Source organism: Caulobacter sp. GW456-12-1-14-TSB4 (assembly GCF_059424195.1).
The window spans coordinates 91,319-145,881 of record NZ_JBWKZF010000004.1 but is presented as its reverse complement, the minus strand read 5'-3'; the positions used below and the strand labels follow the sequence as shown (position 1 = coordinate 145,881).

The 54,563-nt window shown below is 66.8% G+C and carries 60 protein-coding genes and 1 pseudogene (1 of these 61 cut by a window edge); 40 read left to right on the top strand and 21 right to left on the bottom strand.

Annotation, left to right across the window (positions count from 1 at the left end):
- The 3 genes from AC07YH_RS05385 to AC07YH_RS05375 all read left to right on the top strand — a co-directional run.
- Positions 1–419, top strand: partial view of a GatB/YqeY domain-containing protein gene (locus tag AC07YH_RS05385; protein WP_494745981.1) — the 3' portion only. It extends 55 nt beyond the left edge of the window; only the last 419 of its 474 coding nucleotides appear in the window; its start codon lies off the left edge, out of view; it ends in the stop codon at positions 417–419.
- Positions 420–765: 346 nt separating this feature from the next.
- Positions 766–1,530, top strand: coding sequence for a histidine phosphatase family protein (locus tag AC07YH_RS05380; protein WP_494745980.1), 765 nt, complete (start codon positions 766–768; stop codon positions 1,528–1,530).
- Positions 1,527–2,372, top strand: coding sequence for an NAD(P)H-hydrate dehydratase (locus AC07YH_RS05375; protein ID WP_494745979.1), 846 nt, complete (start codon positions 1,527–1,529; stop codon positions 2,370–2,372). The genes AC07YH_RS05380 and AC07YH_RS05375 overlap by 4 nt, the downstream gene beginning before the upstream one ends.
- Here the strand turns inward: AC07YH_RS05375 and AC07YH_RS05370 are convergent.
- The 6 genes from AC07YH_RS05370 to AC07YH_RS05345 all read right to left on the bottom strand — a co-directional run bounded on the left by AC07YH_RS05370 (position 2,369) and on the right by AC07YH_RS05345 (position 8,906).
- Positions 2,369–4,444: a glycoside hydrolase family 65 protein gene (locus AC07YH_RS05370; RefSeq protein WP_494745978.1), complete on the bottom strand. Its 2,076-nt coding sequence runs from the start codon at positions 4,442–4,444 to the stop codon at positions 2,369–2,371. The genes AC07YH_RS05375 and AC07YH_RS05370 overlap by 4 nt on opposite strands.
- Before the next feature lie 7 nt (positions 4,445–4,451).
- Positions 4,452–5,738 carry an NRAMP family divalent metal transporter gene (locus tag AC07YH_RS05365; protein ID WP_494745977.1) on the bottom strand — a complete coding sequence of 429 codons (1,287 nt, stop codon included), beginning with the start codon at positions 5,736–5,738 and terminating at the stop codon, positions 4,452–4,454.
- 201 nt (positions 5,739–5,939) lie between these two features.
- Positions 5,940–6,122: a hypothetical protein gene (locus AC07YH_RS05360; RefSeq protein WP_494745976.1), complete on the bottom strand. Its 183-nt coding sequence runs from the start codon at positions 6,120–6,122 to the stop codon at positions 5,940–5,942.
- A 186-nt stretch (positions 6,123–6,308) separates the two neighbouring features.
- Positions 6,309–7,100, bottom strand: coding sequence for an SDR family NAD(P)-dependent oxidoreductase (locus AC07YH_RS05355; protein WP_494745975.1), 792 nt, complete (start codon positions 7,098–7,100; stop codon positions 6,309–6,311).
- Positions 7,100–8,290, bottom strand: a complete 1,191-nt coding sequence (locus tag AC07YH_RS05350; protein WP_494745974.1) for a zinc-dependent alcohol dehydrogenase — start codon at positions 8,288–8,290, stop codon at positions 7,100–7,102. Before AC07YH_RS05350 ends, AC07YH_RS05355 begins: the two co-directional genes overlap by 1 nt.
- A 28-nt stretch (positions 8,291–8,318) precedes the next feature.
- Positions 8,319–8,906 carry an SRPBCC family protein gene (locus tag AC07YH_RS05345; RefSeq protein ID WP_494745973.1) on the bottom strand — a complete coding sequence of 196 codons (588 nt, stop codon included), beginning with the start codon at positions 8,904–8,906 and terminating at the stop codon, positions 8,319–8,321.
- Positions 8,907–9,210: 304 nt separating this feature from the next.
- On the opposite strand from AC07YH_RS05345, the gene AC07YH_RS05340 reads away from it, so the two are divergent.
- Genes AC07YH_RS05340 through AC07YH_RS05315 form a run of 6 tightly spaced genes read left to right on the top strand, consistent with a single transcriptional unit; the run spans position 9,211 to position 15,083 of the window.
- Entirely contained in the window at positions 9,211–10,143 is a 933-nt protein-coding gene (locus tag AC07YH_RS05340) for an iron-containing redox enzyme family protein (protein WP_494745972.1), read from the top strand.
- A gap of 5 nt (positions 10,144–10,148) precedes the next feature.
- Positions 10,149–10,385 (top strand): DUF2188 domain-containing protein, encoded by a 237-nt coding sequence (locus AC07YH_RS05335; RefSeq protein ID WP_494745971.1) that lies wholly within the window; start codon positions 10,149–10,151, stop codon positions 10,383–10,385.
- Positions 10,382–10,648, top strand: a complete 267-nt coding sequence (locus AC07YH_RS05330) for a hypothetical protein (RefSeq protein ID WP_494745970.1) — start codon at positions 10,382–10,384, stop codon at positions 10,646–10,648. Before AC07YH_RS05335 ends, AC07YH_RS05330 begins: the two co-directional genes overlap by 4 nt.
- 1 nt (position 10,649) lies before the next feature.
- Entirely contained in the window at positions 10,650–13,385 is a 2,736-nt protein-coding gene (cphA, locus tag AC07YH_RS05325; protein WP_494745969.1) for a cyanophycin synthetase, read from the top strand.
- The gene (locus AC07YH_RS05320) at positions 13,378–14,268 is read left to right on the top strand and encodes an isoaspartyl peptidase/L-asparaginase family protein (protein ID WP_494745968.1); all 891 of its coding nucleotides are present in this window, start codon (positions 13,378–13,380) and stop codon (positions 14,266–14,268) included. The genes cphA and AC07YH_RS05320 overlap by 8 nt, the downstream gene beginning before the upstream one ends.
- Positions 14,265–15,083: a cyanophycinase gene (locus AC07YH_RS05315; protein WP_494745967.1), complete on the top strand. Its 819-nt coding sequence runs from the start codon at positions 14,265–14,267 to the stop codon at positions 15,081–15,083. Before AC07YH_RS05320 ends, AC07YH_RS05315 begins: the two co-directional genes overlap by 4 nt.
- Here the strand turns inward: AC07YH_RS05315 and AC07YH_RS05310 are convergent.
- Positions 15,080–16,048, bottom strand: coding sequence for a methyltransferase (locus AC07YH_RS05310; protein WP_494745966.1), 969 nt, complete (start codon positions 16,046–16,048; stop codon positions 15,080–15,082). The two genes, AC07YH_RS05315 and AC07YH_RS05310, sit on opposite strands and share 4 nt — an antisense overlap.
- Before the next feature lie 140 nt (positions 16,049–16,188).
- Positions 16,189–16,884 (bottom strand): Crp/Fnr family transcriptional regulator, encoded by a 696-nt coding sequence (locus AC07YH_RS05305; RefSeq protein ID WP_494745965.1) that lies wholly within the window; start codon positions 16,882–16,884, stop codon positions 16,189–16,191.
- Between the two features lie 164 nt (positions 16,885–17,048).
- Here AC07YH_RS05305 and AC07YH_RS05300 point away from each other — a divergent pair, with 164 nt between their 5' ends.
- Entirely contained in the window at positions 17,049–17,249 is a 201-nt protein-coding gene (locus tag AC07YH_RS05300) for a hypothetical protein (RefSeq protein ID WP_494745964.1), read from the top strand.
- On the top strand, positions 17,204–17,998 hold the full coding sequence (locus AC07YH_RS05295) for a Crp/Fnr family transcriptional regulator (RefSeq protein ID WP_494745963.1): 795 nt from the start codon (positions 17,204–17,206) through the stop codon (positions 17,996–17,998). The genes AC07YH_RS05300 and AC07YH_RS05295 overlap by 46 nt, the downstream gene beginning before the upstream one ends.
- Positions 17,999–18,102: 104 nt before the next feature.
- Here the strand turns inward: AC07YH_RS05295 and AC07YH_RS05290 are convergent, their stop codons facing one another.
- Positions 18,103–18,819 carry a Crp/Fnr family transcriptional regulator gene (locus tag AC07YH_RS05290; protein ID WP_494745962.1) on the bottom strand — a complete coding sequence of 239 codons (717 nt, stop codon included), beginning with the start codon at positions 18,817–18,819 and terminating at the stop codon, positions 18,103–18,105.
- 56 nt (positions 18,820–18,875) lie between these two features.
- On the opposite strand from AC07YH_RS05290, the gene AC07YH_RS05285 reads away from it, so the two are divergent.
- The 3 genes from AC07YH_RS05285 to AC07YH_RS05275 are packed head-to-tail and all read left to right on the top strand — an operon-like array spanning position 18,876 to position 20,287.
- A complete protein-coding gene (locus tag AC07YH_RS05285; protein ID WP_494745961.1) occupies positions 18,876–19,139 on the top strand; it encodes a DUF6894 family protein in 264 nt (87 codons plus the stop codon).
- Between the two features lie 21 nt (positions 19,140–19,160).
- Positions 19,161–19,304, top strand: a complete 144-nt coding sequence (locus AC07YH_RS05280; protein WP_494745960.1) for a hypothetical protein — start codon at positions 19,161–19,163, stop codon at positions 19,302–19,304.
- Complete coding sequence (locus AC07YH_RS05275) at positions 19,304–20,287, top strand: ATP-dependent DNA ligase (protein ID WP_494745959.1); 984 nt, start codon at positions 19,304–19,306, stop codon at positions 20,285–20,287. The genes AC07YH_RS05280 and AC07YH_RS05275 overlap by 1 nt, the downstream gene beginning before the upstream one ends.
- 10 nt (positions 20,288–20,297) lie before the next feature.
- Here AC07YH_RS05275 and AC07YH_RS05270 read toward each other — a convergent pair whose 3' ends face one another.
- The gene (locus AC07YH_RS05270) at positions 20,298–20,720 is read right to left on the bottom strand and encodes a hypothetical protein (protein WP_494745958.1); all 423 of its coding nucleotides are present in this window, start codon (positions 20,718–20,720) and stop codon (positions 20,298–20,300) included.
- Positions 20,721–20,878: 158 nt separating this feature from the next.
- Here AC07YH_RS05270 and AC07YH_RS05265 point away from each other — a divergent pair, with 158 nt between their 5' ends.
- From AC07YH_RS05265 to AC07YH_RS05225, 9 genes are all read left to right on the top strand, one after another.
- Complete coding sequence (locus tag AC07YH_RS05265; RefSeq protein ID WP_494745957.1) at positions 20,879–21,121, top strand: hypothetical protein; 243 nt, start codon at positions 20,879–20,881, stop codon at positions 21,119–21,121.
- Positions 21,118–21,714, top strand: a complete 597-nt coding sequence (locus AC07YH_RS05260) for a peptidase S14 (RefSeq protein WP_494745956.1) — start codon at positions 21,118–21,120, stop codon at positions 21,712–21,714. The genes AC07YH_RS05265 and AC07YH_RS05260 overlap by 4 nt, the downstream gene beginning before the upstream one ends.
- A gap of 99 nt (positions 21,715–21,813) precedes the next feature.
- Positions 21,814–22,089: a DksA/TraR family C4-type zinc finger protein gene (locus AC07YH_RS05255; protein ID WP_494745955.1), complete on the top strand. Its 276-nt coding sequence runs from the start codon at positions 21,814–21,816 to the stop codon at positions 22,087–22,089.
- A 249-nt stretch (positions 22,090–22,338) separates the two neighbouring features.
- Positions 22,339–22,683: a hypothetical protein gene (locus AC07YH_RS05250; RefSeq protein ID WP_494745954.1), complete on the top strand. Its 345-nt coding sequence runs from the start codon at positions 22,339–22,341 to the stop codon at positions 22,681–22,683.
- Between the two features lie 41 nt (positions 22,684–22,724).
- Complete coding sequence (locus tag AC07YH_RS05245) at positions 22,725–23,099, top strand: hypothetical protein (protein WP_494745953.1); 375 nt, start codon at positions 22,725–22,727, stop codon at positions 23,097–23,099.
- A 229-nt stretch (positions 23,100–23,328) separates the two neighbouring features.
- The gene (locus AC07YH_RS05240; protein WP_494745952.1) at positions 23,329–24,129 is read left to right on the top strand and encodes an ImuA family protein; all 801 of its coding nucleotides are present in this window, start codon (positions 23,329–23,331) and stop codon (positions 24,127–24,129) included.
- Positions 24,026–25,579, top strand: a complete 1,554-nt coding sequence (locus tag AC07YH_RS05235; protein WP_494745951.1) for a DUF6504 family protein — start codon at positions 24,026–24,028, stop codon at positions 25,577–25,579. The genes AC07YH_RS05240 and AC07YH_RS05235 overlap by 104 nt, the downstream gene beginning before the upstream one ends.
- Positions 25,576–28,740 carry an error-prone DNA polymerase gene (locus tag AC07YH_RS05230; RefSeq protein ID WP_494745950.1) on the top strand — a complete coding sequence of 1,055 codons (3,165 nt, stop codon included), beginning with the start codon at positions 25,576–25,578 and terminating at the stop codon, positions 28,738–28,740. The genes AC07YH_RS05235 and AC07YH_RS05230 overlap by 4 nt, the downstream gene beginning before the upstream one ends.
- Positions 28,741–28,749: 9 nt before the next feature.
- Positions 28,750–29,085 carry a hypothetical protein gene (locus AC07YH_RS05225; RefSeq protein ID WP_494745949.1) on the top strand — a complete coding sequence of 112 codons (336 nt, stop codon included), beginning with the start codon at positions 28,750–28,752 and terminating at the stop codon, positions 29,083–29,085.
- Here the strand turns inward: AC07YH_RS05225 and AC07YH_RS05220 are convergent.
- The 3 genes from AC07YH_RS05220 to AC07YH_RS05210 all read right to left on the bottom strand — a co-directional run bounded on the left by AC07YH_RS05220 (position 29,082) and on the right by AC07YH_RS05210 (position 30,121).
- Positions 29,082–29,363 (bottom strand): hypothetical protein, encoded by a 282-nt coding sequence (locus AC07YH_RS05220; RefSeq protein ID WP_494745948.1) that lies wholly within the window; start codon positions 29,361–29,363, stop codon positions 29,082–29,084. The two genes, AC07YH_RS05225 and AC07YH_RS05220, sit on opposite strands and share 4 nt — an antisense overlap.
- Positions 29,364–29,445: 82 nt before the next feature.
- On the bottom strand, positions 29,446–29,838 hold the full coding sequence (locus AC07YH_RS05215) for a hypothetical protein (protein ID WP_494745947.1): 393 nt from the start codon (positions 29,836–29,838) through the stop codon (positions 29,446–29,448).
- 103 nt (positions 29,839–29,941) lie between these two features.
- The gene (locus tag AC07YH_RS05210; protein WP_494745946.1) at positions 29,942–30,121 is read right to left on the bottom strand and encodes a hypothetical protein; all 180 of its coding nucleotides are present in this window, start codon (positions 30,119–30,121) and stop codon (positions 29,942–29,944) included.
- Positions 30,122–30,233: 112 nt separating this feature from the next.
- On the opposite strand from AC07YH_RS05210, the gene AC07YH_RS05205 reads away from it, so the two are divergent.
- The 4 genes from AC07YH_RS05205 to AC07YH_RS05190 are packed head-to-tail and all read left to right on the top strand — an operon-like array spanning position 30,234 to position 31,837.
- Complete coding sequence (locus AC07YH_RS05205) at positions 30,234–30,554, top strand: DUF3606 domain-containing protein (RefSeq protein ID WP_494745945.1); 321 nt, start codon at positions 30,234–30,236, stop codon at positions 30,552–30,554.
- 6 nt (positions 30,555–30,560) lie between these two features.
- Positions 30,561–31,334: an exodeoxyribonuclease III gene (locus AC07YH_RS05200; RefSeq protein ID WP_494745944.1), complete on the top strand. Its 774-nt coding sequence runs from the start codon at positions 30,561–30,563 to the stop codon at positions 31,332–31,334.
- Positions 31,331–31,666 (top strand): hypothetical protein, encoded by a 336-nt coding sequence (locus AC07YH_RS05195; protein WP_494745943.1) that lies wholly within the window; start codon positions 31,331–31,333, stop codon positions 31,664–31,666. Before AC07YH_RS05200 ends, AC07YH_RS05195 begins: the two co-directional genes overlap by 4 nt.
- Before the next feature lie 45 nt (positions 31,667–31,711).
- A complete protein-coding gene (locus tag AC07YH_RS05190; RefSeq protein WP_494745942.1) occupies positions 31,712–31,837 on the top strand; it encodes a hypothetical protein in 126 nt (41 codons plus the stop codon).
- Here the strand turns inward: AC07YH_RS05190 and AC07YH_RS05185 are convergent.
- Positions 31,834–32,088, bottom strand: coding sequence for an antirestriction protein ArdA (locus AC07YH_RS05185; RefSeq protein ID WP_494745941.1), 255 nt, complete (start codon positions 32,086–32,088; stop codon positions 31,834–31,836). The genes AC07YH_RS05190 and AC07YH_RS05185 overlap by 4 nt on opposite strands.
- 58 nt (positions 32,089–32,146) lie before the next feature.
- A pseudogene (locus tag AC07YH_RS05180) lies at positions 32,147–32,365 on the bottom strand (antirestriction protein ArdA); the annotation flags it as partial.
- 361 nt (positions 32,366–32,726) lie between these two features.
- On the opposite strand from AC07YH_RS05180, the gene AC07YH_RS05175 reads away from it, so the two are divergent.
- Both AC07YH_RS05175 and AC07YH_RS05170 read left to right on the top strand, forming a co-directional pair.
- Complete coding sequence (locus tag AC07YH_RS05175; protein WP_494745940.1) at positions 32,727–33,569, top strand: diacylglycerol/lipid kinase family protein; 843 nt, start codon at positions 32,727–32,729, stop codon at positions 33,567–33,569.
- A gap of 94 nt (positions 33,570–33,663) precedes the next feature.
- Complete coding sequence (locus AC07YH_RS05170) at positions 33,664–34,749, top strand: sensor histidine kinase (protein ID WP_494745939.1); 1,086 nt, start codon at positions 33,664–33,666, stop codon at positions 34,747–34,749.
- 23 nt (positions 34,750–34,772) lie between these two features.
- Here AC07YH_RS05170 and AC07YH_RS05165 read toward each other — a convergent pair whose 3' ends face one another.
- On the bottom strand, positions 34,773–35,390 hold the full coding sequence (locus AC07YH_RS05165) for a response regulator (RefSeq protein WP_494745938.1): 618 nt from the start codon (positions 35,388–35,390) through the stop codon (positions 34,773–34,775).
- Between the two features lie 351 nt (positions 35,391–35,741).
- Complete coding sequence (locus AC07YH_RS05160; RefSeq protein WP_494745937.1) at positions 35,742–35,978, bottom strand: hypothetical protein; 237 nt, start codon at positions 35,976–35,978, stop codon at positions 35,742–35,744.
- 413 nt (positions 35,979–36,391) lie between these two features.
- On the opposite strand from AC07YH_RS05160, the gene AC07YH_RS05155 reads away from it, so the two are divergent.
- A complete protein-coding gene (locus AC07YH_RS05155) occupies positions 36,392–38,368 on the top strand; it encodes a response regulator (RefSeq protein ID WP_494745936.1) in 1,977 nt (658 codons plus the stop codon).
- A gap of 130 nt (positions 38,369–38,498) precedes the next feature.
- Here the strand turns inward: AC07YH_RS05155 and AC07YH_RS05150 are convergent, their stop codons facing one another.
- Positions 38,499–40,175 (bottom strand): ATP-binding protein, encoded by a 1,677-nt coding sequence (locus tag AC07YH_RS05150; RefSeq protein ID WP_494745935.1) that lies wholly within the window; start codon positions 40,173–40,175, stop codon positions 38,499–38,501.
- Positions 40,176–40,696: 521 nt separating this feature from the next.
- On the opposite strand from AC07YH_RS05150, the gene AC07YH_RS05145 reads away from it, so the two are divergent.
- The 4 genes from AC07YH_RS05145 (at position 40,697) to AC07YH_RS05130 (ending at position 43,527) form a co-directional block, all read left to right on the top strand.
- Positions 40,697–41,248 (top strand): type 1 glutamine amidotransferase domain-containing protein, encoded by a 552-nt coding sequence (locus tag AC07YH_RS05145; RefSeq protein ID WP_494745934.1) that lies wholly within the window; start codon positions 40,697–40,699, stop codon positions 41,246–41,248.
- Positions 41,249–42,056: 808 nt separating this feature from the next.
- Entirely contained in the window at positions 42,057–42,353 is a 297-nt protein-coding gene (locus AC07YH_RS05140) for an autorepressor SdpR family transcription factor (RefSeq protein ID WP_494745933.1), read from the top strand.
- Positions 42,350–42,748 carry an ammonium transporter gene (locus tag AC07YH_RS05135; protein WP_494745932.1) on the top strand — a complete coding sequence of 133 codons (399 nt, stop codon included), beginning with the start codon at positions 42,350–42,352 and terminating at the stop codon, positions 42,746–42,748. The genes AC07YH_RS05140 and AC07YH_RS05135 overlap by 4 nt, the downstream gene beginning before the upstream one ends.
- Before the next feature lie 113 nt (positions 42,749–42,861).
- Positions 42,862–43,527: a hypothetical protein gene (locus tag AC07YH_RS05130; RefSeq protein ID WP_494745931.1), complete on the top strand. Its 666-nt coding sequence runs from the start codon at positions 42,862–42,864 to the stop codon at positions 43,525–43,527.
- Positions 43,528–43,905: 378 nt separating this feature from the next.
- Here AC07YH_RS05130 and AC07YH_RS05125 read toward each other — a convergent pair whose 3' ends face one another.
- Positions 43,906–44,121 (bottom strand): hypothetical protein, encoded by a 216-nt coding sequence (locus AC07YH_RS05125; protein WP_494745930.1) that lies wholly within the window; start codon positions 44,119–44,121, stop codon positions 43,906–43,908.
- A 210-nt stretch (positions 44,122–44,331) separates the two neighbouring features.
- Here AC07YH_RS05125 and AC07YH_RS05120 point away from each other — a divergent pair, with 210 nt between their 5' ends.
- The 6 genes from AC07YH_RS05120 (at position 44,332) to ku (ending at position 51,308) form a co-directional block, all read left to right on the top strand.
- Entirely contained in the window at positions 44,332–46,644 is a 2,313-nt protein-coding gene (locus tag AC07YH_RS05120) for a PAS domain-containing protein (protein WP_494745929.1), read from the top strand.
- A 164-nt stretch (positions 46,645–46,808) separates the two neighbouring features.
- On the top strand, positions 46,809–47,348 hold the full coding sequence (locus tag AC07YH_RS05115) for a hemerythrin domain-containing protein (protein ID WP_494745928.1): 540 nt from the start codon (positions 46,809–46,811) through the stop codon (positions 47,346–47,348).
- A 54-nt stretch (positions 47,349–47,402) separates the two neighbouring features.
- On the top strand, positions 47,403–49,535 hold the full coding sequence (locus tag AC07YH_RS05110) for a catalase (RefSeq protein WP_494745927.1): 2,133 nt from the start codon (positions 47,403–47,405) through the stop codon (positions 49,533–49,535).
- Between the two features lie 275 nt (positions 49,536–49,810).
- A complete protein-coding gene (locus AC07YH_RS05105; RefSeq protein WP_494745926.1) occupies positions 49,811–50,047 on the top strand; it encodes a hypothetical protein in 237 nt (78 codons plus the stop codon).
- Between the two features lie 76 nt (positions 50,048–50,123).
- The gene (locus AC07YH_RS05100; protein ID WP_494745925.1) at positions 50,124–50,369 is read left to right on the top strand and encodes a DUF5961 family protein; all 246 of its coding nucleotides are present in this window, start codon (positions 50,124–50,126) and stop codon (positions 50,367–50,369) included.
- Positions 50,370–50,432: 63 nt separating this feature from the next.
- Positions 50,433–51,308, top strand: a complete 876-nt coding sequence (ku, locus tag AC07YH_RS05095; protein WP_494745924.1) for a non-homologous end joining protein Ku — start codon at positions 50,433–50,435, stop codon at positions 51,306–51,308.
- On the opposite strand, the gene AC07YH_RS05090 is transcribed toward ku, so the two are convergent.
- Together AC07YH_RS05090 and ligD are read right to left on the bottom strand one after the other, a co-directional pair.
- The gene (locus AC07YH_RS05090; protein WP_494745923.1) at positions 51,305–51,850 is read right to left on the bottom strand and encodes a hypothetical protein; all 546 of its coding nucleotides are present in this window, start codon (positions 51,848–51,850) and stop codon (positions 51,305–51,307) included. The genes ku and AC07YH_RS05090 overlap by 4 nt on opposite strands.
- 4 nt (positions 51,851–51,854) lie before the next feature.
- Entirely contained in the window at positions 51,855–54,488 is a 2,634-nt protein-coding gene (ligD, locus tag AC07YH_RS05085; RefSeq protein ID WP_494745922.1) for a DNA ligase D, read from the bottom strand.
- Positions 54,489–54,563: the final 75 nt, after the last annotated feature.

Sequence of the window (54,563 nt, the reverse complement as noted above, 5' to 3'; positions counted from 1 at the left end):
ATCGCCTGAAGGCCGACGTGCTGACCACCTTGATCGGCGAAGCCACGCAGATCACGACCGAGGAATTCAAGCGCGGCGTGACGGAAGTCACCGACGAAAAGGTTGTCGCGACCGTCGCCAAGTTCTTGAAGAACACGAAGCTGACGCTGGAAAACCTCGCGACCGAACGCGCGCGCCTGATCGAAGCCGGCGCCGACGCGTCGAAGGTGGACGAGCGGACCAAGGCGGCCGAAACCGAACTGGCGATCCTGTCCTCGTATGGCCCCAAGCAGATGACGGAGTCGGAACTGCGCGAGGCCATAGACGACTTCCGGGCCAAAAATCCCGACGCCAACGTCGGGATGATCATGGCCCACCTGAAGACCAGCTTCAGCGGTCGGTATGACGGCAAGACGGCCAGCGCGCTGGCCAAGGGTTAGACGGAAGGCGACTCCGCCATCCAACGCTTTGAAGTGGGCGTGAATTTACTCCCACTCGATTATAAACAAAGTAAATATCTATCTGAATTTTAAAGGCTTTTTCCCAATACAGAAACAGTTGCCGTCGCCCAATACGTCAAAATCGTTAAGTACATCTAAGTATATGAATTTTCTGCGCTTTCAAAATGACTCACAAAAGCGTGATTAGTCTGAATTTCGGCGTCCCGATTGCGAACGCGCCGCAATGAATGTTTCAGAACGGTGAGAAGCTAGCAAGTGCTCAGCCGGTGACGTTGGAGCATTCTCGCGACGAGAACCAACCCCGGACATCGCGAGTTCTTCCAAGATGGAACAGCGCTGGCCCACCCGGTTATGGATCGTAAGGCACGGTCAGAGCGCGGGTAACGTCGCGAGGGACGCGGCGGACGCGGCTGGTCTCGCCCGTATCGACATCGCCGATCGCGACATGGACGTCCCCTTGAGCGACTTGGGGCATCAGCAGGCGCAGGCTCTTGGGCGCTGGTTCGCCAAACTGCCCGAAGACCAGCGCCCCTGCACGGTCATGTCGTCTCCCTATCGGCGCGCGGTCGAAACCAGCCAGTCGGTTCGGGAAGCCGGCGGCCTCGTCAAACCGGATCGCAAGTTCTGTGTGGACGAGCGCCTTCGAGAGAAGGAATTCGGTGTTCTGGATCGCCTGACCAGGCATGGGATCGAGCAGCAGTTTCCCGACCAAGCAGAATTTCGACGCCTGCTGGGAAAGTTCTACCACCGCCCGCCTGGCGGCGAGAGCTGGTGCGACGTCATTCTACGCCTGCGCAGCCTGCTCGACACCTTGAGCCTTCACCACGGCGGCGACCGCGTCCTGATCGTCGCCCATCAGGTGGTGGTGCTTTGTATGCGCTACCTTCTCGAAGGCTTGAGCGAGGAGCAGATCCTCGCGATTGATCGCCAAGCCGACATCGCCAACTGCGGCGTCACCGAATATCGGTTCGATCAGCAAAGCGGCCCCAGCGGCGAGCTGGTCCTTCATCGCTATAATTTTACGGCGCCGCTCGAAGAGCAGGCAGCGCCCGTCACCGCCGCGCCCGACGCCAACGTGGCTGCCCGATGAGCGAAGTCGCCGCGCTCGACGCTGCTTGGATGCGCATGCATCCGCTTCCCGAGCCGGGGGATGGGGGCAAGCACGGGCGTGGCCAGGTTCTGGTCGTGGGCGGCGAGGCGGAGTTAGCCGGCGCGGCGATGCTCGCCGGCGTCGCAGCTCTACGGGCGGGAGCCGGCAAACTACAGGTGGCGGTCGCGCCGGCCGCCGTGCCTGTCCTCAGTGTCGCGTTACCCGAAGCGCGTATCCTGGCGCTCCCGCCAGATCCGGTGGGGGCAGTCGCCGACCTCGTCACCGACCACGCGTCGCGCTGCGATGCTTTGCTGATCGGCCCGGGCATGTTGGATGACAAGGGCGGACGCGCGGCGGCGCTCCTCGCGCTGGATAGTCGGCGGCCGATCGTCATCGACGCCGGCGCCCTGCTGGCCGTTCCGAACGCCCGGCCCCAGCCGGGCTTGGTGCTCACGCCCAATGCCGGAGAGATGGCTCGACTGCTGCAAGTGGAAAAGAGCCAAATCGACGCCGATCCACTGAGCGAAGGGCGACAGGCCGCGCGTCTTCACGACGCCGTCGTTGTCATGAAGGGCATGGTGACCTTCGTGATCGATCCCGATGGTCGCGCCGCGCGCTATGCCGGCGGCGGTCCGGGGCTGGGCGTGTCGGGATCGGGCGATGTGTTGGGCGGATTGATCACCGGCCTGCTGGCGCGCGGCGCTTCACCGTTCGAGGCCGCATCGTGGGGCGTCTTCCTGCACGGCGAGGCTGGCTCGCGACTGGCCGCCAAGATCGGCAAGCTCGGCTATCTAGCCCGTGAGATCGCCGACGAAGCGCCGTCAATCCTGGCGAGCTTCTAACCCTCCAAGGGCGTTAGCCGTGCAAGCTCCCCGTGGCGCGCCACGAGGCTCACGGGCTTACCGTGAACGAAGAGGCGCTCGACCTCGATCGCCGTCCAGCCGTGCGGCAATACGACATCAGCGCGCGCCCAGGTTTCAGGTGGTCCCTCGGCGGGCTCCAGCCTCGGGAAACCCAGCAAAAGACTGGTGAGAAACCCGCCCATATTGGCGAAGAACGGTCCCGCGCGGGGCTGCTCGGGGAAACGATCTGGCCGATACTCCATGATCTGCGAGAAACGGCCCGTCTCAAACTTGGCATAGCCTTCTTCGAGCATTTGCAGCGAGAGCGCTCTGTGCCCGGTCCGCGCCGCCCAAGCGCCGTAGAGCGCCGATAGCATCGGGCTTCCCAGATAAGCGTCGGCCTGGTCGAGGTAGAACGCCAAGGTGGCTTGTTCGTCCTCTGCTGAGAGCGGAAACCCGAATGGCCAGATCCCCATCAGCGGGTCAGGTGTCGCGCCCTTCTCCTCGGTCCTGCGATAGCCATCGTGCGACACCACGACCCCGTCACGCATTGGGATCGCCATGGAGTCGGCAATCGCCCGCCATTCAGGGTTCACCGAGCGCCCCAGGCGCTCACCACAGCGGATAGCGTCTTGCAGCACCACGACCGCCGCCATGTTGGTGAAGGCGGCGTTGTCGACGAGCGTCTTTCGCTCGGCAATCCCCATCGAGGCGCGGATTTCATAACCATTGGCGGCCCGATGCGTACGCGAGACGATCCAGTCGGCGACGCCCGACAATACCGGCCAAGCCTTAAGCCGGCGAAATTCGCCCAGGCTGGTGATGTCGGCATAGAGTGCAAAGGCGCGCGCGACATCCAGCGAGCCGTGGTCTTCGTGCCAGGCGGCCGTTCCCGGAAGAGGCGCGACCTCCTCGCCGCAAGACGGTGAGCTCTCCCACGGAAACTGCACGCCCCGCCGCCCCATGAGCTTGGCGTTGGCGCGGGCGCCATCCAGGCTCCGGAAGCGGTAGTCGAGCAGACTATCGGCCGCCCAAGGCTGGACGAGTGTCAAGACTGGGACCGCGAAGGCCTCTATGTCCCACATCACGTGGCCATAGTAATAGTGGTAGTCGTGCCAGGTCGCGAGACCGAAGATCGAGGTCGAAGCGCACGACGACGGATGCACGGAACTGTTGAGGTAGAAGAACGCGGCGTCCGCAAGCGCCTGCCATCGCTCCTCGGCTCCGATCAGCCGAATACGGCCTCTCCAGAGCTCGTCCCACACCGCGCGGTTTTCGTCACGAAGCGCTTCGAAACCGTCGAACTTGGCTTTGGCGACAAGGCGCGCGGCCTGCTCGTCGGGGCGCGTATGCATGGCGCTGGGGACCAGGCTGGTGACCTGGCGAAGCGTGTAACGCGTGCCGGCTCGAGCCCTGAAGGCATAGAGGCTGCTCAAGCCTCCGGCGTCTAGGGCGGGTCGCCTGGGTTCAGCCGTTTCGGCCTCGCCACCGTTCATCTGCGTGATGTAGGCCAGGCCCAGACGACCAATGCCGCCGGCCGACTCCCAAAGAAGGCTTCCGTCGCAGTGCGCTGCGTCCTCGCCTGGAGTCTGGCGCAGGAACCGCAGCGCCCGCCCCAGCACCCCAACCGTCGAGACGCCAGCGCGCAGTTGCAGCTCGCAAGCGCCGTCGACCTCCACGGTAACGTCCTGGCAGACGAGCGTCGGGTCTTCGCGACTGGCGAAGGTCACCACCGAACACGCCAGACCCCGGCCTCCCGCCGTGAAGGCGAACCGACTCGTCAATTCCCCCGTGGCGAAGTCGTAGGACTGTTCGAGGTCAGTGACTTGGTGAGCCATATCCGAGAGCCACACACCCTCGATCGCGATATCCCCCGCCAGGGGATAGGGCGCGGGCGCGGCCGCTTCGATCCGGCGCTCCGGATCCTCGCCCGCGTAACCGCTCACCAGCGCCATGCCGGCGCGCAGCGCCTGAGGGCGCACGCGGAGGCCAACAACGCCATTGCTCACATAGGCGGGTAAAGCGTTATCGCTGTCTCCTAAGACAGGCGAAGGGCTGATGGGCTTGGACATGCAGCGCTCAACCAATCGCCATCGCCGCGAACATGGCCACGGTAGCCGCCGCCATCACTGCCGTCGCCAGCCAGCCAAAGCTCTTCAATGCGGGTCCAGCGATGAACCGGCCCATTTGGTCTCGTCGCGAGACGACGACCATCATGACGATCATCATCGGGACAGCGATCACCCCATTGACGACCGCGCTCCAGAATAGGGCCTTCATCGGATCGATGTTCAAGGCGTCGATGCCAACGCCAAGCAACGTCGCCGCGCCGATGACGCAATAGAAGCCCACCGCTTCCCACGGCTTGTTGTCGAGGCCACAGGTCCAGCCGCGGGTCTCGCCCACCGCATAGGCCGCCGAGCCCGCCAGCACCGGGACCGACAACAGGCCGGTGCCTATGATGCCCAGGCTAAACAGCAGGAACGCGAACTTGCCGGCCGCCGGCTCCAGCGCCTTGGCCGCGTCCGCCGCGGTAGCGATCTGGGTCTTTCCCGCCGCGTGCAAGGTCGCGGCGGTGGCGATCATGATCGCCAAGGCGATTATATTGGAGACCGCCATGCCGAAGAAAGTGTCCAGCCGGATGCGCCCCATTTCACGCTTGGCCTGCTCGGGAGCCTCTTTCAACGGCTTGGCCGCAGCATCGTGATCGACGTCTTCGACTTCTTGAGCCGTCTGCCAGAAAAACAGGTACGGGCTGATCGTCGTGCCGAAGAGCGCCACGATGGTCGTGATCGCCTCCTTGGATTTCAGCATCGCCAGGTCGGGCATGAAGAGGCCGCGGCCGACCTGCGCCCAGTCCAACCGCACCACCAGAACCACCGCCACGTAAGCGAACAGGACCAGCGTAAGCCACTTCAGGATTTTGACGTACTTCTTGTAGGGAATGAACATCTGCAGCAGCAGCGAGGCGACCGCGAAGGCGATGGTAAAGAGGTGAGCGCCCCCGCCCGCCAGGAGCTGACCGGCCGCGCCCATCGCCGCCAGATCCGCACCGATGTTGATGGTGTTGGCGACGAATAGCAGGGCCACCAGCCCAGTGACCGCCGCCCGCGGGATCACCGCGCCCATATTGTGCGCGAGGCCTTTGCCGGTGACCCGGCCGATCTGACCGCTTACCAGCTGGATCGCCGTCATCAGCGGGTAAGTTAGCAGGAGAGTCCACAGCAGGCCGAACCCGAACCTCGCGCCGGTCTGGGAGTATGTGGCGATGCCGGAGGGATCATCGTCGGCCGCGCCGGTGACAAGGCCCGGCCCTAGCTGCTCGAAAAGAGCGATCGAGCGAATGCGACGACGAAGGCCGCTCACGCTAGGCCCGTTGAGGTCGATGTGCCGGCCACGAGGTCACCCGATAGAAAGCTGATCACCAAGAAAGCGTCGCCGCTGGGAACGTTCCTCTCGCATCAAATGGTGGCGGCTAACGCCTGCGACGCACGTCAGGGCAATGTCGTTAGCGCCAAGCTTGCGACCCGCACCAAATGTCTGACGGAAGGGCCATGCCCGCCGCGCTCAGGACCTTGAGCGCTTGAAGGTATCGCCGACCTCTGCAGCGTCGGGGCCGTCGGGGCCGGCCGAGCGCTGCTCGGCCTTGCCCGTTTTCACCACGTCCTTCTCGCTCACTAGGCCCGGCCGTTCGCCGAGCGGCTCGGCCGCATTGGCTTTGCGGCCATCGGTGTTGGCATTCTGCGTCATCTATTTCGTCCTTTGTCCTTGGGCTCGGCGTCGAGCGCCTCGATTTTTATCAGTCCGCGCCGTTGCCCGGGTCGTCAGCCGTCGGGTCATGGGTCGCATCCGTCTTCTTGTTGGGATCGAGCGCTGGCGGGGGCGGAGCCTCAAGGCCAGCGTCTCGCTCCGCGGGCGCCTCATTGGGTTCTGGCGTCATGACTTTCCACTTCCAGGTTCGGCCATCTTGCGATGCTGCTCTGCCAGGACGCTCTGGGGTGTCACCGCCGCCATCGCCGCCTGCAGCTTGTTCTTGAAGCCGGCGACGACATCGCCCTCGCCCTTCTGCATGGCGCGATATCCGGTCAGGGCCACGTCGGCGGGATTGGCCTTCTTGGGATCGGCGCCGACCTTCGTGTCCAGCATGTCGGCGCGCTCGAAGAACTCGGTGTCGGTAGGCCCGGGCATCAGGCAACTGACCGTGACGCTTGTGTCCTTGAGTTCATTGCGCAGGGCCCAGGCAAAGCTGTCCAGGAAGGCCTTCGTGCCGTTGTAGACGGCCTGGAATGAGCCTGGCATCAAGCCGGCGATCGAACCGGTGATGAGGATCTTGCCGTGGTCGCGCTCGCGCATGGGCCTGGCGATCTTCTGGATCAGATAAACTGTCCCGGTAATGTTGGTGTCGATGACGAACCGGGCCTCGGTCCAGTCTTGATCGAGGAAACCATGACCTAGGCCGCGGCCGGCATTGGCCATCAGCGCATCGACCTGCCGGTCGGCGATCACGGCCAACAGCGCGTCGACCCCTTCGGTGGTCGACAGATCCACCTGCAGGGCTTCCACCTTGCCGCCGAGGGTTTCGAGTCCGGTTTGCGCCTCGACGATATCGGGCGCATCGGCGGCGATCACCAGATCGTAACCGTCCTGTGCGGCCAGGCGGGCGAGCTCGTAACCGATACCGGACGAGGCGCCGGTGACAACGGCCAAGGGGCGAATGTCGTCGATCATCACGCGGCTTCCTTCTGCCAGTCAGGCTTGAGCACGACCTTGGTGACCTCGTTCTGGTTCTCCTTGAACATCTTGTACCCGTCGGGGGCGCGCTCTAGCGGCAGGCGGTGGCTGATCAGGAAGGTGGTGTCGATGACGCCCTCGCCGATCAGGTCCAGCAGCGGGCGCAGATATTTATGGACGTGGGTCTGGCCGGTGCGGATCTGCAGGCCCTTCTCCATCAGGGCGCCGATCGGGATCTTGTCGCCCATGCCGCCATAGACGCCGGGGATCGAGACCCGGCCGCCAGTGCGGCAGGCCATCAGGACTTCGCGCAGCACGTGGGCGCGGTCGGTGCCCAGGCGGGTGGCGACCTTCACGGCGTCGACGACGTTGTCGATCGAGAAGCCGTGGCTTTCCATGCCAACCGCGTCGATGCAGGCGTCGGGACCGATGCCGCCGGTCATCGACATCAGCGCCTCGCGGACCTTGACGTCGTGGTAGTTGATCACCTGCGCGCCCAGCGACTTGGCCAGCTCCAGGCGGTGCGGGTGGTGGTCGATGGCGATCACCTTGTGTGCGCCCTGGATCAGGGCGCTCTGGATCGAAAACAGCCCGACCGGGCCGCAACCCCAGACCGCGACAGTGTCGCCCGGCTCGATCTGGCAGTTCTCCGCCGCCATCCAGCCGGTGGGCAGAATGTCGGACAGGAACAGCACCTGGTCGTCGTCCAGCCCGTCCGGAATGACGATCGGCCCGACGTCGCTGTAGGGCACGCGGACATATTCGGCTTGGCCGCCGGCATAGCCGCCGGTCATGTGCGAATAGCCAAACAGCCCCGTCATCGGCGTCCCGTAGGCGATCTCGCCAAGGTCCTGGGTCTCGGCCGGATTGGAATTCTCGCAGCCCGAGAACTGCTGCTTTTCGCAATGGAAGCACTTGCCGCAGGCGATCACGAACGGCACGACGACCCTTTGGCCCTTTTGCAGGGTCGAGCCGGGTCCGGTCTCGACGACCTCGCCCATGAACTCGTGACCGAGAATGTCGCCCTTTTCCATCGAGGGAATGAAGCTGTCGTAGAGGTGCAGGTCCGAGCCGCAGATGGCGGTCGAGGTGATCTTGATGATCGCGTCGCGGGGATTGACGATCTTGGGGTCGGGCACGGTGTCCATGCGAACGTCGTGTTTGCCGTGCCAGGTCAGAGCGCGCATCGGCGTCTCCATGAAAAGAGGTTGGAGGTCAGCCTTGCGGCGCGGCGTCTTGGGTCTTGGCCGTGGAGATCTCGCCGGTCTCCATCAGCTGCTTGAAACGGCGCAGTTCGCGGCGCGCCTGTATCTTCGGCTCCTTTTGGAAGAGCTTGGCGATCAGTTTTCCGAGGTCTCCGCCCGGCGGCTCGTAGACGATCGTGGCGGTGACTTCCGTCCCTCGCCCTGGCGGGGCGTCCTTGAACTCGACGCGGCCGGCGTTCTTGATGTCGGCGCCCTCGGCGGACTCCCAGGCCAGCAGTTCGTTCTCGACCTCTTCGGTGAGAACGCTGTCCCATTCGACCGTCTTGCCGGCCGGGGCCTTGACCACCCAGTGCGAACGACGCCCGTCGCCAGGGGTGACGCTCTCAACGTTCTCCATGAAGAGCGCCAGGTTCCGGAAGTCGCGCCAGAAGGCGTAGAGCTCCGCACGCGGACGATTGATGGTGACGGTGCGGCCCACAAGCGCGGCTTCATGCCATCCGCGCTCCTCGGCGACCTCGTGGGCGATGTCGCGTTGATGGACCGCGGCGGTCAACGGCGCGTCGCTGTCCAGCGCGCGGGCGATGGTTTCTTCCGACATCTTCGGTCTCCCGGGGTTTGGCCGATCAACCGCCTCGCTCGAAGTCTTGTTCCAAAGGCCAAGGTTGAAGGCGCGACCGCCTATCAAATGAAAGCGCCAAGCGACCGGGAAATTCGCTAAGCTCCGAATTTGCTGGCTTTTCGCGACGCCGCGCTACGCCGACAGCCCGACATTGGAACGGGGGTCGAGCGCCTCCGTTTGAGCTGCTCGCCGCCTGAAGTGCGGCCCACACGATCAGGGAGGAAACGACGATGTGCGATCCGCGCTCGCGCCGAGCCTCCGTTCAGCTGTCGGAGTAGCAATCATGTTTGGTGGCGACCGCCTCTCGCGCCTTGGCGCTTTTTCCCCGCAATTCCCCGACGCCGACACCTTGCACAAGGGGTTGGCCCACTGGAATCACCGCCGTCTATCGCCCGAAGCGCCGACCGAGACGTGGCGCGACGACATCGACGAAGAGCGACGTATGAAGCGCCTGGAGGGCGAATACGTCGAAGCCTTCCGCGCGCATATCCAAGATCTGGTCGCCGACGTGCCGACGGACGCCGAGGCCTTCGTCGCTTGGTTCGAAGCGTTGAAGGATCACGGCCCCGGCCAATGGGATCCGCTGTTCGACTGGCTGGAAGCCTCGGCGTCATTCGAAGACCTCAAGTGGTTCCTGACCCAAGAGGCGGCCGGCGAGGCTGGGTTCGACGACCTGGTCGCCCTGACCCAGGTCAAGATTCCCGACCGCGCCAAGCTTGAGCTGGCCCGCAACTATTGGGACGAGATGGGTCGGGGCAATGCACGGGGCATGCACGGCCCGATGCTGGAGCGAACGACCGCCACCCTGGGCATCGCCCCGACCATCGACACCACCCTGTGGCAGTCGCTGTGCCTGGCCAACACCATGACCGCCTTCGCTACGACGCGGCGCTACACCTGGCACTCGATCGGCGCGTTAGGCGTGGTCGAGCTGACCGCCCCTACCCGCGTGGCCTGCGTCGACGCCGGGCTCAAGCGCGTGGGGGTCTCTCCCGAAGCGCGCAAATACTTCGCCCTCCACGCCCACCTGGATGTCGAGCACTCCAAGGCCTGGAATGCCGAAGCGCTTGTTCCGCTGGTTTCGGAAGATCCGAGCCGGGCGCGCTTCATCGCCGAGGGCGCGCTGATGCGCCTGGTCTGCGGCGAGCAGTGCTTCGACACCTATCGCGCGCACCTGTGGGCCCACACCCACCCGCTCGTCTACGCCGCGGAGTAAGCGCTATGGCCAGCGTGTTCGATGTCTCGCCCTATGATGGCGGCTGGTGCGTGAAGATCGCCGACACTGGCGAGGTTCTCTTCTTCGATGCGCGCCGCCGCGCGATCGCCCAAGCCCGGCGGCTGGCCCAGTCGTGGCCGCAAGCGGTGGAGGTCAAGGTTCACGGCCGCTGCAGCCCTGAGCACGAAGCCTGGACGCCAGCTCCGCTCGACTTTGCCTATCCTCTCGGAGCGCCGGTATGACAGTTGCGCTCAAGCGCGTGGCCTCGGCGCGCCTTTTCGCAAGCACCGCGCCAGAGGCCGCGCAGGCGATGATCCGGTTCTTGATCGCGCCGACCGACGCTGGCGCATGGCTCTGGCGGACATTCGACAAGGATGGCGGCGCGCGCAGTCAAGGCCTGGCGGCATCGCGCAAGCAGGCCGCGGCCTTCGTCATCCGCGACATCGTTCAGGCATGCGAACCGGTGGCGTCCTCCGTTCCCGAGCTTTCCGCGAAAGCCGCCTGACATGCGGGTTCTCGAAACCGCCACCTATCGCGGACCTCACCTCTACGCCAGCCGGCCGATGGTGCGCATCCAGCTTGACCTAGGGGCGCTGGAGGCTTGGCCCACCAACCGGCTCGCGGGATTTACCGACCATCTCTTGGCGGCGCTGCCCGGACTTGAGGCGCATGGCTGCTCCTACAAGGCCCATGGCGGTCTGGTGCTGCGGATGCGTGAAGGCACATGGCTTGGCCATGTGATCGAGCACGTGGCGCTGGAGCTGCAGAAGATGGCAGGGGTCGAGGTCGGGCGCGGTAAGACCCGTTCGGTCAAGGCCCGTCCCGGCGTCTACAACATTCTCTATGTCTATGAGGGCGAGGGTCTGGGTCGTGCGGCGGGACGAGCTGCGATCGAACTGGTTCACAGTCTGCTGCCGCGCGACCTTCAGGGCGTCGAAGGCCTCGATCGCATCGCCCCGCCCGCCGGCGACCTGACCCCGCCGTTCTTTGACCTGCGCCACACACTCGACCATCTGCGCGCCATCGCCCGGCGTGAGATGCTCGGCCCGACCACGCGTTCCTTGGTCGTCGCGGCGCGCCGCCGCGGCATCCCGGTCCAGCGGCTCGACGAGCAGAGCCTGATCCAGCTGGGCTGGGGCGCGCGGCGCAAGCTGATCCGCGCCAGCATCACCGGCCAGACCAGCCATATCGCGGTGATGACGGCTGGCGACAAGGCCCTGACCAAGACCCTGCTTGCGGCCGCCGGCCTTCCTGCGCCGCGCGGCGGCGTCGTGCGCACGCTCGACGAGGCGCTTGCCCAGGCCAAACGGATCAAGGGGCCCGTGGTCCTTAAACCTCTGGACGGCAATCACGGTCGAGGCGTCAGCCTGGGCCTGGAAACGCCCGATCAGGTGCGATGGGGCTACGAGCAGGCGATCAAGCACGGCCGCCGCGTTATCGTCGAAGAACAGTATGTCGGCCGCGACTACCGCATCCTGGTCATCGGTGGCCAGGTCACGGCCGTGGCCGAACGGGTCCCGGCACAGGTCATCGGCGATGGGGCCAGCACCGTGGCCCAATTGATCGAAGCCGTGAACCAGGACCCGCGACGCGGGGCCGGCCACGAGCAGGTGATGACCCGCATCGTCGTCGATGACCAGGTCCGCGAGATGTTGTCGCGGGTCGACCTTTCCTTGGACGCCGTGCCTGCGTCCGGCGCCGTGGTCGTCCTGCGCGCGACCGCCAACCTCTCGACCGGCGGCACGGCGATCGACCGCACCGACGTCATCCACCCTGACAATGCCGCCATCGCCCGCCGCGCCGCCTTGACGGTCGGGCTGGACGTGGCCGGCATCGATTTTATGGCTCCCGACATCACGCGGTCTGTTCGCGAGACCGGCGGCGGCATCGTCGAGATCAACGCCGCGCCCGGCTTTCGCATGCACCTGGAGCCTTCCGAAGGCGAGCCACGCGACGTGGCCAAGGCCGTGGTCGAAAACCTTTTCCCGCCCGGGGCGCGCAGCCGTGTCCCAATCTGTGCGGTGACCGGCACCAACGGCAAGTCGACCGTCGTGCGGATGGTCGCCCGCATCGCCCGTGAGATGGGCAAGACCGTGGGCCTGACCAACACCACCGGCGTCTATGTCAACGACGAGAAGATCCTGGACGCCGACGCCAGCGGCCCCAAGAGCGCGCGCATGGTGCTGCGCGATCCGACCGTCGAGGTCGCGGTCCTCGAAACCGCACGCGGCGGCATGCTCCGGGAAGGCCTGGCCTTCGACCGCTGCGATGTCGGGATCGTGCTCAATGTCTCGGCCGACCATCTCGGCCTCAAGGGCGTAGACACCTTGGAAGACTTGGCGGCGGTCAAGTCGATCGTTTCAGAGTCCGTCTCCCGGCGGGGCGTCAGCGTCCTGAACGCCGACGATCCGCTCACGCTTCGGATGGCGCGACACGCGGGCGGGCGCATCGGCTACTTCACCTTGAAGGGCGGCCTGGAGATGAGCCCGTTCCTTCAAAAGCATGTCGCCGAAGGCGGCCTCTTGGCGGCGTTGGAGCCCTCGGTTCGGGGCGGTGAGCTGGTGCTGCACGACAAGGGGCAGCGTTGGTCGCTGATGCACGCCGATGCGCTGCCCGCCAGCCTCAATGGGATGGCGCGGTTCAACATCGCCAACGCCCTGGCCGCGATCCTGGCTGGACACGGCCTGGGGGCGACACCGCCGACCATGGCCCGCGCGCTTGGCGCCTTCACCTCGTCGCACGCCGAGAACCCGGGGCGGTTCAATATCCACGACGCCCATGGTTTCAGGGTCATCGTCGACTATGCCCACAATCCCGGCGCCATGCGCGCCATGGGAGACCTCGTCGCCCAGCTGCGGCCCCAGGTCGGCCGCGTCATCGGCGTCGTCAGCATCCCTGGCGATCGGCGTGACGAAGACATCTTGGAAATGGGCGCCATCGCCGCCGAGATGTTCGACGACTTGATCTTCCGCGAGCTTCCCGACGGACGTGGCCGGCCCGCAGGTTCGGTCGTCTCGCTGCTCACCGACGGCGCCTTGCGGGCTAGTTTTCCCGATGAGCGTATCCATCGCATTCTCAGCGAAACGCGGTCGGTCGATGCGGCCTTGCGCATGGCCCGCCCCGGCGACCTGGTGCTGGTTTTCCCGACGGCGGTCGATGCGGTCTGGAAGCAGGTGACCGCCTTCCAGCCGACAAGCGCGCCAGCGTCGCTGGCGGGCGAACCGGAGGTCGCCCTTGCCTGAGGCCCGCGTGCGTGACGGCCATTGGGCGATCATCGTGCATGGCGGAGCCAAGGACATTCCGCCTGGCCTGGAGCAAGCCCACCGCGACGGCTGCCTGCTGGCGCTCGCGGCCGGCCAAGCGATCCTGGAGGCCGGCGGCAGCGCTCTCGACGCCGTCGAGGCGGCGGTCCGCGCCCTGGAGGACGACCCGACCTTCAACGCAGGCTATGGCGCTGTGCTCAACGCCAAGGGCGATGTCGAGCTCGACGCGGCGATCATGGATGGCGCGACCCTGAACGTTGGTGGCGTGGCGGCGGTCAGAACCCTGCGCCACCCCATTTCGGTGGCGGCCTCCATGCTGGCGGAGAAACCCGTGCTGCTGGTTGGCGACGGGGCCGAGGCCTTTGCCCGCGACCACAACGGCGAAGTCTGCGACCCCGAGGACCTTGTGGTCGAACGCTCCGGCGACCCCGGCTGCGATACGGTCGGCTGCGTGGCGCTGGATCGCCTGGGCAACCTGGCCGCCGGAACCTCGACGGGCGGCCTGACCGGCTGCCATCCAGGACGGGTCGGCGACAGCCCCCTGCCCGGCTGCGGCCTCTACGCCGACAACGCCGTTGGTGGGGTGTCGCTGTCGGGCGAAGGCGAGAGCCTGATCCGCACCACCCTGGCCGCCCATCTCATCAGCAGTCTCGAGGCCCTCCCCCCGGGGCCGGCCATCGCCGCGGCCCTGGACCGCCTGGCGCGCGTGGGCGGCGAGGCCGGACTGATCGTCATCGACGCCGACGGACGCATCGACTGGGGGCACAACAGCGCCCAGTTCGCCGTCGCCCACGCCAGCGCGCAACACCCCGCTCAGGCCTTCGTCAATCGGGCGCAGGACGTCCAGAAAGACCATGCATGACCACCGCTTCGACCGCTGACGGCCCGCTAATCATCATCGGAGGGCACGAGGACAAGGAGGGCGAGAAGGTTATCCTCAAGGCCGTCGCCGAGCGCCTGAAGGGCGGCCGCCTCGTGCTGGCCACCATCGCCTCGCACGCCCCCGAGGGCTACTTCGAGACCTACCAGAAGGCCTTTGCAGCGCTCGGCGTCACCGATCTCGTCGAGCTCTATATCGAAGACCGCGCCGAGACCCACCAGGCCGACAAGCTGGCGCTGCTGGACAATGCCGCCGGCGTGTTTTTCTCCGGCGGCGACCAACTGCGGATCAGCAGCCAGATCGGCGATACCCCGATCGAGGCGCGAATCCGCGAGATCTGGCGCTCTGGCGGTGTTTTGGCCGGCACGTCGGCCGGCGCCTCGGTGATGAGCGACACCATGATGGTGCGCGGCGCCAGTTCCGAGACCCATCGCATCGGCGACCTACAGATGGCGCCGGGCCTTGGCCTGGTGCGCGACACCATTATTGACCAGCACTTCGCCGAACGCGGCCGCATCGGCCGCTTGCTGGGCGCTGTAGCGCAAAGCCCGCGTGTGCTGGGCGTTGGCATTGACGAGGATACCGCCATCGTCCTGGAGGGCGACGACTTCAAGGTGATCGGCAGCGGCGCGGTCTATGTCGTCGACGCCGAGGGCGTCAGCGCCTCCAATATCGCCGAGGCTCGCGCCGAACGGGCGCTTTCGATCTTCGACGTGCGTCTGCATGTGCTGGCCAGCGGCGATGGTCTCAACCTGACGACGCGCCGGCCGCACGGCCAGCCGCAAGCCTTGGACTAGGGGCGCGCGATCACCGCCCCGACCGCGGCGATACGCTCGACGTCGGCGTAAGCGTCGCGACGCAATTCCCCGGCGAAGATGTCCGGGTCCAGCTCCTCGTAGGTCAACCGGCAAGGCGCGCCGGCGACCATGTCTTCCAGGGCCGCGCGCAGGGCGTCGATGCCGCCGTCGAGGATCGCGCTGCCGGTGTAGAGCACCAGCCGGCCGCCCGGCGCCAGGCGGTCGAGCGCCTGGCCAGCCCAGTCGAGCGCCAAGCGCGCGCCGTGCATGTCGCCACCGTCCTTGTAAGCGCGCCCGGAAACCCCCGCGACATAGGGAGGATTGGCGACGATGAGATCGTAAGGACCGTCCAAAGCGGCCATGCCATCGCTGATGAGGGTTCGCGCTGGCACGCCGTTATAGGCGGCGTTCACCGCCGCCAGCGCCAGCGCCGCGCCATTGACGTCGCCCAGCTCGACCCGGGCGGCCCGGTGGAGGCGGCCGGCGACCAGGCCGCCGACACCCGCGCCGCAGCCGATTTCGGCGAGGGCCCCGACCTGGCGACCGGCGGTGGCTTGCGCGATGAAGCGCGCGAAGCGGTAGGAGTCCGGGCCCAGGAACACCGCGTCGCTGGCCGTGGCCGGAAAGGCCGAATGCAGCAACAGCATCCCCGCCAGCCGCGATACGCGCAGGACGCTGCGGCAAACCTCCCCGTCCTCAACCAAAATGCCAGCGTCCTTGGCCAAGGCCAGGATGGCTGGGTCAAGATCGGCGCTGGCCACGGCCTGGCTCCATCCGAAGACCGCCCGCAGCGGCGCGGCCCGCGAAAGACGCCGTTCGGCGCCGCGGCGGCTCACCGATGGGGTCGGGGTGACGAAATCATAGCCCACCGCATCCAGCGCCGCTAAGAGCGCCAGCAGCGCATCGGGCTTCAGCGCGTCTCCGCGGCCCGCGGGGTCTTGGCCAGCGCGCGCCGGCGGCGCCAAAGGCGAGTTATGATCATTCCACACGTGCGGCCCCGCTGTCGCATCACGCGCCGGATCGGAAGCTCCGTCGTTGCGATGATGGCCTGCGCAACGCGGCGCCGATCACCGTCGTTCCGCCATGATCATTTGACCGCCCAGCTTCAGACCGGGTCGCTCTGCAGGCGCAGGTAGCCGGGATCGAATTGGCCAAGCTGCGCCAAGGCTGTCCAGTCGTTGATCATCACTTGCCCGCTCTTCCACTCGACCACCCCTTGCCGGCGCAGCTCCATCAACACGCGGTTCACATGCACTTGGGTCAGGCCCAGAACATCGCCAAGATCGACCTGGGTCATGGGCAGGGCGAATTTGAAGTCGCTGGCCAGGCGGGCGGCCTCCAGGCGGACATAGAGCTCGCACATCAAGTGCGCCAAACGGCTGGCGGCGTTCTGCTGGCCCATGGTCACCAGCCACTGGCGATGGATGGCGCCGTCGACCACGGTCTCCAGCCACAGGAGCCGGGTCAGGTGGGGATGCTGTTCGGTGAGGCGACGAAGGTCGTCATGGGCGGCTGGCGCGATGACACAGTCCGACAAGGCCAGGACCCCGTGGTCCATCTGGCGCATCAGCAGGCTGTGCAGGTCGACAAAATCGCCAGCGACATTGATTTCGGTCAATTGTCGCCCCCCGCTCGGGGTCACGCTGAAACGAGCGCAAAAGCCGCTGACCAGGAAGGTGCTGAAGTGGGGCCGATCGCCCGGCTCGATCAGCGGCCTTCTGGCGGCGACCGCGCGCGTGGGTCCCAGCAGGCGTGTCAGGGCCTCGCGCTCGACCGGCGAGATCGCGTCCCGGCGGTTCATCTTCTCAATCAGTGGCGCGATCGCGGCGGATAAGGACATTGCATGCGAGGCCAGAGGCCCTCCCCAAGGAAGCCAGCGGCCCATCAAAAGATAAGAGCCGATAACCTAGATTAACGCGCGTCTCGATCGATCCGCCTAGATTCTCCGCTCACCCGGAGGTTCTCTTGCTCGCCCCACTCATCTTCGTCGGCGTGGCTAACGATCTTAGAACGACCTTCGTCGACTTCGACATCGACGCCATGGATCCCTCGCAGCACGCGCGCAGCTTGCTCGCCGAGCATCGCAGCTGCGAGCGCATCGAGATTTGGCGCGAGGAAAGTTGCATCGCCGTCGTCTCGCGAATGGGTTCGGACCAAGCGTCTTGAACCGTCTTTTGATTGCGAGCCTCGACCGCTTCGGTCCGCTTGGCGAAGGCCTTCGCGAGCGGCTGGCCGCGTGCGTCCTCAAGACCGAGACGTTCGAGGCCGGCGAGGTCATCGCCCCGGCCGGCGGTCGCGCCCAGTTACGCCTCCTGGCGCGGGGTCTGGCGGTCAAGCAGACGGTTCTCGCCGAAGGGACGCGCCAGATCTTCAGCGTCGCCACGCCCGGCGACCTGATCGATCTTGCCGGCCTTTTTGTTGGCGCCGATCATGAGATCAGGGCGCTGGCGCCCTGCGAGGTGCGCCGCCTCGGCGCCCGCGAGCTTCAGGCCCTGCTGCACGACCAGGCCGGACTGCTGGCCGCGCTCTTAAGGGCGGTGCTGACGGAGGCGCGCACGCAACGAAACTGGATGGTCAGCCTGGGCCGGCGGTCCGCCGCAGCGCGCACGGCCAACTTCTTCTGCGAGATCTATTGGCGTCAGAAGACCCTGGCCCTCGCCAAGGATGGGCGCTGCGCCCTGCCCGCCTTGCAGATCGACATCGCTGACGCGCTGGGTCTATCGGTTGTGCATATCCACCGCGTGCTCCGCGGCTTGCGTGACGATGGCCTGGCGGTGGTCAAGAACGGCGTCCTGCAGATCCTTGATTGGGATCGGCTGGCCGCGCTTGGGGAGTTCGACCCCGAGGCCTTCCGGCCCCAGACCGACCTTGATCGCGGCGCCGCGCGACCAACTCCGCCCGCGCCCGAGCTTTAAGCCGTGGCCAGCCGATCAATTGATACCCCCATTGGGGCATTTGGAACGCTCGGGGGCGCGGGGGTTTGCGTCTAGGCGGCCCCTCCCGGCGAGGCCTTCGATGGTCAGACCGCTTCGCGATAGGGGCGAAGGTAGGTCGGGTCAAATTGGCCAGCCGCCATCAGCCGCGCCCGATCGAGGATCCGGATATGACGCCCCTGCCACTCCACCACCCCGGTCGCGCGCAGGGCCTTGATCGTTCGGCTCAGGTGGACGGCGGTCATTCCCAGGACCTCGCTAAGCTGGACTTGGGTCAGCGGCAGCTCGAAGGCATCCTCGACCGCCAAGCCGACCAGCTCGAGGCGGGCGGTCATCTCACACAGGAACCGCGCCAGACGTCCATCGGCGTCCTGGCCCCGGCCAAGCAGCCACTCGCGGTGGACAGCCCCCTCCAACGCCGTTTCCAGCCACAACAGGCGCGTCAGATGGGGATGGTCCTGGGTGATGCGCAAAAGCTTATCGTGGGGCGCGGCGGCCGTGACGCAGGCCGTCAGCGCCACCACCCCGTAATCGAGTTGCGGGATCAGCAGACCAAAGAGGTCGATGAAGTCGCCGGCGACATGGACCGACAGGAAAACCCGACGGCCATCGCGCAAGATTCCATAGCGCCCGCAAAAGCCGGAAAGCAGCAGGGTGGCGTGATCGGGTCGCCCCCCGGGCCTGATAAGATCCACGCCCGCGCGGTGGCGGCGCTCAGGCTCCAGCACGCTGGCGAGCAGGTCGCGCTCTGTGGTGGTAAGTTCGTCTCGAAGGTTAAGCTTGGCGATCAACCGATCCACCATCTACGCCTCCATCGTCCATCAGCTCCTGTTCATCCCGACGCGCCTAGCGTGTGGCCATGAGCACCTTTCACTTCGAAATCGACAGTGACGGCGCGACGACCACCGAAATCGTCGAGGCAGCGGACCAAAACGCCGCAATTCGCCAGGCGTTGCTGTTGATTTCCGAAATCCTGCGTGACCACGGCCTGTCCAGCCAGGAGGCCATTACCGTTGGCCTCCTGGTGCGCGACGCCGACGGCCAAGTGGTGTGGAGCGGCGGCGCGACCGGCGGCCAGACGGGTTCGGGCGTGGAACAGGCCATCGGCGTCCGCGCTCCCTAGAGAGCAAAGAAAGGCGCCGCCATGACCCGCACCGAGCAAACCCCCGCCCCGCCGCCCAAGTCCACGCCCAAATCGCCCGAGCCGCCCGGCGACATCCCCGCGTCGCCGACCGACGGGCGCCTGGGCCCGGCCGGGGATCCGGCCGAAGGCAAGCGCGAGGCCTGATGGCCAAGGTCGCCCTCGTCGAGGCCCAGGCCATGGAAGCGCGTTCGGCGCCGGTCCTGCCTTCGGAGCCGGGATGGTGGTATGAGCCCAAGTGGGACGGCTTTCGCTGCCTGGCCTTTCGCCAGGGCGGCGCGGTGATCCTGCAGGCCAAGTCAGGAAAGCCCTTGACCCGCTACTTTCCCGAGGTGGTCGAGCGGCTGCTGGCGCTGCCCCAGGAAAGCTTCGCGGTCGATGGCGAGCTGCTGATCCTGGTCGATGGGACGTTCTCGTTCGAGGCCTTGCAGCTGCGGCTTCACCCGGCCCAAAGCCGCATCCAGCGCCTGGCCAAGGAGACGCCCGCCGTCCTGGCGCTTTTCGACATGCTTCAGGCGCCAGACGGCGCGGACCTGCGCGAGCGGCCCCTGAGCACGCGTCACGCAGCCCTGGCCGCGTTCCTGGACGGCCTCGATGATCGCGCCCTGACCCTCACCCCAGGAACGTCTAGGGTCACCCTGGCCCAGACCTGGTTGGACGAGGGCAAGCTCGAAGGTGTCGTCGCCAAGCGTCTGGACGGTCCCTACGCGCAGGGCGAGCGCGCGATGGTCAAGGTCAAGCGCGAGCGGACGGCCGACTGCGTGGTCGGCGGCTTTCGCTATGGCAAGGACAGTGACGTGGTCGCCTCCCTGCTGCTTGGCCTCTATGACGAGGACGGCCGCCTCGATCACGTCGGCTTCACCTCAGGCTTGGCCGCTGTCGATCGGCGCGACCTGACCAAGCGGCTGGAGGCGCTGGCCGGCGGTCCTGGGTTCACCGGCGACGCGCCTGGCGGCCCCAGCCGCTGGTCGGACGAACGCTCCAGCCAATGGACGCCGCTCAAGCCCAAGATCGTGGTCGAGGTGTCCTTCGACCACGTCTCGGCCGGCCGTTTTCGCCACGGCACGCGGCTGATCCGGTTTCGGCCCGACAAGGCGCCGGCGCAATGCCGCAAGGAGCAGATCGCTTAAGCGGTGATCGTTACGCCTGGGGCGCGGCGCGCAGCCACACCTCGACCTTATGGGCCGCGCCAGGTCCGTGCTCGTTGAGCGCGATGGCCGCGCGCCAGGCCGACACCTGCGGATGGCGGCTGAAGAACGACAGGTCGTGGGCGGCGTGGACCTCGAAGGTCGCGTCGGCCGGCCGGTCGGGGATCTGGTCTTGACCGGGCGCTTTCGCCGTCTCGGTCGCCGCGCCGGGCTTGAGCCAGACGAGGACCTCCCAATCGTCGACGTCAGCCTGGCCGGTCTTCATCTCCACCTTGTAGGTTTGAACGTCGGGATGCTGATCCCAGAAGGCCTCGTCATGCGGCTTGGCGCGGACGAGAAGGTCGGCGCCTTCGGGGGCGGCGGGCGCGGAGATCGGCGCGGCCTGGGCGGGATCGGACGATGGGGTCTCGAACATCTAAGCCTCCTTTAAGGGCGCGCCGAGCCGGCGCGCGCGTCGTGGGCTTAACGCGCGAGCCGCATCGAAGGCGCTCGAACCGATGCCGAACGGCGGCCTGGAACCGCCAGGCGCCGTAACCCGTTGCAGCTCGCCCAATCTGCTTGGAGCGCCTGGCCGTGTTCACCTATCTCGTCTTTCCCAGCGCCGACGGATGGCGCGTTGAGCTGCAGGACGCGGCCGAGATCGCCGCCTTGCCGACCTTCGCCGCGGCCGAACGCAGGGCCCGCTGGCTGGCCGCCCGCGCCAGCGTCAAGGACCATGACAGCCAGATCCTGCTGCTCGACGCCAGCGGCGCCGTGGTCGGGCGCTGGCAGGCCGAACGCTACACACCCGCCTTTTGCCTGGAGCTTGCCGCATGAGCGATGGAAATTTCGCCGCCATGGCCGACGACGGCCTCACCTTGCCGCCAGCCGCGTTCGCCGGACCGCGCATCCTGCTGGCCGGCCCCGTCGACTACGCCATGTACCAGGCGTTTCGCCAGCAACTGGCCGGCGCCGACCACGAGCTGGTCATCGTCGAGCTTTCGACCCTGGGCGGCGATCCGGAGGTCGCGCGGATGATGGGTGAGGACGTACGCTTCCATAGCGAGATTTCGCCCGACCGCCGCTTCGTGTTCCTGGGTAAGGCGGCGATCTATTCGGCCGGGGCCACCTTCATGAGCTTCTTCGCGCCGGCCAACCGCTACCTGACGCGGGGCACGCGCCTGATGATCCATGAGCGCAAGCTCAACAAAACCCTGGAGCTCAACGGCCCGCTGACCTCCTGCGTGGCGTCGGTCAAGGCGGTCCTGCATGAGATCGAGCACTCGATCGCCATCCAGAACGAGGGCTTCGCCAACCTGATCGCCGGCTCCTCGGTCGACATGGCCACCGTGCTCGAACGCGCCCCGTCCAACTGGTACATCGAAGCCGAGGAAGCCCGGGCTCTGGGCCTGATCCGAGCCGTGATCTGATCACCGATCCCGCGACAATTCGCCTCCGACGCCAACGACGGTCGCGGCTGGCGACATGGGTGAGGGTTTCCCATCTAACAGGCTGACAAACCACGGGAGTTGACGACAGACATGGCCGGCGGCTGGACCCATGACGGCGGTGTGCTCGACCAGATCGAAGACACGGTCATCGACGGCGTGCTGCATGCGCGCGCGCGTCTGCCCAGCGGCGAAGGCGCGCTGACCTGCGACGAATGCGGCGAGGATATTCCGCTGGCCCGGCGCAAGGCCCTGCCCGGCGCGCGCACCTGCGTGACGTGCCAGTCGGGCCGCGACAAGCGCCTGGTCATCGGGGGCATCAACCGGCGCGGCAGCAAGGACAGCCAGCTGCGCTGACAAAGATCATCGGTTCGGCGATCGGCGCGCCTTCACGGCCGCGCCATCACGCGCGATGCCGAGGCGGTCGATGTCTGGCTGCGCGCGCCGTGGAAGGAGGCTATCGCCCTGTAGCGACCCTTGCCGGCCGAGGACCTGCGGGTGATCGACCCGCCGCCCAAGCGCGAGGCCGTGGCGGCCTGAAGAGATTTTGATCCCGAGCCAGGCGGGGCGCGGCGGTCGGCGACGTCATCGGTTGAGGAGGTCGCCATGCTCGAGCAGGATTTTCGCATGTGCGCGCGCACGATCGGCGTCGAGCAGCGCTTGGCCGCCTTGATCCTCGATTGCGAAAAGGCCATGGCCGACTATCCCGAGGGCGGCGATCGCCGCTGGTACTGGCGGCTGGAGGACCAGCACCGCCGGCTGCTATCGCCTGACTTGCGGATGATCGTGGCGGTGACCACGCGCCTGGTCGAGGAGACGCCGGCCTTGGCGCCGCCGGTCGCCGCCGCGCTGCGGGTCCTGCTCGCCAAGCGCCCAGACCTGGCGCCGTTCCACACGCGGCTGGTGGCGATGAGCCGTCTAGGCGCTTCCCCGCGCGCCCTGGCGAGCTAGGCTCGCCGGCCACCCTTGCGCGGTTAGCGCGTTGAGTCGGGATGAGGCTGGCGCTTTCCGATCCCGAGGCTCCGATCGACTACTGGCGCGCCGTCGCGCGGCGCGGCGTCATGGCCGTGGGCTTTTCGGTGTGGCGGTTCGCCGGCGAGACCTGGCTGGGCGCTCGGATGCTGGCGCCCCAGACGGGGCTGGTGCGGCGCGCGGCCTATGCCGCGATCGAGATCGACAAGGCCATCGCCCTGGAGACCGGTCCCGACGAGGGTGTCCGCCAGGCATTGGCCCACGCCCTGGAAGCGGGCCCCGCGCCAGTCCAGCAGGCCGCCTACCAAGCGCTCTTGGTCGAGCGGCTCTGGCGGGCCATCGCGGCTTGCCCGGCCCAACGCCTTGCCGCCCTGGCCGCGCCGCACGAGGACTAACCGCCCTGGGCCCAAGATATGGGCGAACGGTGGGCATCGACACGCCTGACGCGAAGCTTGCGGCAAGGCTTACGTCAGCTTCGGTCGCCGCTGAAAAATTGTGATTCCCGCCAAGGCCTTGCGCTGCCTGGATTCCACGACAAGCGCGCGCCTGCGCCGCACCGGGCGCCGATTGACTCCATGGTCAAGCCGAGAACAAAGCTAGAACAACTTCGTTTTACCTCCGGACATGACCCTGACACCCGCCCCCGCCCCATCGTCGGCTCCAAGCCCGGTCACGCTCGCCGCCCTGCGTCGCCAGGTCCGCGCCGTCGAGGCGCAGGATCGTGCGACCCATGCGGTGCTGCCGTTCGGCGTCGCGCCGCTCGACGCGCGGCTGCCGGGCGGCGGATTGGCGCTGGGGGCCCTTCACGAAGTGGCCGGCGGCGCCGACGAGGCCCTGCACGGCGCGGCGGCGGCGCGGTTCGCGGCCGGCATCCTGGCAAGGGCCCAGGGCGAGGTCCTGTGGTGCCGGCGCCAGGCCGATCTCTTCGCCCCGTCTCTGGCTCAGGTCGGCCTGCCGCCCGAACGGGTGATCTTCGCCGACGCGGGCGACGAGGCCGGCGTGCTGGCGGCCATGGAGGAAGGCTTGCGCTGGCCGGGCCTGGCCGGCGTCGTCGGTGAGGTCGGCAAGCTCTCGATGACCGCTTCCCGGCGCCTCCAGCTGGCGGCCGAGAAAAGCGGGCAACTGGCCATCGCGGTGCGACGATGGCGGCGCGTGGCCGACGCGGCCGATCTTGGCCAGCCGACGGCCGCCCAGACCCGCTGGCGGGTCTCGCCCCTGCCCTCCTCTCCGCTGCCTGTGCCCGGCGTGGGCCGTCCCCGCTGGTTTCTCGAACTTCTCCGCTGCCGCGCCGGCGACGCCTTCGACATCGAGCTAGAAGCCTGTGACGCAAAGGGTCATCTCCGTCTTCCTGCCCCGCTGGCCCACCGACCGGCTGGCGCGCGCGCACGGTCAGGCGATTACAGCCAAGGCCGCGCCGTCGCTTGAGACGGCGTCCGAAGCGCCGATCGTGATGGTCGGGCGGATCGGCCGCCGCCGGGCCATCGCGCACATGAACCTGGCGGCGGCCAAGACCGGCCTGCGCATCGGCCAGGCGATCGCCCACGCCACCGCGCTAGTTCCTGGCCTGGTGTTGCACGACCTGGACGCCGAGGCCGACCTGGCGGCCCTGCAGCGCCTGGCGCTCTGGGCCCAGCGGCTCTATTCGCCCAGCGTCGCGGCCGATCCGCCCGACGGGCTGGTCATCGACGCCACCGGCTGCGCTCACCTGTTCGGCGGCGAGGAGAAAATGCTGATCGACATCCGCGATCGGCTCACCAAGGCGGGCCTATCGGCCAAGGTGGCGATCGCCGACAGTTGGGGCGGCGCCCACGCCCTGGCCCGCTACAGCCTGCGCCCAGTCTTCGTCGTGCCGCCAGGCGCGCTTGGCCGCGAGCTTCATCCCCTGCCGGTCGCGGCCCTGCGCCTGCCCGCCGCGCTCGTCCAGGCCTTGGCCAAGCCGGGCTTGGACACCATCGGCGAACTGGACGCCACGCCCAAGGGGCCCCTAGCCCATCGCTTTGGCCTCGAGCCCATCCGGCGCCTCGACCAGGCTCTGGGCCGTGAGCGCGAGCCGATCGAGCCGGTGTTCGCGCGCGAGACCCTGCGCGCGGCCAAGATCTTCGCCGAGCCGATTGGGGCGCCCGAGACCCTGGCGCGCTATCTGGGCGAGCTGACCGTCGAACTGTGCGCCGCGCTCGAAGGCGCCAGCCTGGGGGCCAGGGCGCTCGACGCCTTCTTCTTTCGGGTCGACAACCGCATCGAGACCGCGCGCCTTGGCCTGTCGGCCCCTTCGCGCGATGCGCCGCGGCTGGCCAAGCTCTTGTGCGAGAAACTCGAGAAGATCGATCCGGGCTTTGGGATCGACAGGATGGTGCTGGCCGCGCCGGGGGCCGAAACCTTGGCCTACAAGCAAGGCGACGCGCTTGCCGGCCGCCGCGCCGGCGCGGATCTGTCGGGCCTGATCGACACGCTCGCCCTAAGACTGGGGGCGCAGAGCGTTTACCGGCTAGCCAGCGCCGACAGCGACATCCCCGAGCGCAGCGTGCGCAAGGCGTCGGCGCTGGAACGGCCAGTCGGCTTTTCCTGGCCCGTCGACTGGCCGCGCCCCACCCGCTTCTTCCCGCGTCCCGAGCCGATCGAGACCGTGGCGCTGCTGCCCGACCAGCCGCCGGCCTCTTTCACCTGGCGCGGGGTGCGCCGGCGCGTGCGCTGCGCCGACGGTCCTGAGCGGGTGTTTGGCGAATGGTGGAAGGCCGACGCCGAGCTGGCGCGTTCGCGCGACTACTTCCAGGTCGAGGACGAAGGCGGCGAGCGCTATTGGATCTTCCGGGACGGCGATGGCGAGGATCCGACCAGCGGCAGCCAGCGCTGGTTCATGGCCGGGGTTTTTGGATGAACAACCTCGCCCAAGCCTTTGAAGACCTTGGCGACTATGTCGAGCTGCATTGCGCCTCCCACTTTTCGCTGCTGCGCGGCGCCTCCTCGCCAGCCGAGCTCTTCGACGAGGCCGCGCGCCTGGGCTATCGGGCTTTGGCGCTGTGCGATCGCAACAGCCTGGCGGGGATGGTCCAAGCCCATGTCGCGGCGAAAGCCGTAGGCCTTCGCCTGATCGTCGGCTGCGAACTGGTGCTGCGCGATGGCATGACCGTGCTGGTCTATCCCACCGACCGGGCCGCCTATGGCCGGCTTTGCCGTCTTCTGTCCCTGGGCAAGGCCCGGGCCGGCAAGGGCGCTTGCGACATCGATCACGCCGACCTGGCCGCCCATGCCCAGGGGCTGATCGCCATCCTCGTCCCCGATCTGGCCGACGATCTTTGCGCCCGCCAACTGGCGCGGCTGTCGGCGATCTTCGGCGCCGACGCCCATGTCGCCCTGACCTTGCGCCGTCGCCCGGGCGAGGCCCTGCGGCTCTACGACCTGGAGCAGCTGGCGCGGGCAGCCGGGGTGACGCCGGTGGCGACCAATCGCGTGCTCTTCCACCACAAGGACCGGCGGATGCTGCAGGACGTTGTCACCTGCATCCGCGAACATACGACCATCGACGACGTCGGCTTTCGGCGCGACCGCCATGCGGGCCGGGAACTGCGGGCGCCGGGCGAGATGGTGCGGCGCTTTTCGCGCCATCCCGCCGCCCTCGACGCTTCGCTGATCATCGCCCGGCGTTGCGGATTTTCGCTCGACGAGCTGAGCTATCAATATCCGCGCGAGGTCGCCGCCGAGGGAGAGAGCGCGCAACAAACCCTCGAGCGCCTGACCTGGGCGGGGGCCGACCAGCGCTTTCCCGAAGGGGTGACGCCGCAGGTGCGGCGGATCCTCGACCATGAGCTGCGCCTGATCGGCAGCCTCGGCTACGCGCCCTACTTCCTGACCGTCAATTCGATCGTCGCCTATGCCCGCAGCCAGGACATCCTGTGCCAGGGGCGCGGGTCGGCCGCCAATTCGGCGGTCTGCTACGTGCTGGGGATCACCTCGATCGACCCTGAGCGAAACGACCTGCTATTCGAGCGCTTCGTCAGCGCCGAGCGTGACGAGCCGCCCGACATCGACGTCGACTTCGAGCACGGCCGGCGCGAGGCGGTGATGCAATGGGTGTTCGAGACCTATGGCCGTCACCGCAGCGCCATCGTCGCGGTCGTGCATCGCTTCCGGCCGCGCGGCGCGGTGCGCGACGTCGGCAAGGTGCTGGGCCTGCCCGAGGACATGACCAAGGGTCTGTCGAGCCAGATCTGGAGTTTCAGCCGCGAGGACATCGAGGAAAAGCACGCGCGCGACATGGGCCTGGATCTGTCGGACCGACGCCTGCGCCTGACGCTGGAGCTGGCCCAGCAGCTGCTCAACACGCCGCGCCAGTTTTCCCAGCATCCCGGCGGCTTTGTCCTGACCCACGACCGGCTCGACGAGCTCGTGCCGATCGAGCCGGCGCGGATGAAGGACCGGCAGATCATCGAATGGGACAAGGACGACATCGACGCGCTGAAGTTCATGAAGGTCGACTGCCTGGCGCTGGGCATGCTGACCTGCCTCAAGCGCGGCCTGAATTTGTTAAAGGATCACAAGGGCGTCGCGCTGGATCTTGCGACCATCCCGCCAGAGGACCCGCGCACCTATGCGATGGTCCGCCGGGCCGACACTCTGGGAGTCTTCCAGATCGAGAGCCGCGCGCAGATGGCCATGCTGCCGCGCCTGAAACCGCGGTCGTTCTACGACCTGGTCATCGAGGTGGCGATCGTGCGGCCAGGTCCGATCCAGGGCGACATGGTCCACCCCTATCTGCGGCGGCGCGAGGGCAAGGAAGCGGTGACCTATCCCAAGGCCGAGCTGGAGGCGGTTCTGGGCAAGACCCTTGGGGTGCCGCTGTTCCAGGAACAGGCCATGCGGGTGGCCATCGAATGCGCCGGGTTCACGCCCGGCGAGGCCGACCAGCTGCGCCGGGCCATGGCCACCTTCAAGTTCACTGGCGGGGTAAGCCACTTCAAAGACAAGCTGGTGGGCGGCATGGTCGCGCGCGGCTATCCGGAGGACTTCGCCCAAGCCACCTTCAGCCAGCTGGAGGGCTTTGGCTCCTACGGTTTCCCGGAAAGCCACGCGGCCAGCTTCGCGCTGCTGGCCTATGCCTCGTCCTGGCTCAAATGCCATCATCCGGAGGTATTTTGCGCCGCCCTCCTCAACAGCCAGCCGATGGGCTTCTACCAGCCGGCCCAGATCGTGCGCGACGCCATCGAGCACGGGGTGGCGGTGCGGCCCATCTGCGTCAACGCCTCGCGCTGGGACTGCACCCTGGAGGAAAAGCCGGACGGGTCGCTGGCCGTGCGCCTGGGATTGCGCATGGTCGGCAAGCTGGCGCAGGACGAGGCCGCCCGGCTGGTGCTGGCGCGCGGCGATGGGCCTTACGCCTCGATCGCCGACCTTTGGCGGCGCGCCCATATCGGGACCGGCGCCTTGACCCGCCTGGCCGAAGCCGACGCGTTCGGGCCAGCCCTGGGCCTGGCGCGCCGCGAGGCCGGCTGGGCCATCAAGGGCCTGCGCGATGTCGCGCTGCCGCTCTTCGATCAGCCCGACGCCTGCGAACTCAACGAGCCTGATCCTGGACTCAAAGCCATGACAGAGGGTCGCGAGATCATCGAAGACTACAGCCACGTGGGCCTCTCACTACGCCGCCATCCCCTGGCCCTGCTGCGCCAGGACCTGCAAGGCTTGGGGCGCGTCTCCTGTCAGGTCGCCGCCGGCGCGAAAGACGGCCGCCGGATCAGGACCGCGGGGTTGGTGCTGGTGCGCCAGATGCCCGGCACGGCCAAGGGGGTGATGTTCATGACCATCGAGGACGAGACGGCGGTGTCCAACCTGGTGATCTGGAAGACCCTCTACGAGGCTCAGCGCCGCATCGCTCTGGGCGCGCACCTGATCGGCGTGGACGGCCGTATCCAGCGCGAGGGCGACGTCGTCCACCTGGTCGCTCACAAGCTCCATGATCTCACGCCGCTGATGGCGACCTTGCAGGATCGCGGGGCCGACGCCGGCGACCTCGCCTGGGCTCGCCGCAGCCGCAACTTCTGCTAGGCTAGGATCATGATCCCGACCGTGACCCTGAGCTATATTCTCAACGGCGCCGCGCCGGTGGCCGAGCCCGATCCGGAGGCTTGGCGGGCCTGGATGCGGGCCGCCCAGCAGGATGGCCGGCGCATCGTGGCCAAGACGCAGATCAATCCACGGATCGAGGTCTCGACGGTGTTTACGGGCATGGACCGCGGACCGGCCGGATCGCCAGGCTTCGACCAGCCCGTCCTTTTCGAAACCGCCACCTTCGAGGACGGCGAGATCGTCGACACGCGCGACTACGTCACCTGGAACGAAGCCCTGGCCGGTCATGCCGAACGCGTCGCCGCGCTCGGCGGCGCGACCTAGGTCCGCGACGGGGCCTTTTCGGCGGCAAAGGCCGAAGCTTGCCGCGGCGCGACGCGGACGTCGGATGACGACGCCGTCGGCACGGGCTCGGTGTGGACCACCTTGCCGATCTGGTCGGTGTCGCTTTCCATATGGCTGTCGCTGGCGGGGATCGGACCGGGCGCGGCGGGCGCGGGCGTCGCGCTCGCCGGATAGTCCGGGACCGGGACGCGCGGCTGGGTGACATTGTGGACGCCGCCCAGGCCGTCGGCGGTTTGCGGATCCTTACCGGTGGTCATGGTCTGTCTCCAAGGGGTTGTGGAGACCAAACGCCGGCCCAGCCACGTTCGTTCGCGGCCTCGATCCAGGTAAGCCGTTCGTTCAGCCCTGGACGGGCGGTTCGAGCTCCAGCGAGACCAGAAAGGCGGCGACCAGCGGGCCGGCCAGGGCCTTGAACCTGGCCGCGAGGGTCTTGGGGATGCGCACCGTAAGGCCAGCCGGGCTCTTGGCCACCGCCCCGCCCGTCATGCCGACGATCAGGTCGAGTTGGGCGCGCGCAGCGCGCGCATCGCCGGTCCCCAGCGCCGCGACACGCGCGCCTGGCGGAATGGCGAAGCGATAGACGATCACCGCACGCGTGGCCTGGGCATAGGCCAGCAGCCGCTCGCGCCGCTGGGCGACGTCGTCGAAGGCGATGATCTCGGCGTTCAGCGCCAGATCCTCCTGGCCTTGGAAAAGGTCGAGGTCTGCGGGGGCGCCATGGGGTTTGGGCATGACCTTGATATGGGAACGCTCTGGCCGCCCCGCCAGGCGCGCCCGTTCGCCACGGCGCCCAAGGTCGCGTCGCTGTGGCCAAGCCTGGGCTATGAGGCGCTGGTCAGGTCTGGCGGTCGCCCTTGTCGCCCTGGCCCCGCCCCGCGTCGTGGCGGGCGTGTTGGCGCTGATCGGCGGCGAGCGACTTGCCGACGTCGGCGGCCTCGTTGAAGCGCCCCGCCTCGTCGCGGCGCACATAGCGCTTGTCGCCGGGGGTGGGCTCGATGAGTTCACGTTTGGACATGGCGTTAAGTCTCCTGGCTGCAAAGCGAATCCGCGACTCAGCCAAACCGTTCCCGACGTCTTGATTGGGAACGACCCAGCGAAACGACGGTTTTGCTGGCCGGAGGATTCCCATGCCACTCACGCCTTTCGACGAACCGGGCCAGGTCGATCCAGTGGACGGCGAGGTGACCCTGCGCGGACCTGGACCGACGGGCGTGGCCATGACCCCGCAGGCGGCGCGCGAAACCGCCGCGCGTCTTGCCGCCGCCGCCACGCGGGCCGAGCAAGGCCACGTCGAGTTGATCGATCTTGACGATGCGCAATGCCTGGCGCGCTGGGCCCAGCGCCTGGCGGTGGATGTCGAGATCGTGCGCGCCACGGTCATCGCCGTGGGCCCCGACAGCGAGGCGGTGGCCCAGCGCCTGGCCGCGCCGTCCGACGACACCGACTAGGCCGCCTTGCGCATCGCCACCTTCAACATCAACAACATCGTCTCGCGTCTGCCGGTCCTGACGGCGTGGCTCGAGGCCGAGGCGCCGGACGTCGTCTGCCTGCAGGAGCTGAAGGCCGACCAGGGCGCGTTTCCGCAAGCCCCCCTGGCGGCGCTGGGCTACGAGGCCGTCTGGCGCGGCCAGCGGACCTGGAACGGCGTGGCCATCCTGGCGCACGGCATGACCCCGGTGGTCACCCGCACCGCCCTGCCCGGCGATCCGGACAGGACCCAGGCGCGCTACATCGAGGCGGCGGTGAACGGCGTGCTGATCGGCTGCCTCTACCTGCCCAACGGCAATCCCGTCCCCGGTCCCAAGTTCGATTACAAGCTGGCTTGGTTCGAGCGCTTCGCGGCCCATGCCCAGAGCCTGCTGACGGCGGGCGTTCCGGTCGTGCTGGCCGGGGACTACAATGTCGTGCCGACGGAAGCCGATCTCTATCCGAACCACTCCTATGGCGGTAACGCGTTGCTGCGCCCCGAGAGCCGTGCGGCCTTCGCGCGCCTGCTGGACCAGGGCTGGACCGACGCCTTGCGCGCGGTTCATCCCGAGGAGCCGCTGTGGACCTTCTGGTCGTATCTTCGCCAGCGTTGGCCGCGCGACAAGGGCCTGCGCATCGACCACCTCCTGCTGTCGCCGGCGCTGGCGGGTCAGCTCGTCGACGCCGGGGTCGACCGCTGGGTGCGCGGTCTGGACGGGGCCAGCGACCACGCCCCAGCCTGGATCGTGCTCGACCGATGAAGCCGTCCGCGCCGATCACTCCCGATGGTCGTTATCTGGTGGTGCGCGGCCGCCTCTGGCGGCGCAGCGATCCGGCGCTCGCGCCCGCGCGCCGCCAAGCCCTGATCGATGACCTGATGGACGCCCGCCGCGCCGTCCGCGCCGCCTTGGCCAGCGGCGACGCCAAGGCCCAGGCCGACGCGCGCGCCCAGGTTCAGGCAGCCAAGGTCGGCTTGGGCGAGCGCGGCCCGGTGTGGTGGGACGATGGCGCGCCCGACCTCAATCGCCACATGGCCGCAAACACCGCCTATGCGGACTGGTTCGCCGGCCTCCCCGCGCCGGGCGAGACCTGAGCGCCTGCGCTAGCGCTTGGGCGGGCCCTGCTCTAGATTGGCCCCATGCCCCCGCGCCTTCGCCCGACCGCTCGCCTCCTCACCCCCGCCGGCTGGGCGGGGCTCGCCGCCGCCGCTCTGCTGGCCGGCGCGGCCGCCTTCGCCCTGGTAGCGGTCCTGCCGCGCGCCTAGACGCTCCAGAAGACGTGAACCTGGTCGGGACCCGTCTCGACGGTGAAGACCTCGCCATTCAACCTCGCGTCGCGGGCCATAGCCTCGTAATCGATATAAAGGCGTAGGGGCTCGGGGATTTCGACCGTTTCCTCGGTCAGGTCCTGGATGCTGTCGGCGAGGCTGGCGAAACAGCCGCGATACTGCTCGTCGAGCGCGCGCGTCGCCGCCGCGACATCCCCCGCCGAAAACCGCCAGCACCAAGGCCCCAAGCCGTCCCCGCGCCCGCAGGAAGCTGGCCAAGGCCACGACGCGATCGATGCTGGCGTACTCGGCGATGTCCAGCCCGCCAAAACCCTCATGGTCATGAATGGCGTGCTCCTCGGCCCCCGCCACCGGCGAGGCCGCCAGCATCGCGGCGATCTCGTCCCAAACCGGTCCGGCCTCGTCCCCGACGCGGATCCAGCGTCCGTGCAGCTGGCCGCCATTATAGGCGGCCAGACACGCGACATAGATCCTAGGGTCCAGGTCATCTGCTGCGCTTCCCATCGCTTTCTTCCTTCAAGCCAGGGTTCGAGCCCTCGAACCCTTGCCCGTCGGCGAGACCGGGTGTGCAAACGGAGGGGCGTCTTCGCGGGGACCCGGCTGCAGGGGCTTTCGCCTGGCGATGGCTTGCCTGTTCGAAAATGCCCCGAAGCTGGGCGGAAGACGATCCGGAGTGCGCCGAGGGCGGAGCCCTAAGCCCCGCGCCCTTCAGGGCGCGACAAGAAGAAGCCCGTACGGCAAACCCGCCACAGATCCTTTTCGTCCCGCGCGCGTTGACGTGACGCGCCAACAAGCTTGGCTTTTCTAGGGGGCAGGATTTCCAATGTCAGAGGCTCATGCGGCCCTCGCCGGCCGGGTCGTGGCCGTGTTCAACACCGCCAGCGGCAGCTGCGATGCGACATCGGAAAGCCAGGCGCGGCGGATCTTCACTGAAGCCGGACTGGACGCGGTGGAGATCCACGTCGTCTCGCCCTCGGACATCGCCCAGACGCTCGAAGTAGCGGTCGCTGACGCTGACGTACTGGTCGTCCTGGGCGGCGATGGCACCATCGGCAGCGCCGCGACCCTCTGTGGCCATGATGGCCCCTATCTGATCCCGCTGCCGGGCGGCACGATGAACATGTTGCCCAAGGCGCTCTACGGCGCCGGCGACTGGCAGGCCGCCTTGACCGCGACGCTCGCCGCGCCCGAGATCAGAAGGGTCAGCGGCGGCGAAGCCAATGGCCAACGGTTCTACTGCGCGGCGATCTTTGGCGCGCCGTCGTTGTGGGCCGATGCGCGCGAAGCCGTCCGCGAGGGCGACCTTGTGGAAGCGGCCAAGCGCGCGGTGACGGCGACCCGCCGCAGCCTGTCCGATGCGATCGACTACGAATTTGGCGACCAAAAGGGATCGGCCGACGCCGTAGCGGTGATCTGCCCGCTGATATCCCAGGTCATGGACGGTGAAGAGGCCGCCCTTGAGGCCGTGGCGGTCGATCCCGGCACGGCGGCGGGGCTGTTTGGCCTGGCCTTTCACGCCGCCTTCGACGGATGGCGCAATGACCCTTCGGTCACGCGCGCCAAGGTCAGATGCGTCGATGTGCTGGCCCACGGTGAAATCCCCGCCATTCTCGACGGCGAGAAGGTCGAGATCGAACGCCACGCGAAAGTGACTTTTCTCCCGATGGCGTTCCGCGCCCTCGTCCCGGCCGCGGATGGCGACGCCTAGGTCTGGAACTTTTCCAACCCCGCTCGGCTATGTCATGACCGCCGCGCGCGCTGCCCGATGCGGTCATCGCCAGACCAGAAGATGAGCTTTGCAGTTGAAAGACCCTGATGCGATCGTCGGCGCTGTGCGTATCGAACCCGAACCGCTGCGCGCGCCCTGGCTGGACGACGCCTCCGGGACCGCCGAGGCGCTCAGTCAAAGCCGCGCGCAGCTGCAGGTTCTGACCGACGCCATGCCGCAGATGGTGTGGTCGACACGGCCCGACGGCTTCCACGACTACTACAATGCGCGCTGGTACGAATTCACCGGCGTGCCCAAAGGCAGCACCGACGGCGAAGGCTGGAACGGGATGTTCCATCCGCAGGACCAAGACCGGGCTTGGGCGCGGTGGCAGCGCAGCCTGGAGACGGGCGAGCCCTACGAGATCGAGTACCGGCTGCGTCACAGGTCCGGCGACTATCGTTGGACGCTGGGCCGCGCCCTGCCGGTGTTCAATGACGAGGGGGAAATCGCCCGCTGGATCGGGACCTGCACCGATATCCACGACGCCAAGATGGCCGCAGAGCAGAACGAGCTGCTCAGCCGGGAGCTTAGCCACCGCATCAAGAACATTTTCGCCGTGGTGTCAGGCCTGATCGGCCTGTCCAGCCGGCACGATCCGTCGGTGCGTGTGTTCGCCAAGGGTCTGCAGGAACGGATCGCCGCGCTGGGGCGCGCCCACGAGTTTGCTCGGCCCCATAGCGAGGCTTCAAGGCCCGCCCTGGGCGGCTCGACGCTGAAGGGTTTGCTGATCGAGATTTTCAAGCCCTACCCGGCCTTCGACGAGGGGCGGATCGTTCTCGACGGCGACGATGTCCCGGTCGACGATCGCGGGGCCACGCCGATCGCCCTCGTGTTCCATGAACTGGCGACCAACGCGGCCAAATACGGCGCCCTGGCGACAGCGGAAGGCCAGGTGCATGTCGCGATCGCCCTGACGGACGCCAAGGTCGGCGTCACCTGGTGCGAGACGGGAGGCCCCGCCATCGACGGCGAGCCCGAGCGTCAAGGCTTTGGCACGCGCCTTGCCGAGATGAGCGTGGCCCAGCAGCTGGGCGGGGTGATGCGCCGCGACTGGAAACCCAGCGGCCTTTGTGTCGAAATCGAAGTTTCCATTAACCGGCTCAGCCGCGATCTCTAAAGGCGCTTGCGCCGTCTCTAACGTTAGGCCTCGCCCTGCATCAGCATCAAGCCGCTCGGCGGCAAGGGCAGCGGCGCGCCGCTCTTGGCATGCAGCGCGTAGGCGACGGCGGCAGCAACCACATCCTCCTGGCACGGCTTGTTGAGCACGCCGATAACGCCGGACGGTCTGGCATCCAGGGCCATGCGTGGGTTGGCGGTTACGAAGAGGATGGCGACGCCGTGATCCTGCGCGAGACGCTCGGCGATCAACGGCCCGGTCTGGCCATCGCGCAGGTGAATATCGACAAGGGCCAGATCGGGCTTGCTCGCCGCGAGCGCCAGAGCCGTTTCAAGATCAGGCGCAATACCGGCGCAGCTGTAGCCAAGCTCTTCGAGCGAAGCTTCGAGGTCCATCGCGACCAGATACTCGTCTTCAACAATCAGGATTTTTGCCCGCGACATGATTGGAATACGGACCGCCGGATGAAACGTTCCCGTGCTGCTGCTCAACGCGTCGGTCATGTCGTGAAGGCGGCATAGCCACTCGGTCGCACCTTCCTGGCGGCGCGACGGGTCCTTGCTTGGAGTCGCTACGGGGTTTCTGTGCCGATCCGCTATTTGATTTGCACAGAAGCCGTCGAGCGCACCGTCCATCAGCATCTGGACGATCAGATCCCTGTGGTCGGCTGACGACCACCCCGACATCGCGCGAGCGCTCATCGAAATACAGAAGGAGGAGCTGGAGCACCTTCAATCTGCTAGGGCGAGCGCGCCCGAGCATCGCCTAATCTCAATGCGGATTCTGGACCAACTGATCGCGGCGGCGACAGAAGCGCTGATCTGGCTTTCGACCTACGGGGCGTCCGCGCGGGTCGCCCGGCGGCTCAGGGCGTAGCTCTTACATCCGCTCAGGGGCGGGATTGGAAATGGCGTCCGCGCCTGAAACTTGACGTTTGGCGCCAAGCCGGAAAGCGGACGGGACGGATGTCCGTGCAGGGTGGTTAGCGGACCTTATATTTCTGTGGCGCGTGAGATGAGTTCGAGGTCGGCCTCGGGCGTTTCGTAGTGGACAAGACCCCACTTGGAGAACTGGATCAACACGCCCCGGCCCAGGTAGCCCCACTGCTCGTTCGAGTAGGCCTCGGTATAGACACCGTCGTCCATAGAGCAGACGACAACGCCATTTCGGTCTTCGCCAAGACCGACAACGTCGCCAACTTTGACCGGTGTTCCGTTCGTGTAGTTCACGCTGCTCTCCTGAGGCGACACCGGTATGCTCGTCGATCGGAGTTGAGAGTCGGCTAAGGGTCGGGAGCGGGCATTTGATCGGTTGCAGACCTAACACATCGACTGCAGTGTCCGCCGATACCAACGAACAGTCACGGACTCGCTCCACCGGCAAGTCAGGATGTAAGCGACAGGTGGCTAGGGTGCCCCGCTCGCTACGCCGCCGCCACGTCAACCTGTAGCGGCGCGCAAGACCTTATCGACGAGATTTGGGTCTGGAGTCGAAAACACTGTCGCATTGGCTTTCAGCGATCGAACTCATTCCGAGCCGCAAACGCCCGCCACCGCTTGAACTCGCTCGGAACGCGCGATCTTCTTTGCTCAGAACCAACAGGCGAGCGCCGTGTTGAGTAGACGGTGCTTGGAGAGTTTGCGTGAACGAGAGGATCAGTTGCACTGACGAGGCCGAGCGACTGCTTGCGCTGCGCCGACTCGCTATTCTCGACACCCCCCGTGATCCGCGGTTTGATCGGATCGCGCAGCTGGCCAAGGCCGCGTGCAACACGCAGATGGCCGTCGTCTCGCTGGTCGACGAGCATCGACAGTGGTTCAAGGCCGCCGAAGGCCTGACCGATAGCGAAACGCCGCGCGAGGACGCATTCTGCGCCCATGCGCTGGGATCGCTGGCGACGCTCTGGGTCGAAGACGCCCGTCTGGATCCGCGTTTCGCCGACAACCGTCTGGTCGCGGGCGAGCCGTTCATCCGCTTCTACGCGGGCGCGCCCATAAGGCTCAGCTCCGGCTACATCGTCGGCACCGTCTGCGTGATCGATCCTGAGCCTCGCCCCTACGACGCCAAGATCGATCAGATCCTCACCGCGCTCGCGAGCCTTGCCGCAGACGAAATGGAGGCCCATGCCTCACGCGCCACGATCGACACCTTCGTGGTTAACGCGCCGATCTCGCTGCTGATGACCGATCTGGATCTGCGCATCCTCCGCGTCAGCCAGACCTGGAGCGGGCTTTATGGCAGGTCTGCCGAAGCGGTGGTCGGCGCCACGCTCGACGAGGTCTTTCCAGGCCTGGCTCAGGGCTGGGCCTCAGTCTTCGCCCGGGTTTTGGCCGGTGCGAGCGAACGCGGCGTCAGCCGGTCGGACTTGACCTCGCTCGGCGCTAACCGCTGGTTCAAGTGGTCGGCCGCGCCGTGGCGCGACGCTGTCGGTCGGATCGCGGGCCTGCTGATCGCCTCGCAAGACGTCACCGAGCTAGAACACGCGCGGGAGAACGCCGAGCGGGCCAGCCAGGCCAAGTCGGACTTCCTGGCCAATATGAGCCATGAGATCCGCACGCCGATGAATGGCGTTCTTGGCGTGGTGAGCGCCCTGGCGCGCACGCCGCTGTCGCCCAATCAGTCCGCGATGGTCTCGCTGATCGAGCGCAGCGGCAAAGCGCTCAACACCTTGCTGTCCGATGTGCTGGATGTCTCGCGCATGGAAGCCGGCCAGCTTAACCTTACGCCCGAACCGTTCGACCTGGCTTTGCTGATCAGTGACCTGGCCGACCTCTTCGCGCCCTCGGCGGCCGAGAAGTCGCTCAGCCTGGTCATGAGGCCGCCGCCGGGGCCGACCTGGGTGCTTGGCGACAGCGTTCGCTTGCGTCAGGTGCTCTCCAATCTGGTGGCCAACGGCTTGAAGTTCACCGATCAGGGCGGCGTCGAGGTCCAGACGGCTGGCCCGGACGAGAGCGGACGCTGGCGGTTCACCGTGCGCGATACAGGGGTTGGCTTTGCGCCCGACGAGGCAGAGTTGCTGTTTGATCGTTTCCACCAGGCGGACGCAAGCGCGACACGTCGGTTTGGCGGGGCTGGACTAGGACTGTCGATCTCACGTGCTCTGGCCCGGATGATGGGCGGAGAGCTGAGCGCGGTCGGTGGGCGGGGAACCGGCGCGAGCTTTTTCCTCGACGTGATCCTGCCGCCGACGCCGGCGCCGACCCAAGCGCCGCTTGCAACCCCTGACTTGCCGCCGTCGGTTCGCATCCTCCTGGCGGAAGACAACCCGGTCAACCAGCAGGTCGTTCGCCTGATCCTGGATCAGATCGGCGCCAACCTGACCGTGGTTGATGATGGACGGCAGGCGCTGGAGGCGTTCCGGGCCGAGACGTTCGACCTCGTGCTCATGGATATGCAGATGCCCGTGATGGACGGCCTTACCGCCGTCCGCGCGATCCGCGCGTTCGAGCGGGAAAGCGGCCGAGAGCGCACGGCCATCAAGATGCTCTCGGCCAATGCGCTGGACGACCACCGTCACGCCGCGCTCGCGGCGGGCGCCGACGACCATGTCGCCAAGCCAATCACCGCCGAATCTCTGATCCGCGCCGTGTTCGCTACCTTCGAGGACCAAGATCCTTGAGCGTTGGTCAGGGCGAGCGCTAGCCCTCCAGGCTCGCTTTCCCTCCCAATGTCTATGTCGCTCGTCTGTTAGCGGTGTCTGGGAAGCGCGGCACGTGAGCTCAATTGGCGCGCAGTTCGCGCTCGGAACCTTAGGCGTCCTCGTGAGGCGTCAGGGCGAGACGTCGACCCTCATCTGCCTGTTGGTTCTCCAGGACGCTTGCCATCGCGGTCAGAAGCTCGGCGACCTTCAGAGGCTTTGCGACGACAGCGTCCATCCCCGCCGCCATGTATTCATCGGTTTGATGGCGAAGCGCATTCGCCGTCAAGGCCACAATCGGCGAACGGCGCCCCAGGGCCGCTTCGCACGACCGGATTTCCCGTGTCGCGCCGACCCCGTCCAGGACTGGCATCTGGATATCCATCAGGATCAGATCCCACGACTCTTGGCGCCAAGCCGTGACCGCCTCACGACCATCGCTGACGATCTGCACCGAGGCGCCCAACTGTTCGAGAAGCGTCTTGATGACGAGCTGGTTGGTGGGATTGTCCTCGGCCACGAGCACCTTGAGGCCGCAAGTGTCGCCGGCGTCGCACAAGGAGGCGGCCCCTTCGTCTGGCGCCGTGACGCTGAGCGGTTCCAGCGGCAAGGTGACGACAAATTGCGCGCCCTTGCCGGGCGTGCTGGAGGCACAAACATCGCCGCCCATAAGCCGACAGAGATCGCGGGCGATCGATAGGCCAAGACCCGAGCCTCCGTGCCGACGTGTGGTCGAGGGGTCAGCCTGGGTAAACCGGTCAAACAGGCCGCCAAGCTGCTGGGGCTCAATCCCGATGCCGGTGTCGGTGACGCTGATGGTTAGGTCGGCCCCCGCCGCGTCGATGACGACCTCGATCCGGCCTGACGCTGTGAATTTCACCGCGTTTGACAGGAGGTTATTTAGCACCTGTCGCACGCGCAGCGGATCTCCGCGCCAGCAGCCCATGGCGGCAGGGCGCGTCTCGACGCGGAGGGCCAATCCCTTATCGCGCGCAAGGGGGCCGAAGATCTCCTCCAGGTCCGTCGCCATCCGCGCGAAATCGACCGCGCCGTCTTCGAGCTCCAAAAGCTCGGCCTCGATCTTGGAGATGTCGAGAACGTCGTTGAGCAGCGTGGCCAAGACCTCTCCAGACCGACGCAGCAGATCGAGCCGTTGGGCCTGTTGCGGCGATAACGGGTCGCGGCTCATCACCTGCGCCATGCCCAGGACGCCGTTGAGCGGCGTGCGGATTTCATGGCTCATCGTGGCGAGGAAGGTCGACTTGGCCTCGCTGGCGCGTTCAGCGCGGTTCAAGGCCGCCGCGACCGCGATGGCGGCATCCTCGCGTCGTCGCACGGCCCGCAAGACGTGCAGGAGGTAGAGCATCGCGCCCAGATCAAGGAACAGCATCTCGACGCGATTGGCGCTGGGCTCCAAGACAATAGTCGCGATCGGCAATGCGGCCAGAACGATCACGTAAGGGGCTGCGCCGCACCAGAGCAGCTTACCGGAGGTGTCGGGCTGAGTGCCTACATTGAGCAGTCCGCCCATCACCACGACGAGCGCGATTAAACGCCCCTCGTCGCCGGCGAAAAACCATAGGAAGGGGCCAATGGCCGCGAAAACGAGACTATTGACGGCGGTCAGCGCAAGATAACGCGCTTCCCAGGACGGGGTCGGCGAGTGGGCCGGATCTTCGACAGCCGCGCGTCCGGACCAGACATTGACCGTCTGGGCGACGAAGGTGGTGACCAGCCAAAGCGCCGGCCATAGCGGCTTTGCCGCATAGGCGGCCGCGAGGGCGATCAAGACTGCAAAGCCAAGCCTCAACCCAAGCTCGCGTTTCCGCGTTATCGCCGCGTTGTGATAACTTCGCCGAGCCATGGTCATTGCGCGATGGTAGGGGCGCGGCGCTGAAAAGAACGTTGCAATCGCTAATAAGCGCTCTGGTGTGGCGATCGGCCGCTCCCCCCTGCTCCTTCCACCTTCCGGCTTCGGAGAGGTTATGCTGCCGATCATGATCAAGGTCGCGACAGGCTAACCACCCGCCGCAACTTGATGACGTCCGCTCAAATGAGCGTCCGGTCATAGGATCCAGGCTGCCATCGTCGCCAGCTCGCCAGCGGATGTGTGCCGTTTGAACATCGCGAGCGGCGTTGCCCGGTGACCAAACGCAGCCAGCGCTGCCGTCGGGTGAGAGTCGGTATCGACGGCGGGTGAGAGGCTCAGCGCGCTTGGGTAAGCCCTTGAGTGGCCGGGCGCCGTCAGTGAACCGGAACCGGCGCGTGTCGGGCCCGGTTTCTTGTCTCCCGTTCCCAGGAGACTTCATCATGCCTGATCAAACCCTCTCCGGCCGCAAGATCGCCGTGCTCGCCACCGACGGCTTCGAGCAGTCGGAGTTAGAAAAACCCGTCGAGGCCCTCAAGACCGCCGGCGCCACCGTCGAAGTGGTCTCGCCCAAAGCCGGACAGATCCAAGGCTGGGAGCACCAAGACAAGGGCCAAACCGTTCCGGTCGACCGCGAATTGTCAGCGGCTAACGCGCAGGACTATGACGGTCTCGTCTTGCCGGGCGGCGTGATCAACCCCGACGCCCTGCGGCTGGAGCCGCAAGCCATCGAGTTCATCAGGCACTTCGTGGTGGCGAAAAAGCCGATCGCGGCGATCTGCCATGGGCCGTGGACGCTGATCAACGCCGGCGGCGTCGAGGGCAAGCAGATGACCTCCTGGCCATCGCTGGAAACTGACCTCAAAAACGCGGGCGCCCAGTGGGTGGACCAGGAGGTGGTCGTCGATAATGGCCTCGTCACCTCACGCAAGCCTGATGACCTGCCTGCCTTCTGCGCAAAGATAATCGAGGAATTCGCCGAGGGTCGCCACTAGCGTCTCGCCAGGCCAGACGAGCCTAGGTCGGAGAAGGCGGGCATGACAAAGTTCTCCCGCGTTCACCAACGCGTCTGGCCTGTCGCTCTGCTACCCCCCCGACGCGAGGCTTACAGTGGTTGCCGGATGCGTACGGCTCAAAAGGTCCTTCAGGCGTTATCCAACCATGCCTCCACCGATCAACGACGACGTGCCGTTCCATTTAACGACGGACGCAGACTTAATCGTCAGGACGATCATCGATGAAATGGCGCCTTCAGGACCTGACGAATACGACCAGATAGCGGGGGAGTGCGATAAGGGGGCCAGCACCTTCGACGGCGGACCTGGCCTGGCGCACGAAGTCGCCATCGAGCTCCGTCGACGCGCCAAGGCCGTGAGGGACGCGGCCAAGTGACCGCCCTCTCGCCATTGAGGAGCCACAGTAAACGGCTGCCCGCACGTCATCGCCTGGGCCATCTTGCCGGCTCGGTTCCGGGTGATCGCGTTGAGGCCGCCCGCCGCTAGTTTCTAGCATCGCCGCGCCGGACCGGGCACGAACATTCCCTTGCCGCCAAGGCATGCCGCCAAGCCAACGGCGCCTTGAGGCGTTAGTGCCAATCCCCGCTTCGGACCCTTAGCTGACGCCAGGATGGTTCGCTCGGGCGACGGACGCCATGTCCGCTTCGGCGTCGGGGCCAGTTCCCGCACCCGAGCCATGAGGCGTGAGCGCTGTTCGAGCCCCAAGTTCGTGGCGGCCGGCAAGTTCACAGCGCACGGGGAACGATCATCTGTTGACTCGTTTAGTCGATTAGCTAAAAGACGAAATATGAGCCAAGTGTTCAAAGCGCTTTCGGATCCGACCCGCCGCCAGGTGCTGCAAATCTTGCGGCGCGGGCCCATGAGCGCGGGCGATCTCAGCGACCAATTCGAGTTCTCAAAGCCGACCATGTCGGCGCACTTCGCGGTGCTGAAGGAAGCGGACCTGGTGCACGCCGAGAAGATCGGCAAGTCGGTCATCTACCATCTGAAGCTCTCGGTGCTCGAAGAAGCACTGCTGGGCTTCATAGATACATTCGCCCTGAGCGCGCAAACGGCAGGGCCGCAGGAGGATATCGCGCGATGAAAATCGGACATCAAAAGACGCAGGTGGTCGCAAACCTCGCCTGGGCTGTCGGCATGGTCGGTCTGGCGTTCGGCGCGCAGTTCGCACACAAACTGGGCTATATCAACCAAGACACGGTCAAGCGTTTGGTAACCTGCTCCATCGGCCTCTGGCTGGTCTGGTACGGGAACGGAATGCCCAAGACGATGGTCCAGGTTCGGGCGCCCGCCTGCGAGCGTCAGGCCCAGCGGGTTACAGCCTGGTCGATGGTACTGAGCGGACTTGTCTATGTCGGGCTGTGGGCGTTCGCGCCGATTCCGGCGGCGATGTCCTTCGGGGTGGGCGCGGTTCTGGCGGGTATGGCTGCTTCACTCGGCTACTGCCTGACCTTGCTGACCAAGGCGAAAGCCGCGTAAGGCGGGCACTCCGCGCAAAACGCGGGTGAAGAGGAAGGCAGACGACGCAAGCTGTGCTCAGCGGGGCTTTGCGTAGCGAAAACCTCGGCGCTCATCGCGAAGGAGCCGCGAGGATGACCGTCCGTTCCCGGTGGGGCATCACTGCACGGGGGCGCAGGAGATTCGGCCTCCTTCCCTACAGTGAGGACGCCATGGATCCCGGACCCGACCACGAAGCCCATCACCATGGCCACACCGGCCATCGCTGGCTGGACATCGTCCTTGGCTTGTCGGCCATGATCGTCTCCGTCGTCTCCTTGTTCGTCGCCCTGCATAACGGTGAAACCATGGAGAAGATGGTCGCGGCCAGTACCTGGCCCTATGTCGAATTTTCCAGATCTCAGGCCGACGCCGACGCGCGCCCGCGCGCCGATCTGATCGTCACCAACAGCGGCGTCGGACCGGCGCGACTGGAGACCGTTGAGATCTCATACAACGGCAAGGCGGTCGCCAGCCGCGAAGCGCTCATCATGGCGATGGTCGGCGAGGGCCGGCCGGTCACCACGATCAAGTCATTGGTATCCGACCGGGTGGTGCCGGCCAACGGCAAGATCATCCTGCTCTCGGCGGTGCCAGACGGCTCCGAGGGCTTTGCCGCCTTTCGCTCGGGAATGGAGAACGTCTCGGCGCGATTGTGCTTCTGCTCGGTGCTGGACGCATGCTGGCGGCGTGACAGCCGGCAGTCCAAGCCTGAAAAGCTGAAGGCGTGCCCGACCCCGACGGTCGCCTACAAGGACTAAGCCGATTTCGGCTTAGACCGATAACCGGAAACCACGACTCGACCTGCTGCGGACTTGTGACTGCTATCGGTTGGCGCTGAGCCTTTAGGCCAATTCCCGCTTCCCACCCTTGTCAGACACCCACCTATTTCGCTTCTGCGGCGCGCACCCAGCGGGCGAGGGTCGGCCGGATAGAATTTCGTAGATTAGCGTAGGTGCGCCACACCCGAGAAGAAGGCCCCCCTCTCATGGCGCAATCAATCTGACGCGCCACGGGAGAGGCGTGGTGACGTTGCTCGATAAATTCCGCCTTCAGCTCCAGCGATGGTCAGCACGCAAGAAGCCAGAAATAGAAAAGGCCGGGCTAAACACCCGGCCTCCTGGCGGCTTTTGCGCTGATCAGCGCTGAACCGGCTCACCCCGGCCGCCGCCGTCGGTCGGCCGGGTGTCGTTCGGATCGCGAGTGCGGCCGTCGCCGTCGGTGTCGATCCGCTCACCGGTCTTCTCGCCGCCGCGGTTTTGGCCCTGCTCGTTCTGCTGCTGGGGCGCGCGCTGTTGGCCGCCTTGGTCCTGCTGCTGGGGCTTGCGGTTCGGGTCGTTGTTTTGATCGTTCATGGCGATCTCCTTCTGCTCAGTGTCCAAGATCAACACGTCGGCGTGGGACGCGTTCCGACAGCGCCGCTAGCCGCAAGCCCGCGGGTCATCGACCGATCAGAAGATGGGCCACAGCAACCGAAGCTTGGCTTTGGCGTTGTGATCGGGGGACGGCTATTGCATGCAAGGACGGCCCGACTCCTTACGTCGCCTCGCCGGATCGCCGACCATATGAGCCTGATTGACCCCCTGGTTCCACAGCGCGGACAAGTGGCGATCCTGCTCGACGCGGTTGGCTGGTCAAGCCTGGGGCCGCCGGCAGTTTGGCCTCAAAGCCTTCGACAACAAGTCGACGTTCTGCTGAGCGCGGCGTTTCCGATGTTCCTGGTCTGGGGACCCGAGCGGATACTGATCTACAACGACGCCTATCGCACCATCCTCGGCGACAAGCATCCTAGCGCGCTCGGCCAGCCGTTCTGGGCGGTTTGGCCCGAAGTCCGGGAGACTATCGAACCGATCATCGAGGCCGCGTTCGGCGGCGAGGCAGCCTTCCACGAAGACTTGCCGGTCGTCCTGCATCGCGAGGGTCGAGCCAGGCCCGCCCTCTTCACCTTCTCCTACAGTCCCGTGCCGATCGACGGCGAGATCCCGGGCGTCCTGTGCGTCTGCGTCGAGACGACCTCGGCGGCTCAGGAGCGCGCGGCCCGTGAGGAGAGCGAACGAACCCTGCTCTTCCTGGACCACCTGACGCGCGCGACCTCCTCACTCGCCAGCGCCGACGCGGTGATGAGCCGCGCCGCGCAAATGATCGGCGAGCATATGGATGTGGCGATCTGCGCCTATGCTGACATGGACCCCGACCAAGACGGGTTCACCATTCGCGGAGACTGGTCCGCGCCAGGGTCATCATCGATCGTTGGCCACTACCGGTTGGCCGACTTTGGCCGCAAGGCGGTGGAGAACCTTACCCAGGGCATGCCGCTGGTCATTAACGACAATCTCGTCGAGATCGCCCCGCACGAGGCGGCTACGTTCCAGGCCATCGGCATTGGCGCCACGATCTGCATGCCGCTGGTGCGCGATGGGCGGTTGCGGGCCTTGATGGCGGTCCATCACAAGGGTCCCCACCACTGGAGCGATCGCGAGTTGGCCCTGGTGCGCGAGGTCACCGAGCGGTCCTGGGCGTTCGTCGAGCGCGTCGGCGCCCAGGCCGAACTGCGCGACAGCGAGGCCGAGCTGCGTCGGATTACCGATGCGGCGCCTTTGCTGATCGCCTATGTCGACAAGGATAGGCGCTACCGTTTCATCAACCGCGCCTACGAGGCCTGGTTTGGCCAGCCGCGCGAGGCCATCCAGGGCCGCAGGGTCGAGGAGGTGCTCGGCGCCGCCTACGCATCAGTCGCCCCTCACCTGGAGGCGGCCCTATCGGGGCAGCGGGTGACGTTCGAAAGTCAGATCACCTATCCGGCCGCTGGCGTTAGGGACGTCCAGGTCGACTACGTCCCGCGGCGGGGTCCAGACGGGTCGGTCGCGGGTCTCTATGCGGTGATCTCCGACGTCACTAAGCGGCTCGACGCCGAGCGCGCGCTGTTACAGAGCGAGACCCGTTTGCGTCTGGCTACCGAGTTTGGCGAGGTTGGCCTGTGGGATGTCGATAGTGGCGACGGCGCCTTGTTCTGGGATGACCGGGTCCGGGCGCTCTTTGGTCATTCGCCCGGCGTGCCGGTCACCATGGCCGATTTCTATCAGGGCCTGCACCCCGACGACCTGAAGGCGACATCACAAGCCTACGCGGCCGCAGCCGACCCGGCCCAACGTGCGCCTTACGATGTTGAATATCGCACCATCGGCGCCGAGGATGGCGTCGAGCGTTGGGTGGCCGCCAAGGGCCGGGGCGTCTTCGACGACGACGGTCGCTGCCTGCGCGTGGTGGGCACGGCGATCGACATCACGACCCGAAAACATGCCGAGGAAGCCCGCGATTTGCTGATGCGAGAGGTCGATCACCGGGCGCGCAATTCGCTGGCGATCATCCAGTCCGTCGTCCGCCTGACCCAAGCGCCCGATCCGGCCGCCTTCCGCCAGGCGATCCACGGCCGTATCGAGGCCATGGCGCGAGCTCAGTCGACGCTGGCCAAGGGCCAGTGGCGCGGCGGCACCATCGCCGAGGTCGTTCGCGACGAACTGCTGTCGTCCGTCACCGCGGCCTCGCGGGTCCGACTGTCGGGCGGCGAGATCCCCTTGCCGGCCGACCACCTTCAGCCGCTGAGCATGATCTTGCACGAGCTGGCCACCAACGCGACCAAGTACGGCGCCTTGTCGGTCCGCGAAGGCACTGTCGAAGTCAGCTGGGCCAACGCGCCGAACGGATGGTCCCTGCATTGGCAGGAGCGTGACGGGCCACCGACCACGCCGCCGTCGCGCTCGGGCTTCGGCTCGCGACTGATGGTCAATCTGGCGCGCCAGCTGGACGGCGAGATCGCCTTCGATTGGGCGCCCGAAGGCCTCTCGGTCAAGCTGATCAGCGGACGAACAGGCGCCTGACCGGGCTCTCGTTCTCCGCGCCTGCCGGATCGGCCGTACAGCCCGCCACTCGAGGCCCGCCGCCTGCGCCCGGCGCGGGTCCACCCATCGTTTGATCGTTGCCGGAACAGGAGGGCGTGGGAGCGGTTGAGACCGCGACCTCTTCACCCATCCGGAACCGATCCATGGCGACCACGGCGAAAACCAAGGCCAAGCAGAAGTCCGCGCGCGCGGCCACCAAGGCCCAGGCGGCCCCCAAGGGTCCGCGCGGTCCGGACGCCATTTCCCTGCTCGAAGCCGACCACCGCGAGGTGGAGGACTATTTCGAGGCGTACGAGGGCCTGACCGACGCGGCCGAGAAGAAGGCCCTGGCCGACAAGATCTGCCTGGCCCTGAAGGTCCATGCCCAGATCGAAGAAGAGTTCTTCTACCCGCCTGCGCGCGAGAAGACCGGCGATGGCGACCTGATCGACGAGGCCATCGTCGAGCACATGGGCGCCAAGACCCTGATCGCCCAGATCGAGGCGGGCCTTCCAGGCCAGCCGCTCTACGACGCCAAGGTCAAGGTGCTTGGCGAACAGGTGCGTCACCATGTCGAGGAAGAGGAAAGCGAGCTCTTCCCCGAGGTGCGGGCGACCAACCTCGATCTCGACGCCCTGGGCGCCAAGCTGGCGGCCCGCAAGGCCGAGTTGATGGCGCAGCTCGCGCCGCCCGCCCTCGCCTAGCCACGCGATGTTTCGCGCTCGTGCGCATACCCCTTTTCGAAGTCAGGACCGATCATGCCGACCAAGCCCAAGCCGCCCACAACCGCGCCGACCGCGCCCGACACCACGATCGGCGTCGAGACGCTCACCGCCCCCGGCGGTGAACTGCATCAGCAGGCCAGCGGCGAGCCGACCCAATTGACGACCAATCAGGGCGTGCCGATCGGCGACAACCAGAACTCGCTGAAGGCCGGCGCGCGCGGACCGGTTCTGCTGCAGGACTTCATCCTGCGCGAAAAGATCATGCACTTCGACCACGAGCGGATTCCCGAGCGCGTGGTTCACGCCCGCGGCTCGGCCGCGCACGGCTTCTTCGAGTGCCTGGAAGACCTTTCGGCGATCACCGCCGCCGACTTCCTGCAGCGGCCGGGCGAGCGCACCCCGGTGTTCACGCGCTTTTCGACCGTAGCCGGCAACAAGGGCTCGATGGACCTGGCCCGAGACGTGCGCGGCTTCGCCGTCAAGTTCTACACGCAAGCGGGCAACTTCGATCTGGTCGGCAACAACATCCCGGTGTTCTTCATCCAGGACGCCATCAAGTTCCCCGACCTGATCCACGCGGCCAAGCAGGACCCCGACCGCGAGTTCCCGCAAGCCCAGACCGCCCACGACACCTTCTGGGACTACATCTCGCTCACCCCCGAGAGCATGCACATGGTCATGTGGATCATGTCTGACCGCACCATCCCGCGCTCCTACCGGATGATGGAAGGCTTTGGCGTCCATACCTTCCGGCTGGTCAACGCCGCCGGCCAGAGCACCTTCGTCAAGTTCCACTGGCGTCCCAAGCTCAATTCCCAGTCGGTGGTGTGGGACGAGGCCATCAAGATCAACGGCGCCGATCCCGATTTCCACCGTCGTGACCTCTGGGAAGCGATCGACACCGGCGACTTCCCCGAGTGGGAGTTCTGCCTGCAGACCTTCACCCAGGACGAGGCCGACGCCCTGCCCTTCGACGTGCTCGATCCGACCAAGATCATCCCCGAGGAGGTCATCCCGCTGCGGGTGGTCGGCCGCATGGTCCTGGACCGCAACCCCGACAACTTCTTCGCCGAGACCGAACAGGTCGCCTACTGCGCCTCGCACGTCGTGCCCGGCATCGACTTCACCAACGACCCGCTGCTGCAAGGCCGGCTTTTCTCCTACCAGGACACCCAGCTCAAGCGCCTGGGATCGGCCAACTTCCACCAGATCCCGATCAATCAGCCCAAGTGCCCGTTCCACAATCTGCAGCGCGATGGCCACATGCAGATGAGCGTGCCCAAGGGCCAGGTGAACTATGAGCCGTCGAGCCTGGGCGAGGACATAAAGCGCGAGAGCCAGGCCAGCGGCTACCGCACCTTCCCCGCTTCCGAAACCGGCGAGCAGCTGCGCGTGCGACCCGAGACCTTCGCCGACCACTACAGCCAGGCGCGCCTGTTCTTCCTGAGCCAGACCGAGCCGGAACGCGACCACATCGTCTCGGCCCTGATCTTCGAGCTCTCCAAGTGCAACGTGTCGCGCGTGCGCGACGCGGTGCTCTCGCGCCTGGTCAACATCGACGAGAGCCTCGCCGCGCGGGTCGCCGCGGGCCTTGGAATCAAGGATCCGATCGCGCCGGCGCCCGCGGCGGTCCCGGCTCAGGACCTGCCCCTTTCACCCGCCCTCAGCATCCTGGCCAAGGCCGCTCCGGGCCTCGTCGGTCGCAAGGTCGGGGCCCTGGTCACCGATGGCGTCGACGATGGGCTTCTCAATGACCTCAGGGCCGCGGTCGAGGCGGCCGGCGCCAAGCTTGCGATCATCGCGCCGACCATTACCGGTGTGACCACCGCCGGCGGCCAGCTGATCCCCGCCGACTTCCGCGTCGACGGCGGCCCGTCGGTGCTGTTCGACGCGGTGGCGGTGCTGGCGTCGGACGAGGGCGGCGCGGCCTTGGCGCTGGAAGCCGCGGCCGTCAACTTCGTGCGCGACGCTTTCGGGCATCTGAAGGTCATCGCCTATGTGCCGGCCGCCGCGCCGCTCTTCGTCAAGGGCGGGCTCTCCGACGCCAATCCCGACGCCGACGCGGGCCTCATCAACCTGCCGACCAAGGCGATCGCCGATTTCGTCAGCGCCGCCGAAGCGGGCCGGATCTGGGCCCGTGAGCCGTTGGTCCGCAAGGTCTTCTGATCGTCCGCCCATGGCCTGGCGCGCGCCGGGTCATGGGCGGCCACGACCTGGCGAGCTTTTCGTCCTCGCCGCAGGAACGACAAGGCGCGCCAGGATTTCTCTCAAGGTCCGGACAGCGCCTTCTTGGCCCTGGGGACGCCAGCGGCCCGGCATACGCCCCCCGACGATCGCCGGGCCGCACCCTCTCCTCTTCGTCGAAGCTCTGACCCCGCCCAAGCCCGGATCCGCCCCGCATGCCAAGATCTCCCAAGCCTCCTCAAGTTGGTCAGGGGGCGATGTTGCTGGGACGCCAGAGTTATCCGGTTAGCTTTGAGCTTCGCTACATCGACTCCCAGGGCCTGCGGGTGGCCAAGGGCGGTCTGACCGGCGACGCCGAGGCCATGCGTGAGGCGTTCCGGGCCGGGCGGGCGCGCTTGTCGCTCGACGATGGCAAGAACTTGGAGATCGCGATCGTGGCCCACACCGAAGGCAGTTCGACCGCCTATTTCGAGAGCGCCGCCCAGACGCGTTAGGCCAATCCTCGCGGCCCTGGGGTGAAGATGAATCCCTTCGCGGGATTGGCGCGTTGATGCCCCAAGGAGATCCACGATGACCAAGGCCGCCAACGACGACCGGCGCTTCAGCGTCCACGCCCGCCACGCGGGGCCTCACCATGCCCGGGTTGTCCACGAGCCGTCGTTCGAGGCCGCGGCCGTGGCCTATGTCGAGGACCTGGCCATCGCGCCCGAGGACGACGGCGAGATCAGCGTCGTGGTTCGCGATCTCGACACCGGCGGCGAGCACTGCTTCCGCATAGACGTCGACACCGGCGAGACCGCGCCCTGCGGCGCCTGAGAACGAATCACCGCGCCCGTCGTTGAATCCAGGACGCCGCGCAGGCGGGCAAGGATCTTCGACATGGCATATCGCCCGACCTGGCAAGGACATCTTCGGCTTTCGCTCGTGACCTGCCCGGTGGCCCTCTACACGGCCACCAACAGCGGCGGCGAGGTGCACTTCAACCTGATCAATCCGGAGACCAACAACCGGATTAAGATGGTCACTACTGACCCCGACACCGGGCCGATCGAGCGCAGCAAGCTGGTCAAGGGCTACGAGGTGTCCAAGGGCGAATACATCCTGCTGAGCCAGGACGAGATCAACGACGTCAAACTCGAGAGCACCAAGACCATCGACATCGAGCGGTTCGTGCCGGCCGAGGACATCGACCGCATCTATTGGGACAATCCCTACTACCTCGCGCCCGATGGCAAGCTGGCCCAGGAGGCCTTCGCCGTGATCCGCGAGTCGATGGAACGCTCGGGCCAGATCGCGCTGGGCCGCGTGGTGATGTCGACCCGCGAGCGGCTGCTGGCCTTGGAGCCGCGCGGCAAGGGCATCTTGGCCTACACGCTGCGCACCGACGCCGAGGTGCGCAAGGAAGACGAGGTTTTCGGATCGATCAGCGACAAGGCCGCCGATCCGCAGATGATCGCCATCGCCCAGAAGATCATCGAGCAGCAGGAAGGCCCGTTCGATCCCAGCCAGTTCGTCGATCGTTATGAAGAGGCGCTGAAGGACCTGATCAAGGCCAAGCAGAAGGGCCACAAGATCGCCAAGGTCGAAGAACCCGAGGACACCAATGTCGTCGACCTGATGGCCGCCTTGCGCGCCAGCCTGGGCGGCAAGGACGCCAAGGCTCCGGCCAAGGCCGCCGCCAAGAAACCCGCGGCCAAGAGCAAGGCCAAGGCGCCCGCCAAGACCGCGTCGGCCAGGACGCGCAAGGCCAGCTAGATCTCGCCGCCCTCGGCCCGGTAGGCCCTCCGGGCCTTGTCCAGTCGCGCCTCGGCGGTCTTGCGATCGGCCGTCCAACGCCGACGCGACGCGGCCTCCTCAGCCTCGAGCGTCTCGCGCCGCCTTTGGAAATCGGCTTCGTCTTCGAGGCGGCGCCTATTGATCGCCGTCAGCGCTTTTTCCGCCGCATCGACCTCGGAGCGATCCGGCGCCGCCGCCGCGGGCTGGGGCGCCTTGACCTTGGGGACGACCTTCAGCGCCGGCTTGGGCCGTTTTGGCGGATCGGGGACCCGCGGCAGGTTCGGCAAGACGCTGAAGGGATCGTTGGAGCCTATCGCGCGGCGCAAAGGCGTTTCGGGATGGCCCAGGGCCGCCTCCACCGCCGCCGGGTCTTCGGCGAGCTTGGCGCGGCCCTCGGCGAACAGGTTCTGGCGCATGCCCCAGGCGGCCAGGGCCGCGGCCTGGTTCGGCGCGGCCACGACGCTGTCGTGGAAGCCGAACTGGGCCTGATAGACCTTCAGACGGCGCGGCGCCTTGGCCATCGGCTCAGACCTTGCCCAGGCGCTCGATCGCCTTGGCGAGAGAGCGTTCGCCCTCGCAATAGCCTTCCCAGGCCGTCAGCTTGCGCACCAGGCCCGGCACGGTGCGCACGGTGTACTTGGCCGGGTCCAGGCCCTTCTTCACCTGCCCCCAGCCGATCGGCATCGACACCGGCGCGCCGGGTCGGCCGCGCGGCGACAGCGGCGCTACCGCCGTGGCCATGCGATCGTTGCGCAGATAGTCCAGGAAGATGCGTCCTGTCCGATCCTTCTTGGCCATACTGATCAGGTAGCGGTCGGGATCATCGGCCGCCATGGCCTTGCAGACGTCGCGGGCGAACGCCTTGGCGATGTCCCAGCCGATCCCCTCGGCCGACAACGGGGTAACGACGTGCAGGCCCTTGCCGCCCGTGGTCTTGCAAAACGACACCAGGCCAAGGTCAGCCAGTCGGTCGCGCACTTCACGCGCGCCCTCGATGACCCGCTCGAACGGCACGTCGGGCGCGGGATCGAGGTCGAAGACCAGCCGCCCTGGCTGTTCGGGCAGGAACGGCTCGCTGTTCCAGGGATGCAGTTCCAGCGCGCCGACCTGGGCGGCGGCGACCAGGGCCTCGACCTTGTCGAATTGGAGGTAGGGTTTGCGGTCGCCCCACACCTCCACCTCGGTGATCAAGGCCGACTGGCCCTGGCCCGAATGGCGCTGGAAGAACTTCTGCTCGCCCCCGATGCCGTCGGGCATGCGGATCATCGAACAGGGCCGGCCGCGGACATGCTCGATCATCCAAGCGCCGACCGCCTCGTAATATCGCGCCAGCTCGCCCTTGGTCACCGGCTGACCATCGCCCGCTTGCGGCCATAGAATCTTGCTGGCGTTGGAAATGGTCTGGCCCATGACCACGATCGAACCCTTGGGACTGACGGTCGCGGAGCGAACAGTCGTGGCTCCAGCCTTCTGGGCCTTGGGCTCGGCGAGTTTGGTCGCGGCGGGCGCGGGCGTCTCGGCCTCGACCTCGGCGGCGGGTTTGTCCTCGCGCAGACCCTTGAAGGACGCCTGGCGAAGCTGTCCTTCGGCGGTGAAGCCTTCGTACTCGATCTCGGCCACCAGCTGGGGCTTGACCCAGTGGACCTCACCCAGGCGCCCCGCGCGGCTGGGGCCTTCCTTACCCTGGAACGGGGACTTTTCAGTCTCCAGGGCTTTCAGCTTGGGCAGGATCACCGCGACCTTGTCACGGCCAAAGCCCGTGCCGACGCGGCCGATGTGGAAGAGCTTGCCGTCGCGATACACCCCGGCGATCAGCGAACGGAAGGCGCCGCCGGTTGTGGTGTAGCCGCCGATCACCACCTCGTGCCCGGCCCTGCACTTGGACTTGGTCCAGGTCTCGCCCCGCCCGGACCGATACGGCGCGTCCAGCCGCTTGGAGACGATGCCTTCCAGATCCATGCGACAGGCCGACAGCAGCACCGCGTCGCCGGCGGTGATGAAGTGGTCGACGAAGCGCAGGACGGGCGGCGCGCCCTTGAGGTTGGCGGCCAGACGATCCTTGCGCTGAGAGAGCGGCAGCTCGCGCAGGTCTTCCAGGCCGTCGAACATCTGGTCGAAGACGAAGAACACCAGGTCGGCGGTATCCCGCTCCGAAATCGCCGCCTGCAGCGCGGCGAAATCGGGCGCGCCGGTGTGGTCGAGCGCGACGATCTCGCCATCGATGACGCCGTCCCCGAGCTTGGCGCCGGCGGCGGTGATCTCGGGAAACTTCGCCGACCAGTCAAGGCCCTTGCGGGTGCGCAAGGCCGCCTTGCCGCCCTGGGTGCGAAGCTGCATGCGATAGCCGTCGAACTTGATCTCGTGCGCCCAGCCCGGTCCGGACGAAGGCTTGTCGACGGGCTTGGTCAGCTGCGGCTCGATGAAGTCTGGCAGGACCTTGGCGGCCTTGGCCTTGGCCGCGCTAGCCTTGACCGGCTTCACGAGTCCCGCGGGCGCGCTGCCGTCGCGATCGCTTTGCCAGACGGCGCCGGCGTCGGCGCCCTGCGCCGTCATGAACGGCGTGGCGGCCTTGCCCTTGCCGCTGGCGATCTCGGCCATGGTCCGCCCAGAGGCGATCGACCGGTCCGCGTCGGTGGGACCATCGGGGTTTCCCGCCTTCGCGCCTTCATCGCGGTGCTTGATCAGAATCCAACTCGCCCGGCCCTTGCCATCGCGCTTGGTGCGTACGATCACCCAGGAGCCGTGCATGCGCCCGCCTTCCATGACGAACTTCAACTCGCCCTTGGCCAACGCCGCGGCGATGTTCTCAAAGCCCTTTTCCGGGGCCCAGTAGCCGCGGTCCCACAGCATCACCGTGCCGCCGCCGTACTGGCCCTTGGGGATCGTGCCCTCGAAGTCGCCATAGTCGAGGGGATGGTCCTCGACCTCCATGGCCAGGCGCCGGTCGGACGGATCCAACGAGGGCCCCTTGGGCACCGCCCAGGAGCGAAAGGTCCCGTCGTGCTCGAGGCGAAGGTCGAAATGCAGGTGGCTGGCGGCGTGTTTCTGGATCACGAAGCGCAAGGCCTTGGAGGCGGCCACCTTGCCGCGCCCGGACGGCTCGGCCGTCTGGGTGAAATCGCGCATCGCCTGATATTGCTTGAGCTTGTTCTGCGCCATGGCGGCTCCTTCGTGAGCCAAACGGTCAAGCCGCGCGCGTGATCCGCACGAGCGCTCCGGGGGGGGGGGGGGGGG

Bases quoted from the DNA above. Each gene is read 5' to 3' on its own strand.
- ku (WP_494745924.1), top strand. From the start codon at position 50,433: ATGGCATATCGCCCGACCTGGCAAGGACATCTTCGGCTTTCGCTCGTG.
- AC07YH_RS05275 (WP_494745959.1), top strand. From the start codon at position 19,304: ATGGCCAAGGTCGCCCTCGTCGAGGCCCAGGCCATGGAAGCGCGTTCG.
- AC07YH_RS05340 (WP_494745972.1), top strand. From the start codon at position 9,211: ATGTTTGGTGGCGACCGCCTCTCGCGCCTTGGCGCTTTTTCCCCGCAA.
- AC07YH_RS05370 (WP_494745978.1), bottom strand. From the start codon at position 4,444: ATGTCCAAGCCCATCAGCCCTTCGCCTGTCTTAGGAGACAGCGATAAC.
- AC07YH_RS05350 (WP_494745974.1), bottom strand. From the start codon at position 8,290: ATGCGCGCTCTGACCTGGCACGGCAAACACGACGTTCGCATGGACACC.
- AC07YH_RS05220 (WP_494745948.1), bottom strand. From the start codon at position 29,363: ATGACCACCGGTAAGGATCCGCAAACCGCCGACGGCCTGGGCGGCGTC.
- AC07YH_RS05355 (WP_494745975.1), bottom strand. From the start codon at position 7,100: ATGATCGACGACATTCGCCCCTTGGCCGTTGTCACCGGCGCCTCGTCC.
- AC07YH_RS05330 (WP_494745970.1), top strand. From the start codon at position 10,382: ATGACAGTTGCGCTCAAGCGCGTGGCCTCGGCGCGCCTTTTCGCAAGC.
- AC07YH_RS05225 (WP_494745949.1), top strand. From the start codon at position 28,750: ATGATCCCGACCGTGACCCTGAGCTATATTCTCAACGGCGCCGCGCCG.
- cphA (WP_494745969.1), top strand. From the start codon at position 10,650: ATGCGGGTTCTCGAAACCGCCACCTATCGCGGACCTCACCTCTACGCC.
- AC07YH_RS05240 (WP_494745952.1), top strand. From the start codon at position 23,329: ATGACCCTGACACCCGCCCCCGCCCCATCGTCGGCTCCAAGCCCGGTC.
- AC07YH_RS05230 (WP_494745950.1), top strand. From the start codon at position 25,576: ATGAACAACCTCGCCCAAGCCTTTGAAGACCTTGGCGACTATGTCGAG.
- AC07YH_RS05165 (WP_494745938.1), bottom strand. From the start codon at position 35,390: ATGCTGATGGACGGTGCGCTCGACGGCTTCTGTGCAAATCAAATAGCG.
- AC07YH_RS05270 (WP_494745958.1), bottom strand. From the start codon at position 20,720: ATGTTCGAGACCCCATCGTCCGATCCCGCCCAGGCCGCGCCGATCTCC.
- AC07YH_RS05285 (WP_494745961.1), top strand. From the start codon at position 18,876: ATGAGCACCTTTCACTTCGAAATCGACAGTGACGGCGCGACGACCACC.
- AC07YH_RS05290 (WP_494745962.1), bottom strand. From the start codon at position 18,819: ATGGTGGATCGGTTGATCGCCAAGCTTAACCTTCGAGACGAACTTACC.
- AC07YH_RS05135 (WP_494745932.1), top strand. From the start codon at position 42,350: ATGAAAATCGGACATCAAAAGACGCAGGTGGTCGCAAACCTCGCCTGG.
- AC07YH_RS05195 (WP_494745943.1), top strand. From the start codon at position 31,331: ATGAAGCCGTCCGCGCCGATCACTCCCGATGGTCGTTATCTGGTGGTG.
- AC07YH_RS05260 (WP_494745956.1), top strand. From the start codon at position 21,118: ATGAGCGATGGAAATTTCGCCGCCATGGCCGACGACGGCCTCACCTTG.
- AC07YH_RS05130 (WP_494745931.1), top strand. From the start codon at position 42,862: ATGACCGTCCGTTCCCGGTGGGGCATCACTGCACGGGGGCGCAGGAGA.
- AC07YH_RS05105 (WP_494745926.1), top strand. From the start codon at position 49,811: ATGTTGCTGGGACGCCAGAGTTATCCGGTTAGCTTTGAGCTTCGCTAC.
- AC07YH_RS05335 (WP_494745971.1), top strand. From the start codon at position 10,149: ATGGCCAGCGTGTTCGATGTCTCGCCCTATGATGGCGGCTGGTGCGTG.
- AC07YH_RS05250 (WP_494745954.1), top strand. From the start codon at position 22,339: ATGCTCGAGCAGGATTTTCGCATGTGCGCGCGCACGATCGGCGTCGAG.
- AC07YH_RS05115 (WP_494745928.1), top strand. From the start codon at position 46,809: ATGGCGACCACGGCGAAAACCAAGGCCAAGCAGAAGTCCGCGCGCGCG.
- AC07YH_RS05100 (WP_494745925.1), top strand. From the start codon at position 50,124: ATGACCAAGGCCGCCAACGACGACCGGCGCTTCAGCGTCCACGCCCGC.
- AC07YH_RS05190 (WP_494745942.1), top strand. From the start codon at position 31,712: ATGCCCCCGCGCCTTCGCCCGACCGCTCGCCTCCTCACCCCCGCCGGC.
- AC07YH_RS05315 (WP_494745967.1), top strand. From the start codon at position 14,265: ATGACCACCGCTTCGACCGCTGACGGCCCGCTAATCATCATCGGAGGG.
- AC07YH_RS05345 (WP_494745973.1), bottom strand. From the start codon at position 8,906: ATGTCGGAAGAAACCATCGCCCGCGCGCTGGACAGCGACGCGCCGTTG.
- AC07YH_RS05280 (WP_494745960.1), top strand. From the start codon at position 19,161: ATGACCCGCACCGAGCAAACCCCCGCCCCGCCGCCCAAGTCCACGCCC.
- AC07YH_RS05120 (WP_494745929.1), top strand. From the start codon at position 44,332: ATGAGCCTGATTGACCCCCTGGTTCCACAGCGCGGACAAGTGGCGATC.
- AC07YH_RS05245 (WP_494745953.1), top strand. From the start codon at position 22,725: ATGAGGCTGGCGCTTTCCGATCCCGAGGCTCCGATCGACTACTGGCGC.
- ligD (WP_494745922.1), bottom strand. From the start codon at position 54,488: ATGGCGCAGAACAAGCTCAAGCAATATCAGGCGATGCGCGATTTCACC.
- AC07YH_RS05140 (WP_494745933.1), top strand. From the start codon at position 42,057: ATGAGCCAAGTGTTCAAAGCGCTTTCGGATCCGACCCGCCGCCAGGTG.
- AC07YH_RS05210 (WP_494745946.1), bottom strand. From the start codon at position 30,121: ATGTCCAAACGTGAACTCATCGAGCCCACCCCCGGCGACAAGCGCTAT.
- AC07YH_RS05205 (WP_494745945.1), top strand. From the start codon at position 30,234: ATGCCACTCACGCCTTTCGACGAACCGGGCCAGGTCGATCCAGTGGAC.
- AC07YH_RS05380 (WP_494745980.1), top strand. From the start codon at position 766: ATGGAACAGCGCTGGCCCACCCGGTTATGGATCGTAAGGCACGGTCAG.
- AC07YH_RS05360 (WP_494745976.1), bottom strand. From the start codon at position 6,122: ATGACGCAGAATGCCAACACCGATGGCCGCAAAGCCAATGCGGCCGAG.
- AC07YH_RS05145 (WP_494745934.1), top strand. From the start codon at position 40,697: ATGCCTGATCAAACCCTCTCCGGCCGCAAGATCGCCGTGCTCGCCACC.
- AC07YH_RS05110 (WP_494745927.1), top strand. From the start codon at position 47,403: ATGCCGACCAAGCCCAAGCCGCCCACAACCGCGCCGACCGCGCCCGAC.
- AC07YH_RS05090 (WP_494745923.1), bottom strand. From the start codon at position 51,850: ATGGCCAAGGCGCCGCGCCGTCTGAAGGTCTATCAGGCCCAGTTCGGC.
- AC07YH_RS05305 (WP_494745965.1), bottom strand. From the start codon at position 16,884: ATGAACCGCCGGGACGCGATCTCGCCGGTCGAGCGCGAGGCCCTGACA.
- AC07YH_RS05375 (WP_494745979.1), top strand. From the start codon at position 1,527: ATGAGCGAAGTCGCCGCGCTCGACGCTGCTTGGATGCGCATGCATCCG.
- AC07YH_RS05125 (WP_494745930.1), bottom strand. From the start codon at position 44,121: ATGAACGATCAAAACAACGACCCGAACCGCAAGCCCCAGCAGCAGGAC.
- AC07YH_RS05215 (WP_494745947.1), bottom strand. From the start codon at position 29,838: ATGCCCAAACCCCATGGCGCCCCCGCAGACCTCGACCTTTTCCAAGGC.